Source organism: Vibrio sp. 1874, assembly GCF_033344395.1.
Lineage (GTDB): Bacteria > Pseudomonadota > Gammaproteobacteria > Enterobacterales > Vibrionaceae > Vibrio > Vibrio alginolyticus.
On the sequence record NZ_JAWPOR010000017.1, the window covers coordinates 1 to 57,671 of the forward strand.

The 57,671-nt window shown below is 46.2% G+C and carries 50 protein-coding genes and 1 tRNA gene; 32 read left to right on the forward strand and 19 right to left on the reverse strand.

Annotated features, from left to right (window positions below; all coding sequences use genetic code 11):
- Window positions 1-2: 2 nt before the first annotated feature.
- A tRNA-Gly gene (locus R8N46_RS20825) sits at window positions 3-75 on the reverse strand.
- Window positions 76-231: 156 nt separating this feature from the next.
- Window positions 232-777, reverse strand: a complete 546-nt coding sequence (orn, locus tag R8N46_RS20830; RefSeq protein ID WP_017635574.1) for an oligoribonuclease — start codon at window positions 775-777, stop codon at window positions 232-234.
- 129 nt (window positions 778-906) lie between these two features.
- On the opposite strand from orn, the gene rsgA reads away from it, so the two are divergent.
- The 4 genes from rsgA to R8N46_RS20850 all read left to right on the forward strand — a co-directional run bounded on the left by rsgA (window position 907) and on the right by R8N46_RS20850 (window position 5,547).
- Entirely contained in the window at window positions 907-1,971 is a 1,065-nt protein-coding gene (rsgA, locus tag R8N46_RS20835) for a small ribosomal subunit biogenesis GTPase RsgA (RefSeq protein WP_025768798.1), read from the forward strand.
- Window positions 1,972-2,087: 116 nt separating this feature from the next.
- Window positions 2,088-2,945, forward strand: coding sequence for an archaetidylserine decarboxylase (asd, locus tag R8N46_RS20840; protein ID WP_005381465.1), 858 nt, complete (start codon window positions 2,088-2,090; stop codon window positions 2,943-2,945).
- A 166-nt stretch (window positions 2,946-3,111) separates the two neighbouring features.
- Window positions 3,112-4,527, forward strand: coding sequence for an SLC13 family permease (locus tag R8N46_RS20845; RefSeq protein WP_213972528.1), 1,416 nt, complete (start codon window positions 3,112-3,114; stop codon window positions 4,525-4,527).
- A gap of 132 nt (window positions 4,528-4,659) precedes the next feature.
- Window positions 4,660-5,547: a DMT family transporter gene (locus R8N46_RS20850; RefSeq protein WP_005381469.1), complete on the forward strand. Its 888-nt coding sequence runs from the start codon at window positions 4,660-4,662 to the stop codon at window positions 5,545-5,547.
- Window positions 5,548-5,629: 82 nt separating this feature from the next.
- Here the strand turns inward: R8N46_RS20850 and gpmM are convergent, their stop codons facing one another.
- Window positions 5,630-7,162, reverse strand: a complete 1,533-nt coding sequence (gpmM, locus tag R8N46_RS20855) for a 2,3-bisphosphoglycerate-independent phosphoglycerate mutase (RefSeq protein WP_005386416.1) — start codon at window positions 7,160-7,162, stop codon at window positions 5,630-5,632.
- A 547-nt stretch (window positions 7,163-7,709) separates the two neighbouring features.
- Here gpmM and R8N46_RS20860 point away from each other — a divergent pair.
- The 5 genes from R8N46_RS20860 (at window position 7,710) to R8N46_RS20880 (ending at window position 12,140) form a co-directional block, all read left to right on the forward strand.
- Complete coding sequence (locus R8N46_RS20860; RefSeq protein WP_213972527.1) at window positions 7,710-8,144, forward strand: rhodanese-like domain-containing protein; 435 nt, start codon at window positions 7,710-7,712, stop codon at window positions 8,142-8,144.
- A gap of 225 nt (window positions 8,145-8,369) precedes the next feature.
- Complete coding sequence (gene secB, locus R8N46_RS20865) at window positions 8,370-8,834, forward strand: protein-export chaperone SecB (RefSeq protein ID WP_005386410.1); 465 nt, start codon at window positions 8,370-8,372, stop codon at window positions 8,832-8,834.
- 195 nt (window positions 8,835-9,029) lie between these two features.
- Window positions 9,030-10,067 (forward strand): NAD(P)H-dependent glycerol-3-phosphate dehydrogenase, encoded by a 1,038-nt coding sequence (gene gpsA, locus R8N46_RS20870; protein ID WP_005381474.1) that lies wholly within the window; start codon window positions 9,030-9,032, stop codon window positions 10,065-10,067.
- Window positions 10,068-10,145: 78 nt separating this feature from the next.
- Window positions 10,146-10,967 carry a serine O-acetyltransferase gene (gene cysE / locus R8N46_RS20875; RefSeq protein WP_005381475.1) on the forward strand — a complete coding sequence of 274 codons (822 nt, stop codon included), beginning with the start codon at window positions 10,146-10,148 and terminating at the stop codon, window positions 10,965-10,967.
- Window positions 10,968-10,994: 27 nt separating this feature from the next.
- The gene (locus R8N46_RS20880) at window positions 10,995-12,140 is read left to right on the forward strand and encodes a murein hydrolase activator EnvC family protein (protein ID WP_213972526.1); all 1,146 of its coding nucleotides are present in this window, start codon (window positions 10,995-10,997) and stop codon (window positions 12,138-12,140) included.
- A gap of 73 nt (window positions 12,141-12,213) precedes the next feature.
- Here the strand turns inward: R8N46_RS20880 and R8N46_RS20885 are convergent, their stop codons facing one another.
- The 4 genes from R8N46_RS20885 to epmA form a co-directional block, all read right to left on the reverse strand.
- On the reverse strand, window positions 12,214-13,170 hold the full coding sequence (locus R8N46_RS20885) for an acetyltransferase (RefSeq protein ID WP_017821834.1): 957 nt from the start codon (window positions 13,168-13,170) through the stop codon (window positions 12,214-12,216).
- A 144-nt stretch (window positions 13,171-13,314) separates the two neighbouring features.
- Window positions 13,315-13,950 carry a TetR/AcrR family transcriptional regulator gene (locus R8N46_RS20890; protein ID WP_005381480.1) on the reverse strand — a complete coding sequence of 212 codons (636 nt, stop codon included), beginning with the start codon at window positions 13,948-13,950 and terminating at the stop codon, window positions 13,315-13,317.
- A 21-nt stretch (window positions 13,951-13,971) separates the two neighbouring features.
- On the reverse strand, window positions 13,972-14,346 hold the full coding sequence (locus R8N46_RS20895) for a VanZ family protein (RefSeq protein WP_017635567.1): 375 nt from the start codon (window positions 14,344-14,346) through the stop codon (window positions 13,972-13,974).
- Window positions 14,347-14,355: 9 nt separating this feature from the next.
- Window positions 14,356-15,327 carry an elongation factor P--(R)-beta-lysine ligase gene (gene epmA, locus R8N46_RS20900; protein ID WP_005381485.1) on the reverse strand — a complete coding sequence of 324 codons (972 nt, stop codon included), beginning with the start codon at window positions 15,325-15,327 and terminating at the stop codon, window positions 14,356-14,358.
- Window positions 15,328-15,762: 435 nt separating this feature from the next.
- Between epmA and frdA the strand changes: the two genes are divergently transcribed.
- Genes frdA through frdD form a run of 4 tightly spaced genes read left to right on the forward strand, consistent with a single transcriptional unit; the run spans window position 15,763 to window position 19,095 of the window.
- Window positions 15,763-17,562 carry a fumarate reductase (quinol) flavoprotein subunit gene (gene frdA, locus R8N46_RS20905; protein WP_054575300.1) on the forward strand — a complete coding sequence of 600 codons (1,800 nt, stop codon included), beginning with the start codon at window positions 15,763-15,765 and terminating at the stop codon, window positions 17,560-17,562.
- Window positions 17,562-18,320 carry a succinate dehydrogenase/fumarate reductase iron-sulfur subunit gene (locus R8N46_RS20910; RefSeq protein WP_005381489.1) on the forward strand — a complete coding sequence of 253 codons (759 nt, stop codon included), beginning with the start codon at window positions 17,562-17,564 and terminating at the stop codon, window positions 18,318-18,320. The genes frdA and R8N46_RS20910 overlap by 1 nt, the downstream gene beginning before the upstream one ends.
- A 2-nt stretch (window positions 18,321-18,322) precedes the next feature.
- On the forward strand, window positions 18,323-18,706 hold the full coding sequence (gene frdC / locus R8N46_RS20915) for a fumarate reductase subunit FrdC (RefSeq protein ID WP_005381491.1): 384 nt from the start codon (window positions 18,323-18,325) through the stop codon (window positions 18,704-18,706).
- Between the two features lie 11 nt (window positions 18,707-18,717).
- Window positions 18,718-19,095: a fumarate reductase subunit FrdD gene (gene frdD / locus R8N46_RS20920; protein ID WP_213972525.1), complete on the forward strand. Its 378-nt coding sequence runs from the start codon at window positions 18,718-18,720 to the stop codon at window positions 19,093-19,095.
- A gap of 101 nt (window positions 19,096-19,196) precedes the next feature.
- Here frdD and R8N46_RS20925 read toward each other — a convergent pair whose 3' ends face one another.
- A complete protein-coding gene (locus R8N46_RS20925; protein WP_171346246.1) occupies window positions 19,197-20,600 on the reverse strand; it encodes an SPFH domain-containing protein in 1,404 nt (467 codons plus the stop codon).
- A gap of 266 nt (window positions 20,601-20,866) precedes the next feature.
- Complete coding sequence (gene efp, locus R8N46_RS20930) at window positions 20,867-21,433, reverse strand: elongation factor P (RefSeq protein ID WP_005381500.1); 567 nt, start codon at window positions 21,431-21,433, stop codon at window positions 20,867-20,869.
- A gap of 32 nt (window positions 21,434-21,465) precedes the next feature.
- Between efp and epmB the strand changes: the two genes are divergently transcribed.
- Complete coding sequence (epmB, locus tag R8N46_RS20935; protein WP_005381502.1) at window positions 21,466-22,488, forward strand: EF-P beta-lysylation protein EpmB; 1,023 nt, start codon at window positions 21,466-21,468, stop codon at window positions 22,486-22,488.
- 95 nt (window positions 22,489-22,583) lie between these two features.
- On the forward strand, window positions 22,584-23,081 hold the full coding sequence (locus R8N46_RS20940) for an MgtC/SapB family protein (RefSeq protein ID WP_005381504.1): 498 nt from the start codon (window positions 22,584-22,586) through the stop codon (window positions 23,079-23,081).
- 100 nt (window positions 23,082-23,181) lie between these two features.
- Here R8N46_RS20940 and R8N46_RS20945 read toward each other — a convergent pair whose 3' ends face one another.
- From R8N46_RS20945 to R8N46_RS20955, 3 genes are all read right to left on the reverse strand, one after another.
- Window positions 23,182-23,745, reverse strand: a complete 564-nt coding sequence (locus R8N46_RS20945; protein WP_005381507.1) for a VC2662 family protein — start codon at window positions 23,743-23,745, stop codon at window positions 23,182-23,184.
- A 314-nt stretch (window positions 23,746-24,059) separates the two neighbouring features.
- Window positions 24,060-25,706: a chaperonin GroEL gene (gene groL / locus R8N46_RS20950; protein ID WP_005381509.1), complete on the reverse strand. Its 1,647-nt coding sequence runs from the start codon at window positions 25,704-25,706 to the stop codon at window positions 24,060-24,062.
- Between the two features lie 77 nt (window positions 25,707-25,783).
- Window positions 25,784-26,074, reverse strand: coding sequence for a co-chaperone GroES (locus tag R8N46_RS20955; RefSeq protein ID WP_005381516.1), 291 nt, complete (start codon window positions 26,072-26,074; stop codon window positions 25,784-25,786).
- A gap of 240 nt (window positions 26,075-26,314) precedes the next feature.
- Here R8N46_RS20955 and R8N46_RS20960 point away from each other — a divergent pair, with 240 nt between their 5' ends.
- Window positions 26,315-27,697, forward strand: a complete 1,383-nt coding sequence (locus tag R8N46_RS20960; protein ID WP_017821828.1) for an MATE family efflux transporter — start codon at window positions 26,315-26,317, stop codon at window positions 27,695-27,697.
- Window positions 27,698-27,787: 90 nt separating this feature from the next.
- Here the strand turns inward: R8N46_RS20960 and pfkA are convergent, their stop codons facing one another.
- From pfkA to R8N46_RS20975, 3 genes are all read right to left on the reverse strand, one after another.
- Window positions 27,788-28,750, reverse strand: a complete 963-nt coding sequence (pfkA, locus tag R8N46_RS20965) for a 6-phosphofructokinase (RefSeq protein WP_005381521.1) — start codon at window positions 28,748-28,750, stop codon at window positions 27,788-27,790.
- A gap of 283 nt (window positions 28,751-29,033) precedes the next feature.
- Window positions 29,034-29,942: a CDF family cation-efflux transporter FieF gene (gene fieF / locus R8N46_RS20970; RefSeq protein ID WP_025768809.1), complete on the reverse strand. Its 909-nt coding sequence runs from the start codon at window positions 29,940-29,942 to the stop codon at window positions 29,034-29,036.
- A gap of 111 nt (window positions 29,943-30,053) precedes the next feature.
- On the reverse strand, window positions 30,054-30,566 hold the full coding sequence (locus R8N46_RS20975; RefSeq protein ID WP_005386388.1) for a CpxP family protein: 513 nt from the start codon (window positions 30,564-30,566) through the stop codon (window positions 30,054-30,056).
- 190 nt (window positions 30,567-30,756) lie between these two features.
- Between R8N46_RS20975 and R8N46_RS20980 the strand changes: the two genes are divergently transcribed.
- The 4 genes from R8N46_RS20980 (at window position 30,757) to trmL (ending at window position 34,240) form a co-directional block, all read left to right on the forward strand.
- Window positions 30,757-31,446 (forward strand): response regulator, encoded by a 690-nt coding sequence (locus tag R8N46_RS20980; protein ID WP_005382384.1) that lies wholly within the window; start codon window positions 30,757-30,759, stop codon window positions 31,444-31,446.
- Window positions 31,446-32,840 (forward strand): envelope stress sensor histidine kinase CpxA, encoded by a 1,395-nt coding sequence (gene cpxA, locus R8N46_RS20985; protein WP_054579327.1) that lies wholly within the window; start codon window positions 31,446-31,448, stop codon window positions 32,838-32,840. The genes R8N46_RS20980 and cpxA overlap by 1 nt, the downstream gene beginning before the upstream one ends.
- 175 nt (window positions 32,841-33,015) lie before the next feature.
- Window positions 33,016-33,624 carry a superoxide dismutase gene (locus R8N46_RS20990; protein WP_318098540.1) on the forward strand — a complete coding sequence of 203 codons (609 nt, stop codon included), beginning with the start codon at window positions 33,016-33,018 and terminating at the stop codon, window positions 33,622-33,624.
- Window positions 33,625-33,760: 136 nt separating this feature from the next.
- A complete protein-coding gene (trmL, locus tag R8N46_RS20995; RefSeq protein WP_005386384.1) occupies window positions 33,761-34,240 on the forward strand; it encodes a tRNA (uridine(34)/cytosine(34)/5-carboxymethylaminomethyluridine(34)-2'-O)-methyltransferase TrmL in 480 nt (159 codons plus the stop codon).
- A gap of 70 nt (window positions 34,241-34,310) precedes the next feature.
- Here the strand turns inward: trmL and R8N46_RS21000 are convergent, their stop codons facing one another.
- Window positions 34,311-34,829: an FxsA family protein gene (locus R8N46_RS21000; protein WP_005386383.1), complete on the reverse strand. Its 519-nt coding sequence runs from the start codon at window positions 34,827-34,829 to the stop codon at window positions 34,311-34,313.
- Between the two features lie 431 nt (window positions 34,830-35,260).
- Between R8N46_RS21000 and aspA the strand changes: the two genes are divergently transcribed.
- The 4 genes from aspA to R8N46_RS21020 all read left to right on the forward strand — a co-directional run bounded on the left by aspA (window position 35,261) and on the right by R8N46_RS21020 (window position 41,014).
- Complete coding sequence (gene aspA / locus R8N46_RS21005) at window positions 35,261-36,712, forward strand: aspartate ammonia-lyase (RefSeq protein ID WP_005382379.1); 1,452 nt, start codon at window positions 35,261-35,263, stop codon at window positions 36,710-36,712.
- A 176-nt stretch (window positions 36,713-36,888) separates the two neighbouring features.
- Window positions 36,889-38,196, forward strand: coding sequence for an anaerobic C4-dicarboxylate transporter (locus R8N46_RS21010; protein ID WP_005382378.1), 1,308 nt, complete (start codon window positions 36,889-36,891; stop codon window positions 38,194-38,196).
- A gap of 161 nt (window positions 38,197-38,357) precedes the next feature.
- Window positions 38,358-40,190 (forward strand): protein-disulfide reductase DsbD, encoded by a 1,833-nt coding sequence (locus R8N46_RS21015; protein ID WP_213972524.1) that lies wholly within the window; start codon window positions 38,358-38,360, stop codon window positions 40,188-40,190.
- 194 nt (window positions 40,191-40,384) lie between these two features.
- Window positions 40,385-41,014, forward strand: coding sequence for a response regulator (locus tag R8N46_RS21020; protein WP_005382375.1), 630 nt, complete (start codon window positions 40,385-40,387; stop codon window positions 41,012-41,014).
- Here the strand turns inward: R8N46_RS21020 and R8N46_RS21025 are convergent.
- On the reverse strand, window positions 41,011-42,762 hold the full coding sequence (locus R8N46_RS21025) for a potassium/proton antiporter (protein WP_005382374.1): 1,752 nt from the start codon (window positions 42,760-42,762) through the stop codon (window positions 41,011-41,013). The genes R8N46_RS21020 and R8N46_RS21025 overlap by 4 nt on opposite strands.
- Window positions 42,763-43,282: 520 nt before the next feature.
- Between R8N46_RS21025 and R8N46_RS21030 the strand changes: the two genes are divergently transcribed.
- From R8N46_RS21030 to R8N46_RS21050, 5 genes are all read left to right on the forward strand, one after another.
- Window positions 43,283-43,546: a DUF4212 domain-containing protein gene (locus R8N46_RS21030; RefSeq protein ID WP_005382373.1), complete on the forward strand. Its 264-nt coding sequence runs from the start codon at window positions 43,283-43,285 to the stop codon at window positions 43,544-43,546.
- Window positions 43,547-43,558: 12 nt separating this feature from the next.
- Window positions 43,559-45,286, forward strand: coding sequence for a sodium:solute symporter family protein (locus R8N46_RS21035; protein ID WP_005382372.1), 1,728 nt, complete (start codon window positions 43,559-43,561; stop codon window positions 45,284-45,286).
- Between the two features lie 108 nt (window positions 45,287-45,394).
- The gene (locus R8N46_RS21040) at window positions 45,395-45,877 is read left to right on the forward strand and encodes a hypothetical protein (protein WP_005382371.1); all 483 of its coding nucleotides are present in this window, start codon (window positions 45,395-45,397) and stop codon (window positions 45,875-45,877) included.
- Window positions 45,878-46,076: 199 nt separating this feature from the next.
- Window positions 46,077-46,454, forward strand: coding sequence for a hypothetical protein (locus tag R8N46_RS21045; protein WP_005382370.1), 378 nt, complete (start codon window positions 46,077-46,079; stop codon window positions 46,452-46,454).
- A 17-nt stretch (window positions 46,455-46,471) separates the two neighbouring features.
- Entirely contained in the window at window positions 46,472-47,857 is a 1,386-nt protein-coding gene (locus R8N46_RS21050) for a class II fumarate hydratase (protein WP_005382369.1), read from the forward strand.
- 91 nt (window positions 47,858-47,948) lie between these two features.
- On the opposite strand, the gene R8N46_RS21055 is transcribed toward R8N46_RS21050, so the two are convergent.
- Together R8N46_RS21055 and R8N46_RS21060 are read right to left on the reverse strand one after the other, a co-directional pair.
- Window positions 47,949-51,380, reverse strand: coding sequence for a PAS-domain containing protein (locus R8N46_RS21055; RefSeq protein WP_042523702.1), 3,432 nt, complete (start codon window positions 51,378-51,380; stop codon window positions 47,949-47,951).
- Between the two features lie 135 nt (window positions 51,381-51,515).
- Window positions 51,516-52,703 (reverse strand): 3-phenylpropionate MFS transporter, encoded by a 1,188-nt coding sequence (locus tag R8N46_RS21060; protein ID WP_042523701.1) that lies wholly within the window; start codon window positions 52,701-52,703, stop codon window positions 51,516-51,518.
- A gap of 233 nt (window positions 52,704-52,936) precedes the next feature.
- On the opposite strand from R8N46_RS21060, the gene R8N46_RS21065 reads away from it, so the two are divergent.
- The 3 genes from R8N46_RS21065 to acs all read left to right on the forward strand — a co-directional run bounded on the left by R8N46_RS21065 (window position 52,937) and on the right by acs (window position 57,616).
- Complete coding sequence (locus tag R8N46_RS21065) at window positions 52,937-54,763, forward strand: DUF294 nucleotidyltransferase-like domain-containing protein (protein ID WP_005382365.1); 1,827 nt, start codon at window positions 52,937-52,939, stop codon at window positions 54,761-54,763.
- Between the two features lie 33 nt (window positions 54,764-54,796).
- A complete protein-coding gene (locus R8N46_RS21070) occupies window positions 54,797-55,426 on the forward strand; it encodes a 3'-5' exonuclease (RefSeq protein ID WP_005382363.1) in 630 nt (209 codons plus the stop codon).
- A 237-nt stretch (window positions 55,427-55,663) separates the two neighbouring features.
- Window positions 55,664-57,616 (forward strand): acetate--CoA ligase, encoded by a 1,953-nt coding sequence (gene acs / locus R8N46_RS21075; RefSeq protein WP_005386359.1) that lies wholly within the window; start codon window positions 55,664-55,666, stop codon window positions 57,614-57,616.
- The last annotated feature ends 55 nt before the right edge of the window (window positions 57,617-57,671 follow it).

Genomic DNA, 57,671 nt, shown 5'->3' on the forward strand with positions numbered 1-57,671 from the left:
GGAGCGACACACGAGGTTCGAACTCGTGACCTCAACCTTGGCAAGGTTGCGCTCTACCAACTGAGCTAGTGTCGCATCAACAACGTTTCCGCTGTTTAGGGCTGCGAATTATAAGAGCATTTTTTTGTGATGCAAGTCCTTCCTTCAAAAAAACTTTATTTTTTTACTGAACGACGAAAAAGCAATCAAAAGCGATATAAATTACAACAATTTGGATCGCAACCTTAACAGTTAAATCTTGAAAATAGTACCTCGATAGTACTTAAGTTCTGCGATGGACTCACGAATGTCGTCCAAGGCCAAATGTGTTCCCTGTTTTGTGAACCCATTTAGCACCTCAGGTTGCCAGCGACGTGCTAGTTCTTTAAGAGTACTAACGTCAACATATCGGTAATGGAAGAACTCTTCCAACTCAGGCATATGCTTGTATAAAAAGCGACGATCCTGCCCAATGCTGTTACCACATATTGGCGACGCCCCTTTTGGCACCCATTTTTCTAAAAATTCAATGGTTTGTGCGACTGCGTCTTGTTCTGAGATTTGACTGTTTCGAACGCGCTCAACCAAACCGCTTGCCGTATGCGTATTAGTACACCAGTCGTCCATTTTCGCTAGTTCTTCTTCCGGCTGATGAATCGCTAAAACTGGACCTTCAGCCAAAATATTTAGTTCGCTATCCGTGACAATAGAAGCAATTTCGATGATTTTGTGCGTTTCAGGATCAAGCCCTGTCATCTCTAAATCAACCCAAATTAGGTTTTGATCGCTAAAGGACATGGTTACGCCGCCTATTTGTTTATCGATAAAAGAGGTACTATACCTCAAAATACGAGAAACACGATACTCATACACGGAGCCAAGAGTACGGCTCAACCATTTGAGTAAATTCACATAAAGTACAGAATTGTGGCAAAGAAGAAAAAGTTAACCAAAGGTCAGGTGCGACGCGTACGTAGCAACCAACAAAAGCGTTTGAAGAAGCAAGAAGAGTCCATCCAGTGGGATGAAAACATGCTAGGCGCCAGCAAGCAAGGTCTCGTGATCACTCGTTTTGGTCAGCACGCGGACATTGAAGACCTTGAAACAGGCGAAATTCAACGCTGTAACCTCCGCCGTGGTATTGAGTCTCTAGTATCTGGCGATCGTGTTTTATGGCGCGAAGGATTGGAGTCTATGGCGGGCATCTCTGGTGTTGTTGAAGCGGTAGAACCTCGCTCTTCAGTGCTCACTCGTCCAGATTATTACGATGGCCTAAAACCCGTTGCAGCCAATATTGATCAAATGGTCATTGTCTCTTCGGTATTACCAGAGCTATCGCTAAATATTATTGACCGCTATCTCGTTGCATCAGAAACACTGAATATTGCGCCATTGTTGGTCTTAAATAAGGTCGACCTTCTAGAAGCCGATGACCGTGCAATGTATGAAGAATGGCTCAAAGAATATGAACGTATTGGCTATAAAGTGCTTCTGGTCAGCAAGAAGTCTGGAGAAGGCATTGCTGAACTAGAAACCCTACTACGTGATCGAATTAATATCTTTGTTGGTCAATCAGGCGTAGGGAAATCCAGCTTAGTCAACGCGTTAATGCCGGAACTAGAGAGCGAAGTGGAAGAAGGCGAAGTCTCTGAGAACTCTGGCTTGGGCCAACACACCACGACGGCTGCACGTTTATACCACATTCCAACGGGTGGCGATTTGATCGACTCACCTGGAGTACGTGAATTTGGTCTTTGGCATTTGGAAGCAGAAGAAGTAACAAAAGCATTCGTTGAATTTCGACCATATTTAGGCGGTTGCAAGTTCCGAGATTGTAAACACAATGATGACCCAGGCTGCCTTCTACGCGAAGCTGTCGAGAACGGGGAAATTAACGAAACTCGCTTTGAAAACTATCATCGCATTTTGGAAAGCATGGTTGAAAACAAAGCAAATCGTCAGTATTCACGTAATAAAAAAGCCGATCTGTAATTGAGTTAAGGCTGTAACTGTGTAAAAAGTCTTCACCTAATACTGACAAGCAAATTAAATTTCAGTAACATCACGCGCCCTAAAGCGCGAATCTAACAGAAGTATCGGAATTAAAGATGGACAAGTTTAAAGTTGGACTGCAGTACTGGATCCCACAACACGGCCTCACTCGCCTAATGGGTAAACTGGCTTCAGCAAAAGCTGGCGGTCTAACAACAGCAGTTATTCGTTGGTTTATCAAACAATACAATGTGAATATGGATGAGGCAAAGCACTCAGATCCTAAGCATTTTAAAACGTTCAACGAGTTTTTCGTTCGTGAGCTAAAAGAAGGCGCACGCCCAATTTCTGAAGGCGAAAACGTCATTACTCATCCAGCCGACGCTTGTGTTAGCCAGTTTGGCCCTATTGAAGATGGTCAACTTATCCAAGCAAAAGGTCATCACTTCTCAGCACAAGAATTGCTGGGCGGTGACGCGAATTTAGCGGACGAATTTAAAGATGGTTCTTTTGCCACATTGTATCTATCTCCGCGCGATTACCACCGTGTACACATGCCATGTGACGGCACTCTGCGCCAAATGATTTACGTACCAGGTGACCTGTTCTCAGTAAACCCTCTGACAGCAGAAAACGTACCGAACCTATTTGCTCGTAACGAGCGTGTGGTGTGTATCTTCGATACTGAGTTTGGTCCAATGGCACAGGTGCTTGTTGGTGCGACAATTGTTGGTAGCATTGAGCAAGTATGGGCTGGCACTATCACTCCGCCTCGTGGAAACACTGTCTACAAATGGGATTACCCAGCAGAGGGTGACAAGGCCGTGATCTTGAAAAAAGGCGAAGAGATGGGCCGCTTCAAACTGGGTTCTACTGTTATTAACCTGTTTGCCAAAGACGCGATTGAGTTTGACGCAAGCATGGAAAACGGTAAGCCAACCGTTATGGGCACACCTTACGCCTTGAAAAAATAAGTAAAACACCGTTAAAGAGCCCTTTATTAAGGGCTCTTTTTATTGATAAAAAGCAAAACTCCGTTCGAAATTTAGCCTCTATTTCTCAAACTCATACCTGCCTCTAAGACCCTCATTCCACAATCAATTATCCTGCGCTTAGAATGAATATTTAGAGGGGCAGCCAATGCCAAAGATGAGTGTAAACACGTTGGCGAAATTGCTGGTGTGCTTTTTAATTCCGCTCGGTGTTTTGATGATGCCGATCGATGCTATTCCTATTGACGATCTCACTTTAATTCAGCATCGCCTGTTAGCTATTTTTCTTCTTGCTGCCCTACTTTGGGTTCTCGAGCCGGTTCCCGTTTTTGCTACGTCCATTCTTATTATCGCTCTTGAACTGATCATGATATCGGATAAAGGTTTGCATCTATTTCGCAATCCACCAGCGGGGCATGATTTAGGAGAGTTAATTGCTTACACCGATATTTTCTCGGCCTTCTCTTCACCGATCATTATTCTTTTTATGGGTGGTTTTGCTCTTGCGATTGCGGCTTCCAAATACGAGCTCGACAACAACCTCGCCCGAGTACTATTAAAACCATTCGGCACCCAACCTAAGTTCATCATGCTGGGCTTGATGTTAATTACCGCCGTTTTTTCAATGTTTATGTCCAATACTGCCACGACCGTGATGATGCTAGCCCTGCTTGGCCCCATCGTCGCTTCAGCACCTAAAGGGGATTTAGGCATTAAAGCACTGGTGTTGTGTATTCCAATTGCCGCGAATACAGGCGGCATTGCGACTCCGATAGGCACGCCACCTAATGCGATAGCGCTTCAATATCTCACTGGAGAAAACGCGATAGACTTCCTATCGTGGATGACAATGGGTCTACCATTTGTGTTGGTACAACTCACTGTAGCTTGGTTCTTGTTGCAAAAGCTGTTTCCGTCTAGCGAACCAGAAATGAAACTAAAGCTAGATGGTACATTCAAAAGGAGCTGGCGTGCGATCGTCGTCTACATCACTTTTGCACTAACCATTTTGCTTTGGATGACAACGAAAGTGCATGGCATGAATACATACGTTGTCGCGATTATCCCACTAGCAGTGTTCACCTTAACGGGCATTATGGGCAAAGAAGAACTCAAGCTGATTAACTGGGATGTTTTATGGCTAGTTGCCGGTGGTATAGCAATTGGCATTGCCTTAGACAAAACGGGCTTAGCCGAAGCATTAGCGCACGCCATTGATTACAGCTTACTATCACCATTTGCCGTTGTCTTTGCCCTATCGGTCGTATGTTGGTTAATGGCGAACTTTATGTCTAATACCGCAACGGCAAACTTATTGATGCCTATTGCTGCCGCTATTGGTACATCCATGCCAAGCCTTATTGCGGTTGGTGGCCTACAAGGTTTACTGGTTGTCGTCGCCTTCTCCGCATCACTTGGCATGATCTTACCGGTTTCCACACCACCAAACTCTTTGGCTTATTCAACAGGCCTCATCGAGAGCAAAGACATGGCGAAAGTGGGGCTGATTCTTGGTTTGATTGGTCTACTTATCGTGTATGGCGCAGTTTTGGTACTGTTTTAATCGAAGAGCTCCATGAAAAAGCGTGTTGTCATGGAGCTGCTCTCCAGCTACTGCCCTTACAGAGCGGCTTTTACATCCCATAAATTTCGTGCATATTAAGACTCCTCTACTCTACAAGGACGTCGACACATCATGGGTTACGAATGGCTTGCTTTATGCGCCGCTTTTCTGTGGGCAGTTTCTAGCCTAATTTCGGTCATTCCTGCACAACACCTAGGCGCATTTTCTTACAGCCGCTGGCGTATGGGCTGCACAGCCGTGATCTTATCAACAATGGCCTGGATAACTGGCGGCTGGTTAACGGTTTCTTGGGAACATGTAACGCCAATGATGGCGTCGGGCCTGATTGGAATTTTCATCGGTGATACCGCTCTGTTTGCGTGCTTGAATCGTATGGGGCCAAGACAAGCCGGGTTACTCTTCTCTTGCCACGCCGTGTTCTCTGCCATCTTGGGCTACTTCTTATTTAGCGAAGTCATGACCACAATAGAACTACTGGGCGCATCATTGGTATTTAGCGGCGTGGTGATGGCGATATTCTTTGGCCGAAGAGGTCAAGTGAATAACGTCTTGGAAGACATTAAAGGTAACATCTGGGTAGGTATTGGACTTGGCTTAACCGCAGCAATGTGCCAAGCATTGGGAGGCATTATCGCCAAGCCAGTAATGCAAACCAGTATTGACCCAGTTGCGGCTTCTGCTATTCGAATGATCAGTGCCTTTTTCGCCCACAGCATGTTGTTAGTTCTAGGGGTCAAAGTCGCTCGCTCGACGCAACACATTACTTGGCGCGTATTTGGTATTACTGCGCTTAATGGTTTCTTGGCGATGGCCGTCGGCATGACGCTAATCTTATACGCACTGCAAGAAGGAAATGTAGGTATGGTTGCCCTTCTATCTTCAACCACGCCAATTATGTTGCTACCACTGCTCTGGATTTACACTAAACGCCGACCAAACCGATTTGCATGGTTGGGCGCAGCCCTAGCTGTGATTGGTGCTGGCATTTTGGTTCAGTAAGCTTGCAGACCAGCCCTTACTGCCAGATACAAAAAAGCCCGAGTTTAAACTCGGGCTTTTGTCATGCTGAGCCGTTAGTTAACTATTTAACTAGTACTTCACCCGTCATTTCTGCTGGGATTTCCAGACCAGCTAGAGAAAGCATGGTTGGTGCAAGGTCAGACAGTTTACCGCCTTCTTTGAATTCAACCGCTTTGTCACCTACATAGATTAGAGGCACTGGTAGGTTAGTGTGAGCAGTGTGGATGCCGCCAGTTTCAGGGTCGATCATCATTTCTGCGTTACCGTGGTCCGCAGTGATCAATAGTTGACCGCCAACTTCTTTGATTGCTTCAACCACTTTACCCACGCTTTCATCTAGAGCTTCGATTGCTTTCTCAGCCGCTTCATAAACGCCAGTGTGACCAACCATATCTGCATTCGGGTAGTTACAGATGATGGTATCGAACTTACCTGATTTGATAGCCGCAACCATCTTCTCTGTTAGTTCTGGAGAGCTCATTTCAGGCTGCATGTCGTACGTTGCAACTTTTGGAGAAGCAACCAACTGACGCTCTTCGCCTTCGAATTCGTTCTCAACACCACCGTTGAAGAAGAAAGTCACGTGTGCGTATTTCTCTGTTTCAGAGATACGTAGCTGAGTTTGACCTTGTTTAGATAGCCACTCACCGTAAGTGTTTTCTAGAGACGCAGGTGGGAATGCGATAGCTAGAGGGATATCAGCCGCGTATTGAGTCAGCATCACAAAGTTGATTGCTGGGAATACTGCACGCTCAAAGCCGTCAAACGCAGGAACGAATGCACGAGTGATTTGACGTGCACGGTCAGCACGGTAGTTCATGAAGATAACCGCATCACCATCTTGCATGATTGCGTCTTCTTGACCTTCCGCTTTGATAGCTGTTGCTTTAACGAATTCGTCGTTTTCTTCACGAGCGTAAGCCGCTTCTAGACCTGCAACTGCCGTTTCTGCTGTGAACTCAGCTTTAGCTTGAGTTAGAAGATCGTAAGCAACTTGGACGCGATCCCAGTTGTTGTCACGGTCCATTGCGTAGTAACGACCTACTAGAGAAGCAACGCGGCCTTTACCTAGTTTCGCAAATAGGTCTTGGAAACGTTGTAGTGAGTTTTCAGCACTACGTGGTGGTGTGTCACGGCCGTCTAGGAAGCAGTGTAGGTAGATTTTCTCTGCGCCACGCGCCGCTGCCATTTCAACTGCTGCGTAAATGTGGTCTTCGTGAGAGTGAACACCGCCTGGAGACATCAGGCCCATGATGTGTACTGCTTTCTCAGCTTTTACTGCAGAGTCGATAGCTTCAACTAGCGCAGGCGTTTGTTCGAACTCACCATCAGCAATTGATTTAGTGATACGAGTCAGGTCTTGGTATACAACGCGGCCTGCACCAATGTTAGTGTGACCAACTTCAGAGTTACCCATTTGACCATCAGGAAGGCCAACATCCATGCCTGAAGCAGAGATTAATGTGTGTGGGTTATTCGCAATCAGAGCATCCATTACTGGTGTTTTCGCATTCGCAATTGCGTTACTTGCTGTGTCTTCACGGTAACCGTAACCGTCAAGGATAACTAGAGCCAATGGCTTCTTAGCTGACATAGTGATGACCTCATCAAATTTAAGTAACTTTTGGCGTAGGGCCTCGCTGCCCTATCTAACCTTGAAACAAAACTAGCGTAATTTTACTACACTTTTTAACCAAAACTGTAGGTTAAGATCAAATAATGTTTGCGATTTATTGTTGCTATCTTACAAGTTAAGCGAACAACGAGTCAGTGCCGACAATCGTGTTCCACAAGCATAGTCATTTCTAATACGCTTTGTACACCCCAGTCTAAGTTCGGTTTTCTTACGCTTCTCATTCTTATTTTTGCACTTGAAACAGTGCTAATTTAAAGCAACATCAAACAAGATGGGTTAATACCTATTGTTCTCTTTTCTCAGTAAAACAGAAGTCACTTAAACCGATAAGTCCAATAGGCAAAAGCAATCAAGCTACCAGAGCGAAATGTACGGATAGTAAGGGCATAAAGGGTTTATAGAGATCTCAATTATTCGTTAGAAAATTTTAACCCTCTCGCCTAAGAGCCGTAACCTCGCTATACTCCTGCTTTATTTTTCCGCCAACAGCGTAAGAGCTCAAGACATGCAAGAGTACATTGAATTTTTCCAACAGAACATGATTCTATCTTTGGTTTGGGTAGGTCTTCTTGTCGCCTTTATCATGAACATCGTGAAGTCAGCGACAGCCGCATACAAAGAAATCAACGTAAACCAACTGACTCATCTTATGAACCGTGAAAACGGCGTTGTAGTGGATATCCGTACCAAGGACGAGTTCAAAAAAGGTCATATCACCGACTCACTTCACATTTTACCGTCAGACATCAAAGCGGGTAACTTGGGTGGCCTTGAAAACCACAAATCAGACCCAATCATTGTGGTATGCAAGACAGGACAGACCGCTCAAGAAAGCGCAAACCTATTAGTAAAAGCTGGCTTCGAAAAAGTGAGCCTACTAAAAAATGGTTTGATTGCGTGGAACGAAGCGAACCTGCCGTTAGTTCGCGGTAAAAAGTAGGAACGTGGCAAGACCGAAAGTTCGCGTTTAAACGCGCTTTTACCAAGCCTCGCGGACAAAAAACTGAGCAAATTGAAAGCAGTTGGAGCACTAAGTTGTGACGCTTTGCACGTAATACACGCTTCATCTAGTCAAGGTAGATTGGCTCAGTTAGTCTCAGGACATACCAGTTTTCTGAGCTTAGACGTTTCTAGGCTCAACAAATATTGATTTAAGGATTAAAAAATGGCTGAAGCAGCACCTCAAGACGCACAACAAAACTTCGCAATTCAACGCATCTTCCTAAAAGACGTTTCTTTTGAAGCGCCGAACTCTCCAGTAATTTTCCAGAAAGAGTGGAACCCAGACGTTAAACTAGACCTAGACACTCAAAGCCGTGAGCTTGGTGAAGGCGTGTACGAAGTTGTTCTACGTCTAACCGTTACTGTGAAGAACGAAGAAGAGACTGCGTTCCTATGTGAAGTTCAACAAGGTGGTATCTTCACTGCTGAACAAATGGAAGCTGGTCAACTTGCACATTGCCTAGGCGCATTCTGCCCGAACATCCTATTCCCATACGCTCGTGAAACTATCTCAAGCCTAGTCGTTAAAGGTACGTTCCCTCAACTGAACCTAGCGCCAGTAAACTTTGACGCGCTATTCATGAACTACCTACAACAGCAAGCTCAACAAGGCGAAGCTGAAGCGTAATTCACGTTTTATAAGTGACGAATAGCCACAGTGCTGACGTCACCGAATCAAATAAAATGCACAGAGCGTCTACCATCCGATGCAATGTGCATTTTTTATTTCTGACAAAAGTTCCTAGTTCCTAATCGCCAGAAGGCGTAAAATTTGACGATTAGGAACTAGATTCTACTAGTAGCAAGACAATTAGGCGGTAGCATGACACAAGCAAATACAAACAATGCTTACGGTAAAGACATCGCAATGACTGTGATTGGCGCAGGCTCATACGGCACCTCTTTGGCAATCTCACTCGCTCGTAACGGCGCGAACGTTGTCCTTTGGGGACACGAGCCAGAGCACATGGCTCGCCTAGAAGCAGACCGAGCTAACCATGCCTTTTTACCAGGTGTTGATTTCCCTGAAAGCTTGATCATTGAATCGGATTTAGAAAAAGCCGTTCAAGCAAGCCGAGATTTGTTGGTTGTGGTTCCAAGCCATGTCTTTGGCATCGTGCTAAACAGCTGTAAACCATTCTTGCGCGAAGACTCTCGCATCTGTTGGGCAACCAAAGGGCTTGAACCTGAAACGGGGCGCCTACTGAAAGACGTCGCTTATGACATTATCGGTGAAAACTACTCACTAGCAGTATTGTCTGGCCCAACGTTTGCGAAAGAGCTCGCAATGGGTATGCCGACTGCAATCTCTGTTGCGTCTCCAGATTCTGAATTTGTTGCGGATCTACAAGAAAAAATCCACTGTAGCAAAACCTTCCGCGTATATGCCAATAGTGACTTTATTGGTATGCAATTGGGTGGCGCTGTGAAAAACGTTATTGCGATTGGTGCGGGTATGTCTGATGGTATCGGTTTTGGCGCCAATGCCCGTACTGCATTAATTACTCGTGGCTTGGCTGAAATGAGTCGCCTTGGTGCTGCGCTGGGTGCACAGCCAGAAACCTTTATGGGCATGGCGGGTTTAGGCGATCTTGTCCTGACATGTACCGATAACCAATCACGTAACCGACGCTTTGGCTTGGCATTAGGCCAAGGTAAAGACGTTGATACGGCTCAAGAAGAAATTGGTCAAGTGGTTGAAGGTTACCGCAATACAAAAGAAGTATGGCTACTTTCTCAACGTATGGGTGTTGAGATGCCGATAGTTGATCAAATTTATCAAGTATTGTATCAAGGAAAAGATGCGCGCTTAGCAGCGCAAGATTTACTTGCTCGTGACAAAAAAGCCGAAGGAAAGTAGCAATCTACCGCCCTTTGCAGCTCATCTGAGAAAAATTGAAGTTGTCGGGTCACGGAAGAACCACTCTGGATATTGAGAATGAAACACTGCGAAAAACAAAAAGTCTGGAACAAAATTGTCTCAGAAGCCCGTGAAATGTCAGAACAAGAGCCTATGCTGGCGAGCTTCTATCATGCCACCATTATCAAGCATGAAAGTTTGTGTGCCGCTCTGAGTTATATTCTGGCTAACAAATTGAACACCGCTTCCATGCCAGCGATGGCTGTGCGTGAAGTGGTTGAAGAAGCCTTTGCGGCTGATCCAACCATCACTGACGGCGCGGCTTGTGATATTTGTGCCACGGTCAATCGCGACCCTGCTGTTTCAATGTACTCAATGCCATTGCTGTACCTAAAAGGCTATCACGCACTGCAAGGCTACCGAGTAGCAAACTGGCTGTGGAAGCAAGGTCGTCACGCTCTTGCGACTTACCTACAAAATCAGATTTCGGTAGCATGTCAGGTCGATATTCATCCTGCAGCGCGCATTGGTAGTGGTATCATGCTCGACCATGCAACAGGCATCGTGATTGGTGAAACTGCCGTGGTCGAAAACGACGTGTCTATACTGCAAGATGTCACCCTTGGTGGTACTGGTAAAGAATGCGGTGATCGTCACCCGAAAATTCGCGAAGGCGTAATGATCGGCGCTGGTGCAAAGATTCTTGGCAATATCGAAGTTGGTGAAGGCGCGAAAATCGGATCTTGCTCTGTGGTATTGCAAGCCGTGCCTCCTCACACAACGGTGGCTGGCGTGCCTGCAAAAATCGTCGGACGTCCAAAAACGGACAAACCTTCTCTCGATATGGATCAAGGCTTTAACGGTAAATCGCAAAGCTTTATCCATGGGGATGGTATTTAATCGTCAACAAACCTTTTTGACAACAACGTGGTAGGTAACTCTCAAGTGCGAAAACAAAATCACCCTGTTCTACGCTCGGCTATTTTATTAACTTGTGCTTTATCCGCCACTTATCCCACTACCTCCTCTGCTGTAAGCCAGCAAGAGCTCAAAGGCGTATCCAGTGAGATAAGCCGTCAGCGCAAATCGCTCTCTTCCCAAGAAAAGCAGCTCAATGAGTTACAGAAGTCACTAAAAGATCAAGAGCTTGGAATTTCTAAGCTTGAGCGTGAAATACGACAAACCAAGTCTAACCTCGCACAAGCAAACAAAAACATAGAAAACCTGGAAGAGAAAATTGCCTTGCAAGAAGCACAGCGTCAAGAGCAAGAAGAAGAACTCAAACAGCTGCTGCAAACGTATTACGTAACCGAGCGAGCGAAAGCCAATGGTCACTTGTTAAATCAAGGTGTGGAAGAAGACCGCATGAGCCAATACTTCCAGCATTTAGCTAAAGCACGTGCTGAAGTGATTGATGCGATCACCAAAATAACCCAAGAATTAGCGCACAACAAAAACCAGCTCGAGCTAGAAAAAGAGCAAATCGAGACTCTGCTCAAGCAGCAATCCGAAAAACGTACAGCGCTAGCGAGTACACAATCCAAGCGTAAGCAAACCCTGAATAAAATTCAGAGCAGTATCAAGAATGACAAACGCTACTTAGCCGAGCTGCAACGCAACGAAACCCGTTTAAAAGCAGAGATCGCCAAAGCAGCGAAGCGTAATGCGGTGCCAATGGACGGACTCGGCAAACAGCGCGGTAAGCTGCCTTGGCCACTAAAAGGCAGTGTGTTACACAACTTTGGTACGCGACAAACCGGGCAGGTAAACTGGAAGGGCATGGTGCTGTCTGCCAACTATGGTCAACAAGTGAAAGCCGTTTATCCTGGAACTGTCGTATTTGCGGAGTATCTGCGCGGATACGGTTTAGTGGTACTGCTCGACCACGGCAAAGGTGACATGACCCTCTATGGTTACAACCAAGCCTTAACTAAAAAAGAAGGCGACCGAGTCACCGCCGGCGAAGTGATTGCTCTCGCGGGTGATACAGGTGGTCAAGACAGACCATCGCTGTACTTTGAAATTCGTCGTAATAGTGAAGCGCAGAATCCGAAATCTTGGTTAAAACGCTGATTATCTGACTCATAGACTTATAATAAAAAAGGAGCCACTCGGCTCCTTTTTTGTATTCATATTTTGGAAAATGCTATGCGTAGTAGGTTTCTACCGCATCAATAAAAGCATTCACATCATCTTTGCTTAACGCGTTGATTCCTGCCGCCGCCTCTCGCCCCCCACCTGTCGGGAACTGACCACACACGGCAACGGCACCTTGTTTATTGTTTAATGGGGCGCGGAGTGAAACCGTATAAGTACCATCTGCATTTTCAGTAAGTACCGCATGCGCAGAGTCAGGGGTTTGGTTTGCTAGCCAGTTGCCATAAACACCACTGATTCGGCGTGATGCCGCCGTGTTTGGTAACTCAAACAACTTCAGCTTACCACTCTCATGCATGGCAGGCACTGCGAGAGCCGCCTCCATGTCTTGTTGGTAAGCCGATTGCAATTGGTAGTATGGCGAGGCCGTATCTTCAATAGCTTCAAATGGTGACGTGTACTTCAGCAAAGCTCGGTACAGCTCCGCAGGGTGAAAGTGTAAATCTTCGACCTTCGATCCGTAGCCGTTGTAGTTAATTAAAGTACCCAGCTCTTTTAGCTGCTCTTTCTGTTGCTGCAACAAGCCCGCGTTATTCGCTAACTCATCGGCTTTAGCAATCATGTTATCACCATAAGCCGCCGTAATCGCCCAGTCATGAAAACGCCCATCAAGCAACTTATCGACAATCAACGCCGTGCACATGTTGGCATCGAGATCGATGTGCGCATCCAAATTACCATGCTGAGGAATGTCGCCCGCTTTGTGATGATCGGCGTAAAAGACGTGCGCGCCTTGAGCCAAAGCTTGCTCTAGACCTGCCATGTTCTTTTCCATCGAAATGTCTAACACAGTCAGCTCATCACCCGCTTGCACGTCTACTTTTTCCACCAGCTTGATGTCGCGCTTTACACCGGTTATTAACTGGGCATCGACAGGATCAGCCAAACGCAATTGTAGAAGAGCAATGATGCCATCAGCATCACCATTAAAAATGTCGTAATTCATGGGGCGATAGTTCCTTTATCGAGAATCTTATCCCTGCAAGGGTTTTTAGCGTATGGGACTATTGTGCGTGGCATATTTGACAAGTCAACTCGAGCCACGACTCGAAAATGAGAGTGACTCTCGAAATATTAAGCAGTTTGACGTTTAACTGTGTAGATTGCTAACCGCATCTTCTAATAACAGTAGCTGCTCTAAGCCCTGCTCAGTTGCTAATGGCTTAACGACATTAAGCATCTGCAACATCCCTTGCTTCACCATTTGCTCGGTAATGTTGGTTTTTGAAGCCATCGCGGATTGATACGCCAACCAACTACACGCAATCAAGTGTAATGTACATACCAATGACTTCAACTGTTGTTGATCGACATTCAACAGCTTCATCGTTACGAACTCTTGCATAATAGCAATGAGGTTCGCTTGCAGCTTCTCTTGCACATCGATGTACTGCTCGTGTAGCTGTTCATCTCGTGACAAGATTTCTGGTAGGTTTGCGTAGAAAAAGCGGTATTTCCACATCAAGGTAAAAATAGAGTCTAGGTAGCTCTTCAGCATAGTCAGGCTCTCTTGCGAACCTTGAATAGGGGTAAATCTTTCTAAAAGTTCTGCTGAATAAAGCGCAAAGATCTCACGAACGATTTCTTGCTTATTGCGGAAGTGGTAATACAGATTACCAGGGCTAATTTCGATGTGATCGGCAATGTGATTGGTGGTGATGTTTCGCTCACCATGTTGGTTGAACAACTCCAGTGCCGCGTAGACGATTTTGTCGCGCGTTTTCATTGTTATCGTGTTCCCTCTTCATTAACGAATCGAGTATAGCGACTTCACCAACCTAGGTCGATAGAGGCTCCAAATACGGTAACATAACAGACCAGTTAAGATGCCAGTTGAGTTGGCGACAAGGTCTAACCAAGAAGTTTGTCGCCCTACATACCCTTGCAACCACTCAATAACGGCGCTGAATAGCAAAATACTAATCGCCACCGCCCAACGTTGACGCCAACGCCACACACAAAAACAACCTAAAAACGCAAAGCCGCTGTACGCCATAGCGTGCTGCATTTTGTCGAGATACGCGATATTGCCCCAGTCTTGCAGTTCACCTGAACTCAGAGATAAAAAAGCGATCAATATGGCGTAGCTAAAGATAACGAAACGTGCAGCCGTCAGGTTCATTGGACGTCCTTATGCAATTGGAAATGGAAAGGCCGTCACTTGATCAATGTGGTCACAGCCTAGCGCCAGCATGATCAAACGATCGATACCCAACGCGACCCCTGCACAATCTGGCAACCCTGCTTCCAGTGCAGAGATCAGATGATAATCGATCGGCTGTGGTTTTAAACCCATTTCGATACGCTTTGCGTTATCTTGTTCAAAGCGCGCTAATTGCTCTTTCGGGTTATCCAGTTCATGAAATCCGTTCGCCAGCTCTATCCCCTTAAAGTACACTTCAAAACGATCCGCGACGCGATGATCTTGAGGATTGATTTTCGCAAGCGCCGCCTGTGATGCAGGGAAGTCGTACACAAAAGCCGGCACGTCCTGACCAATTTTGTTTTCTACTCCCACGCTAAATAGTAGTTGCAGCAGCGTATCGCGATCTTCTTCTGGCTCAGCAATGTCACTCAAACCCAGCTTGCTTGCCGCCGCTTTCAGCTCAGTCATCGAGCCTTCCAGTGGACACACACCCAACACATCAATGAAGGCTTGCTGATACGTCATGCGCTGCGCTGCGCCACACTTCAATACCAGCTGCAACAGGTCATCCATTTCATCCATCAATTTATGATGGTCAAAGCCAACGCGATACCACTCCAACATCGTGAATTCAGGGTTGTGGTAGCGACCATTCTCTTCATTACGAAATGCTTTGTTGATTTGATAAATACAACCGCTACCCGCAGCCAAAAGGCGCTTCATATGGAATTCTGGGCTGGTCATAAAAAACAGCTTACTGCCATCGGCATAGCCTGGGCCAACAAACTCGGTTTGAAAAGTATGCAAATGAATGTCAGTCACGGTTGCGTGACTCATGGCTGGCGTATCGACTTCCATCACCTGTCGGTCAGCGAAGAATTGTCGAATCGACGCGATTAACGTCGCACGTTGACGAAGTTGGTCAATGGAAGCAGTAGGTTGCCAGTTGGTTTGCATAACAAATCTCTCAAACTTTAATTCAGCGAGGAAAGTCTCATTCTACATGCTTTTTACTCTTCAAGAAGAGAGGAATATCCCTTCTTCTTTTTACTAATGAGCTCGCCAATTTGAGGCAAGCATTACTCGTGCCGCAGAACAAAAAACACTCAGTTAAAATCCTATTATCCATGCGGTTAATGTCACGCAACACAGGCTTAACATCCCTAATGTTAATGCTTGAGGGCCAAAACCTCGATGCCGTGATAGCAGTCACATAACCTATAAATTCTATGCCCTTAAGTGCATTACCGAAGCAAAAACCCAATTACATCAATTTTTCTGCCATGTGGCTCATCTACACTAACCCTACTACTTTTGGGGAGTTCTTTTTAAAGAGCGCCTCGTAATGACAATAACAAGCGGATTTCCGCAATCACACACTGGAGGATAACTGTGCAAATTATCACCACAGATATCGCAGTCATCGGCGCAGGCGGCGCTGGTCTTCGTACTGCTATTGCAGCGGCTGAAGCAAACCCAGACTTAGAAGTCGCTCTGATTTCTAAAGTTTATCCAATGCGCTCCCACACGGTCGCTGCAGAGGGTGGCTCAGCAGCAGTTATCAAGGATGAAGATAGCTTAGACAACCACTTCAACGACACTGTTGGCGGTGGTGACTGGCTATGTGAACAGGATGTTGTTGAATACTTTGTAGAGAACGCGACTCGCGAAATGATCCAAATGGAGCAATGGGGTTGCCCATGGAGTCGTAAAGAGAACGGTGAAGTCAACGTACGCCGCTTTGGTGGTATGAAGGTTGAACGTACTTGGTTCGCTGCAGACAAAACTGGCTTCCACATGCTTCATACGCTATTCCAGACATCAATGAAGTACAGCAACATCAAACGTTTTGATGAGTACTTTGTGGTGGATCTGCTTGTTGATGAAGGCGAAGTTCAAGGTCTGATTGCTATTCACATGTCTGAAGGCGAGCTTGTTACTATCAAAGCAAAATCTGTTGTTCTAGCAACAGGTGGCGCGGGCCGTGTTTACCACTGTAACACCAACGGCGGTATCGTAACAGGCGATGGTATGGCAATGGCTTACCGTCACGGCGTTCCTCTACGTGATATGGAATTCGTTCAATACCACCCAACCGGTCTTCCTGGTACAGGTATCCTGATGACGGAAGGTTGTCGTGGTGAAGGCGGTATCATCGTTAACAAGAATGGCTACCGTTACCTACAAGATTACGGTATGGGCCCTGAAACTCCAGTTGGCCAACCGAAGAACAAATACATGGAACTGGGTCCTCGTGACAAAGTTTCTCAAGCTTTCTGGCACGAACAACAGAAAGGCAACACCATCAAACACCCACTGGGTGACGTGGTGCACCTAGACCTTCGCCACCTTGGTGAAGAGTACCTACAAGAACGTCTGCCGTTCATCTGTGAGCTAGCAAAAGCTTATGTAAACGTGGACCCTGCAAAAGAGCCAATTCCAATTCGTCCAACCGTTCACTACACTATGGGTGGTATTGAAACGGACGGCGGTTGTGAAACTCGCATTAAAGGCCTATTCGCGGTGGGTGAATGTGCGTCTGTTGGTCTTCACGGTGCAAACCGTCTAGGTTCTAACTCACTGGCTGAGTTCGTGGTATTTGGCCGCGTAGCGGGTGAAAATGCAGTGAAACGCGCAGCAGAATTCAAAGGTTGGAACGACGCGGCAATTGACACGCAAGTCAAAGCCGTTGAAGAGCGCATCGCGAAACTGATGAACCAAGAAGGCGACGAAAACTGGGCAGAAATACGCACAGAAATGGGCCACACCATGGAAGCGGGTTGTGGTATCTACCGCCAAGAAGATTTGATGCAAGCGACTATCGACAAAATCACTGAGTTGAAAGAACGCTACAAACGCATCAGCATCAAAGACAAAGGTAAAGTGTTCAACACAGACCTTCTATACGCAATCGAAGTGGGTTACGGCCTAGAAGTCGCAGAAGCGATGGTTCACTCTGCGATTCTACGTAAAGAATCGCGCGGCGCGCACCAACGTCTAGACGACGGTTGTACAGAACGTGATGACGTGAACTTCCTAAAACACTCACTTGCTTTCTACAAGCCAGAGTCAGCACCAAGTATCGATTACAGCAATGTGACCATCACTAAGTCACAACCAAAAGCTCGTCTATACGGTGAAGCAGCAGAAAAAGCCGCGGCTGAAGAGAAGAACGCAGAGGAGCAAGCATAATGTCAGCAAATCGCATTCAAAAAGTAGACATCCTGCGTTACGACCCAGAAAAAGATGCAGAACCATACAAGCAAACATTCGAAGTACCATTCGATGAAACCATGTCTGTGCTTGACGCACTTGGCTACATCAAAGATCACCTAGACAAAGATCTGTCTTACCGTTGGTCTTGCCGTATGGCGATCTGTGGTTCTTGCGGCATCATGGTGAACAACGTACCGAAACTTGCTTGTAAGAGCTTCCTACGTGACTACCCAGACGGTGTGACTATCGAGCCTCTAGCGAACTTCCCAATCGAGAAAGACTTGATTGTTGATATGACGCCATTCATCGAGCGCCTAGAAGCAATCAAACCATACATCATTGGTAACGATCGTAAACCAGAAGACGGTACGAACTTGCAAACGCCAGAACAGATGGCGAAATACAAGCAGTTCGCTGGCTGTATCAACTGTGGTCTGTGCTATGCAGCATGTCCTCAGTTTGGTCTTAACCCAGAGTTCATCGGTCCTGCTGCACTAACGCTAGCCCACCGCTACAACCTAGACAGCCGTGACAACGGTAAAGATGAGCGCATGAAGCTTATCAACGGTGAAAACGGTGCTTGGGGTTGTACGTTTGTTGGTTACTGTTCTGAAGTTTGTCCGAAGAACGTTGACCCAGCAGCGGCAGTAAACCAAGGCAAAGTGGAGTCTTCTATGGACTTCGTGATTGCTATGTTGAAACCTGATGGTTCACCAAAGAAAGTGGAGGCATAAGGATGAGCAATCGTAAACCTTACGTTCGTGAAGTAAAACGCACTTGGTGGAAGAACCATCCTTTCTACCGCTTCTACATGCTACGTGAAGCGACGGTGCTTCCGTTAATCCTATTCACTCTGTTCCTAACTTTCGGTTTAGGTTGCTTGGTGAAAGGTCCTGAAGCATGGCAAGGTTGGTTAGCGTTCATGGCGAACCCAATCGTAGTCGCAATCAACATCGTTGCACTACTCGGTAGCCTATTCCACGCTCAAACTTTCTTCAGCATGATGCCACAAGTAATGCCAATTCGTTTGAAGGGCAAACCAGTGGACAAGAAGATCATCGTATTGACTCAGTGGGCCGCGGTTGCGTTCATCTCACTGATCGTTCTCATCGTGGTGTAAGGAGCTGAGCAATGAAACCGAATTATAGTGTAAACACATCACCAAAACGTTCTGATGAGCCAATCTGGTGGGGTCTGTTTGGCGCAGGTGGTACTTGGTTCGCGATGATCACGCCAATCACCGTTCTTGTGCTAGGTATCTTGGTACCACTAGGCGTGATTGACGCAGAAGCGATGAGCTACGAGCGTGTCTCTGCATTCGCAACCAGCATCATCGGTGCGCTATTCATCATTGGCACGCTAGCATTGCCAATGTGGCATGCAATGCACCGTGTGCACCACGGCATGCATGACCTTAAATTCCACACTGGTGTGATTGGTAAAGTAGCATGTTACGCATTTGCAGGCTTAATCACTGCACTAGCAGTTATCTTTATCTTCATGATTTAAGAGACTGACCCAAAAGAAAAAGCTGGCTCAATGCCAGCTTTTTTATTGCTTTGGGTTACCAATGATCTTTTTGCTTTTTAAGCTTTTGACCACCCATGATCTTATTGCTGTGTGACCTTCTTTGTTTGGTCCATAAGACCCAGAGCACCAAAGCCAGTAATCACATCTAAGTTCGTTTTCAAGCCCGTTTCGTCACTTCCACCGATGTAGTTTTGTGGCATCTGAACTTGGAAGTTTTGCAAGTTGTTGTACAACGAGTTCGCTACGTCTCGATTCAATTCTGCCAAGTAAACTTCACGGTTTGCTCCTAACGCTGCATACTTACCTTTTAGGACTTCAGATTCTGCGCGACCTTTCGCTAATATCGCTTTCGCTTCAAACTCAGCAGAAAGTGCGTTCGCTTTTTGAATCGCTAAGTTAGCCTCTGCGATAGCTAGCTCTTTCTCCTTCTCGACCTCAGCAAGTCGTTTGGTTTTTTCCACTTCAACGATTTCACGCTCTGCAATCTGACGTGCAACTTCCACTTCTTTTTGCTGAGCAATAATTGCGAGTTCTTTACCACGCTGGGCGTCTTGCACCTCACGTGTTCGTTGAATCTCTTTGCGTAACTGCTCGGTCTCTGCCTGTGCTTTCGACGTTTCTTGTTCCTGAATCGCACGAATACGATCCGCCACTAAACGTTTTTTATCTGCCAATAGCTGATCTAATTGCTTTTCTGGCTGCGGGTCACCAATGGTCACCTGCGTCACTTGAATACCGTATTGTTGTAACGGATTGTCTTGACGAATCGGTTGCCCGGTTTTGTCTACGACAGGTACGGTTTTCCAAACCAGTTGATTGGTGCGCTGTAATTGGTTCGGATTGGCTTGATTCACCCCAACAGGCGCAAGATCCAACTCTTCCACTTCAACCTGACGTCGCTCTGTTAGATAAATCCCCTCTCGTAACTGATCGCCAAGTTTCGATTTGAACTGGTTCAAGCCACCTTGGAAAAACTCTTCACCCGTGTATTGGGTTGCGGTAATCACCGTTACGTTACGTGCGTTCTTTACAAGCAGCGCATCGATCAAGTTACTGTTGTTGCGGAACTCTTTGTGCATCTTCTTCACCGCTTCAGGGTCATTACTGAGCTTAAAGCGGAATGTTACGGGGATCTGACCAATATAGGTGTCGGCAAATCGAACCTGAATCGCATCAAGGCGTTGATAAAAATCTTCGCCCTTGCTGTTACCGAATGACACGGTGATCACTTGGTCATACTTGGTGATTTTGGACAGAAATGGCATGCGAAAATGAATGCCAGGTTCAGTAAACACATCCAACTCACCAGTAATATTATTCTGATGCACGTAGCTGTAACCCGCATCGGTCATCAGCACCGAGCTATTAATCGTTAAGCCTATTGCCAACAGCGGTACGCCAAATACGGCTGCTTTTAATCCTTTATGTAGTAACTGACGTCTTTCTTCCACCTTTAAACCCCTTCCTAAACCTCTGCTTTCCATTTTGTTCTCCTTTTTGGATTGTTACTGAGTTAAATCGATAAAAATCAGATTGCTATGCAACTCAGCGACAAGTACTAATGTATCAAAATGTTACATTAAGGAATAATCGACAGATTCATGGAATAAATAAGATTTTTACGAATAATACAAAATCATCAAAAATTTGCGGAGGATATCGATGTTTTACGCAGAGGGATTAAAAGAGAAGAGTCACAGGCAATAAAAAAGGCCGCCGAAGCGACCTTTCTAACAATCATATAAAGTGCTTACTTCACACGACCTACGTATTCAGCAGTACGAGTATCTACGCGAATCACTTCACCAATTGAGATGAACAGAGGAACGCGAACAACAGCGCCAGTTGATAGCGTCGCTGGTTTACCGCCAGTACCTTGAGTATCACCTTTCAGGCCTGGGTCTGTGTCTACAACTTCTAGCTCAACGAAGTTTGGTGGAGTAACAGTAATTGGGTTACCGTTCCAAAGTGTGATCATACAAGTGTTGTTTTCTACCAACCACTTAGCGTTTTCACCTACCGCTTTTGCATCCGCTGCGATCTGTTCAAACGTTTCACTGTTCATAAAGTGGTAGAATTCGCCGTCTGAATATAGATAATCTAGGTCGATATCCATTACGTCTGCCACTTCACAAGTGTCACCAGACTTGAATGTTTTCTCTAGCACTTTACCAGAAAGAAGTTTACGAATTTTAACACGGTTGAACGCTTGGCCTTTACCTGGTTTAACGTATTCGTTTTCCAGAATTACACAAGGCTCGTTATCAAGCATTAACTTAAGACCGCCTTTAAATTCATTGGTGCTAACTGTAGCCATTTTTTCCTCTTACATTCTTAGAGCTAAATTCAATGCCGCACATAATAACCCGAAAAGTCGAATCTGTTGAGCAAAACTGGCTCAAACAGTTGGCGAATGGGATCTCTGATCCTGCAAAATTGCTCGAAATACTGGAAATTGATCCTTCACCGTGGCAAGACGGGTTTGCCGCGCGCAAGCTGTTTGCACAGCGTGTACCGCAAAGTTTTGTCGATAGGATGGAGAAAGGCAACCCTAAAGACCCTCTTTTACGTCAGGTTTTACCACTGAGCGACGAATTTGAGGTGCATCCGGGTTACTCCAATGATCCATTGGAAGAGCAGGACAATGAAGTCCCTGGCCTGCTACACAAGTATCGCAACCGCGCCCTGATGATTGTCAAAGGTGGCTGCGCGGTAAATTGCCGTTACTGTTTTCGTCGTCACTTCCCTTATCAAGAGAACAAAAGCGGGAAACAAGCCTGGACCAAGTGCTTAGAGTACATGGCACAACAACCAGAGTTGAACGAAGTCATCTTCTCAGGTGGTGATCCATTAATGGCAAAAGACGATGAGATTCATTGGCTTTTAGAGCACATTGCTCACATTCCTCACATCAAACGTCTGCGTATTCATAGCCGTTTACCTGTGGTGATTCCTGCTCGAGTCACTGATGAACTATGCCAACTTTTGCAAGCATCAAGGTTACAAATCATCCTCGTCACTCACATCAACCATGCCAACGAAATCAATGACGAATTTGCTGAACAGATGTTCAAGCTCAAAAGAGCGGGCGTTACGCTTCTAAACCAAGGCGTTCTGCTGAAAGGCGTGAATGATTCGGTAGAAGCTCAAGTGGCGTTAAGTGAGGCCTTATTTGACGCGGGTATCTTGCCTTATTACCTCCACGTTCTTGATAAGGTGCAAGGCGCAGCGCACTACTTTATTTCGGACGAAGAAGCGAAAGCTATTATGCGCGGACTCATCACGCGTGTATCGGGTTATCTGGTACCAAAACTCACACGAGAAATTGGTGGCAGGCCAAGTAAAACGCCGTTGGATTTGCATTTAGAATAAGCTCTGACGCTCAATTAAATTTGTCGTCTAGATTGATTATTTTTGTTCGCTTTGCACGGTAAGTCTATGCATACTCCGCACTTTTGGAGGTCAAGATGCATACAGCATTCGAACAAATTTTCGATCTTGGCCCATTCAGTTGGCCTGCCCTACTATGCTGCGCCATTAATGGGCTCATGATCGGTATAGAGCGCCAAACTCGTGGTAAACCGGTTGGCATTCGCACAGCAATATTAATTATTTCAGGTACCTACCTGTTTATGTCGATGGCAGTGTCGTTATCGCCAAATACACTTGATCAAGCACGAGTGCTTGGTCAGATCATTACTGGCGTCGGCTTCTTAGGCGCTGGCGTTATGATGACACTTGATGGAAAAATCCATGGCGTAACATCAGCGGCTGTAATATGGGTGCTAGCAGGTTTAGGTTTGATGATAGGTTTGGGTTATTTAACGCAGTCGGTGGTTATTACTCTCCTGACATTAACCGTGTTGTTAGGTGTGGATAAAGCAGAAAACCACATCAAAGCATTACGCCGCGGTGTTCATCAAAGAATTCAACAACGCAAAACTTCATCACGATTAATTAAATAGTTAACGCTCCGAGAAACTCGCTTCATCCAATCTGTAATTAAAAAGCCCTCGACGAACATCGAGGGCTTTCTGTATATAAAGATTCTGACTTTCTCAGGGATTACTTAGCAAAGTTGATGAGTGGGAAACACTTGAAGAAACCGTTATCCGCACAGTTCAAAAGACCAATTTGCACGCCATCGATTTGATCGGTCATGTTGAAGAAACCAAACTGGAAATTAGACTTCTTAGAGATACTCGCTAAGCCCACATCCGCCATGGTGTAGCCTTCAGAATAGTTCACCGCGCTCCAGTTCAAGCCTTTTACGTTGTTCGTAATGTTAACAGCACCCAAGTTAACACCCGTCGTCTGACCTTGGTTCCAGTTAACTAAGCCTAAAGACGCGCCTTTCATTTCTTGATTTACTTTTGCTGCACCAAAAAACAGACCGAAGTTCACACCTGTCGTACGATCCGTTTCTGACATACCAAGCAGTGAAAAGTCGACACCTTTAACCTCATTTACCTGTCCATGCAACACAGCTAAACGAACACCACCAACTGAAGAATTCGAAGGTGCGTTTGTGTTATCGATAGTAGAGAACATCACAGGTGTACTGTCGGCAAAAGCAACAGGTGATGCGATAGCGGCTGCAACCGCCAATGACGTCATAAGCTTTTTCATTTTCATCTCCATGATGGGAAGCAACAATTTACAACATAGTGTAATGTTCAGATTTTGCTCTGTCCCCGTTCAAAAAGTGTTAGCAATAGGTCAGATTTAACCATCTGACTCAAAAGAAAAAATATTTCTCTTCGATTTTTTGCTTCTGAAATGGCGCTTTTTACGCTCAAAAATTTCATGATAAGCCACTCCAGAACGTCATGTTTCTCAGGTGGCACGCATAAAAAAGTCGAGGCATCTGCCTCGACTTTTAAAGGTTTGGTCGGTTATCTTTCCGCTATAAGGGCTTCCTTAGAGCGATGAGATAAGCTGGCTTACATCATGCCGCCCATACCGCCCATGCCACCCATGCCGCCCATGTCAGGCATCGCTGGCGCGTCTTTTTGCGGTAGGTCAGTAACCATCGCTTCAGTTGTGATCATCAGACCTGCAACCGATGCTGCGAATTGTAGTGCAGAACGAGTAACTTTAGTTGGATCTAGGATACCCATTTCTAGCATGTCGCCGTATTCGCCTGTTGCCGCGTTGTAGCCGTAGCTACCTTCACCCGCTTTCACGTTGTTCGCAACCACTGAGTCTTCCTCACCTGCGTTCTTCGTGATTTGACGGATTGGCGCTTCCATTGCACGTAGTGCAACGCGGATACCAACGTTTTGTTCTTCGTTGTCACCCGTTAGGTGAGCAATCTTAGATGCCGCACGGATCAGTGCAACACCACCACCAGCAACAACACCTTCTTCAACCGCTGCACGAGTTGCGGCTAGCGCATCTTCTACACGGTCTTTCTTCTCTTTCATTTCAACTTCAGTCGCTGCACCGACTTTGATTACTGCAACACCGCCAGCCAGTTTAGCAACACGCTCTTGTAGTTTCTCTTTGTCGTAGTCTGAAGTTGCGTCTTCGATTTGTTGACGAATCTGAGCAACACGGCCAGAGATCATCTCTTCTTCACCGATACCATCGATGATAGTCGTGTTTTCTTTCGTGATAGAAACACGCTTCGCTTGACCTAGATCTTCTAGTGCAACTTTTTCTAGCTCTAGACCGATCTCTTCAGAAATCACAGTACCGCCAGTTAGGATAGCGATGTCTTGTAGCATTGCTTTACGACGGTCACCGAAGCCAGGTGCTTTCACAGCTGCAACTTTTACGATGCCACGCATGTTGTTCACAACCAATGTTGCTAGCGCTTCGCCTTCCACATCTTCTGCAATGATAAGCAGTGGACGAGATGCTTTCGCGACAGCTTCTAGCGTTGGAAGAAGCTCACGAATGTTTGAGATCTTCTTGTCTACTAGAAGAATGAATGGGTTTTCTAGATCAACACTGCCTGATTCTTGGTTGTTGATGAAGTAAGGAGACAGGTAACCGCGGTCGAACTGCATACCTTCTACTACGTCTAACTCGTCTTGTAGCGCCTGACCTTCTTCAACCGTGATAACGCCATCACGACCCACACGCTCCATTGCTTCTGCAATGATATTACCTACGCTTGCGTCTGAGTTTGCAGAGATAGTACCAACCTGCGCGATCGCTTTTGTGTCGTTACATTCAACAGAAAGCTCTTTTAGTTGCTCAACTGCCGCGGCAACAGCTTTGTCGATACCGCGCTTAAGATCCATTGGGTTCATGCCCGCTGCGACTGCTTTTAGACCTTCGTTAACGATAGATTGTGCTAGTACCGTTGCTGTTGTTGTACCGTCACCCGCTGCGTCGTTTGCTTTAGACGCAACTTCTTTAACCATTTGTGCGCCCATGTTCTGGAATTTATCTTCCAGCTCGATTTCACGCGCTACTGATACACCATCTTTAGTGATAGTCGGTGCACCAAAAGATTTGTCTAGAACGACATTACGTCCTTTAGGACCCAGTGTTACTTTTACTGCGTCAGCCAGAACGTTTACACCTTCCAGCATTTTAACTCGTGCGTCATTACCAAATTTAACGTCTTTAGCAGCCATCTTTGATTTCCTTTCTAAAATTCTTTGTGTGTAATTTCGTAATTGAATCTGAGCAAAAAATTACTCAATGATTGCTATTATTCAACGATCGCCATGATGTCGTTTTCAGACATGACAAGCACTTCTTTACCGTCGATTTTTTCAGTTTTTGTACCGTAACCTTCAGCGAAGATAACGGTATCACCGACTTTAACGTCTAGTGGCAGTACGGTGCCGTTTTCTAGGATGCGGCCTTTACCCACAGCTAGAACAACACCGCGAGTCGATTTTTCTGCAGCAGAACCAGTCAGAACGATGCCACCAGCAGACTTAGATTCAACTTCTTTACGTTCAACGATAACTCGGTCATGTAATGGACGAATGTTCATCGGTCGTCTCTCCTGAAAATTTCCATGTTTATTTGATAATTGTCCTTAGGGATTGTAGCCCCAGACACGTGATCCCTATATAAGGGGTCGAAGCAGCGATCCCAAGGGGGTGGCACAAAATTTTTGTGACTTAGTTAAAATAACGAACAACTAGGCAACGGTTTGCGTTAGAAATGCTCACTCGCTCGGCATCTCGCTTTCTTGTATCCTTGCAGTTTGCTCACCAGATAGTTGTCACACATGCAGGAAAATAACAAGCTGGAACCCCAAGCGACCGATAAGCATGGTTTGTTGACCGCACCCATTCCTGAAACGCTGCGGAAAATGACCGTACCCATGACCATGGGCATGATCGCAATTTTGATGTTTAACTTGGTGGACACGTTTTTTATCTCGTTGCTTGGCACTCAAGCGCTAGCGGCTATCAGCTATACCTTTCCTGTAACCTTTGCGGTTAACTGCATTACGATGGGGATTGGGATGGGACTATCGACCAATATTGGTCGCTTGCTTGGGCAAGGTCATGCACCACAAGCTGCACGGTTCACCACCCACGGTTTGTTGTTAGCCGTGTTACTTGTGGCTATCGCGTCTTCTATTGGCTTTACCACCATTGCGCCATTGTTTCGTTTTCTTGGTGCGTCTGATGATCTCATCCCTCTTATTGAGCAATATATGCAGGTCTGGTATCTCACCATTCCTCTGCTAGTTATCCCAATGGCGGGCAACAGTGCTATCCGAGCTACTGGCGACACAAAAACACCAGCAAAAGTCATGATGTTGGCTGGTTTGATTAATGGCATGCTCGATCCATTGTTGATTTTCGGTTATGGCCCTTTTCCGGAACTTGGCATTCAAGGCGCAGCCATAGCAAGTGCCTTTAGCTGGTTAGGTGCTTTGTGTGGCTCATTCTATGTGCTAATTAAACGGGAAAAATTGCTTGCTCAACCCCAATGGGCTTTGCTGAAACAAGACTGGCAACAGACACTAAAAATTGGTACCCCTGCAGCGCTATCAAACGCGATGAATCCGTTGTCCGGTGCCATTCTGATGATGCTGTTATCCAACCACGGTACAGCGGCGGTTGCTGCTTACGGCGCAGCGCAGCGTATTGAGTCTATATTGATTTTAGTATTGATGTCGCTGACCTCTGCCCTCACACCGTTTATGGCACAAAATTTAGGAGCCAAACAACCGCAACGAGCCTTTTCCGGTTTATTTATTAGCATGCGTTTTGCAGTGGTATTCCAAGGGTTTATCTTCTTGATGATGGTGCCACTGAGCATTCCTCTGGCTGCGCTGTTTTCTCAGGAAGATGCGGTGAAAAACCTGCTTTGGCATTATTTACTGGTGGTGCCATTTAGTTATGGCTTCCAAGGCATCGTAATGATGTTAGTCAGTGGTTTGAATGCGATGCACAAGCCATTGCGTGCATTCCAGTGGAGCTTTATGCGGCTGTTCATTTTTACCTTGCCATCGGCGTGGATCGGGAGCCAAATCTACAGCATTGAAGGCTTGTTTATCGGTATCGCGGTTGGGAATACGTTGGGTGGGCTACTGGGCTACTTGTTTGCGCTGCGCGAGCGAAAATTAACGCTCATAGAGCAGAGCAGCGTGTCTTAACACTCGTCTATCACTAGTTTCTTTTTGTTGATTCTCAAATACAAAAAAACCGCGGAAAGCCGCGGTTTTGTTTATCTATTTCAAGCTTGCTTAGAACAACTCTTCAGCAACTTTGTATAGATCGTTGCGTACTGGACGCTTCATGTTTTCGATTGCGTCGATGATATCGTGGTGAACAAGTTGCTCTTTCACGATACCTACACAACGACCACCATGACCTTCGATCAATAGGTGAACAGCGTAGTTACCCATACGAGATGCTAGTACGCGGTCAAATGCAGTTGGACGACCACCACGTTGGATGTGACCAAGTACTGTTGCACGAGTTTCACGACCTGTCGCGGCTTCGATGTCACGTGCTAGTTCATTAGCATCCATCATTAGCTCAGTAAGCGCGATGATCGCGTGTTTCTTACCTTTAGCGATACCATCTTGGATGTTGCTGATCAGCTTGTCTTTGTCTAGACCAGTTTCCGGAGTGATGATGTATTCACAACCGCCCGCAATTGCAGACATCAGAGTCAAATCACCACAGTGACGGCCCATGATTTCTACAATTGAAATGCGTTGGTGAGATGAAGAAGTATCACGTAGACGGTCGATTGCATCGATAACGGTGTTTAGTGCACTTAGGTAGCCCACAGTGTAATCCGTACCTGCGATATCGTTGTCGATTGTGCCCGGAAGACCGATACATGGGTAACCCATTTCAGTCAGTTTCTTCGCACCCATGTACGAACCATCACCACCGATTACCACTAGTGCATCGATACCATGTTTTTTCAGGTTCTCAATCGCTTTTTCACGAACTTCCACTTGTTTAAATTCAGGGAAACGTGCAGAACCTAGGAACGTACCACCTTTGTTGATCACATCTGAAACGCTAGAACGATCTAGCTTCTCGATGCGGCCTTCGTATAGGCCTAGGTAGCCGTCGTACACACCGAATACTTCCAATCCTTCGGATAGTGCTGTACGTACTACGCCGCGTATCGCAGCGTTCATACCAGGTGCGTCACCGCCACTTGTTAAAACACCGATCTTCTTAATCATGCTCACCCTCGATCTTTGGCAATCAATTATTTAATTTTCTTTTAGGCCCCTTGTTACCAAGCAACCTGCATAATCCAGAACTGTGCGTTATGTTACATTTCCTCTACAGGATTACCAATGAAAACGCACTTTTTTATGTAACTTTTCTACTTATGTAAGAGTATTACAGTTTCTCTATGAAACTTTGTTGATTCATATCAGGATCACGAATCTTAATAAGTATTGATGGAAAGATAGTCAATAAGTACCTGTTTGTCGTCGGGCACTGATGGATTTTTCAAGCCTACCAATCTTGCGCTTTCTGCTCTTTCTCAGGTCCGAAAACGACAGACAATGGATCTTGATGGATCAGTACGTCCGCATCAGGAAACAGAGCCAATAAATTATCTTCCACTTTATCAGCGATGTAATGCGCCTCAATTAATCGTAAGTTATCGTCTAGCTCTAAATGCAACTGTATAAAGCGCGTCGGTCCGGACATTCGCGTGCGTAACTGATGCACGCCCAATACCCCTTTTACGCTCAAACAAGCTTGGTTAATTTGCTCAAGCTCTTCATCGGGCAACTTTCTATCAAGTAAGGTTTGAATCGCTTCGCTGACCATTTTGAAAGCGCTATAAAGAATGAAGACACCAATACCAATCGCAAACACAGCATCCGCTTGAGTCACTCCAAAATAACTGAGCCCCAGAGCAACCATGATCGCAGCATTCATATACAAGTCAGTCTGATAATGCAGAGAATCCGCCGCTATTGCTTGGCTCCCCGTCACGCGAACCACATGTTTTTGGAACATCACCAAGCCAAGTGTGACCACAATCGCAAACAGCGATACATACACACCTAACTCCGGTGCGTGTAAAGCATGTGGGCGGAAAAATCGGTCAATCCCGTTAAGAATCAAAAATACTGCCGAGCCCGAAATAAACATTGCTTGGGCTAGGGCCGCTAAGGACTCAGCTTTACCATGTCCAAACGTATGTTCGCGGTCTGCCGGTTGTAAGGCGTAACGAACCACCACAAGATTCACAACCGAAGCCGCGATATCTAACATGGAGTCAATCAATGACGCCAATAAGCTCACTGAGCCGGTTACCCACCACGTGATGACTTTTACTATCAGAAGAAGCGTCGCCACAATGGTTGCAGTCCAAGCGGCGGTCGTAACTAAACGTGCGTATTGCTGTTTCATAATCAAAGAGTTAACTAAAACCATACGTTGAGTATATTGAATGACCATGAAATAACCAGATCAAAAAGAGGCAACCAATGGCTGCCTCTTTATATAACATCAATTAATGACTTAATTATTGCGCGACTTTTCCATGCGCTTGTGCATTCTGTCGCCACACTCTTGCATACGTTCATTTTGTAGCTCAACAAATTTCGCTTTCTGCTCAGGTGTTAATACGCTAAGCATTTGGTGCTTTCTTTCTAGCATTTGCACGCGACGTTCCGTTTGGCGCTCAACCATCTCTTTTGCTAATTCGCTAGCTTGAGCTTCATCAAAGTTATCCGCCAGCAAAAGCGATTGTACTTTTGCGTGATGCGCTTGACGCTCAGCCATACGTGCTTCTTTGCCATCAGCGAATTTTGCTTTCATTTCTGCTTTGTTTGCTTCACGCATTTCTTTTAGCTGATCTTTTTGTGCATCAGTCAGGTCTAGTTGACGCATGACACCTCGGTCCATACCCATGCCGCATTCGTCACGAGGGCCTTTATGATGGTTTTTACCACCGTAAGCGAATGCGCTTGCGGCGCCAAGAGTAAGAGGTAGAACAACAGCAGCTAACACAAGTTTTTTTGCAGACTTCATAATACGATTCCTTACACAGGTGAGTGGTTCTTCTGAGCTGTTCTCACAGCGCTTGAGTATAGAATACGACCCGCTAGGTAAAGCGACGTATAGGGAGCGTAAAGAATCGTAAAGAGTGATTTTTCTCCTCTTCGTTGCGCATCATTCCAATGTAATATTAGGCTATCGGTAACTTACTATAGGTGCCCCCATGGCAAACATTCTTTTAATCGATGACGATATCGAGCTAACCAGCTTATTAAAAGAAGTACTCAGTTTCGAAGGGTTTGACGTCAGCGAAGCAAATGACGGTGAAGCCGGCTTAGCCGCGATCAATGATAAGATTGATTTGATTTTGTTGGATGTCATGATGCCAAAACTCAATGGCATGGAAACGCTGAAACGCTTACGTGAAAATTGGGAAACTCCCGTCTTGATGCTGACCGCTAAAGGGGAAGAAATTGATCGCGTGATCGGCTTGGAACTGGGCGCGGATGATTATTTACCAAAACCTTTTAGTGACCGAGAGCTGTTGGCGCGTATCCGTGCGATTTTACGCCGCACTAGCAGCACACAAAAAAATACCAAAAACAGCGATTGCATTGAGTATCAAGAAATCCGCCTCTATCCCGGTAAGCAAGAAGCGTATTGTGAGCAACAGCTACTCGACCTCACGGCAACCGAGTTTGCGCTACTCACCCACTTCGTACAAAACCCAGGACAAGTGCTGACCAAAGAGACACTGAGCTTAGATGTGCTTGGTAAACGACTCGCTGCTTTTGATCGCGCTATCGATATGCATGTCTCGAACTTACGTAAAAAATTACCAGATCAAAGCAATGGCAAGCCGCGAATTAAAACCCTGCGTGGTCGTGGCTACATGCTGCTTGAGGAGGATTAATGCACCTATCACGCATCAAACTGCCAAACATCAATAGCCTGTATGGACGCATCTTTGCCATTTTTTGGTTCACCATGTTATTAGTATTGATAGCCGTGCTATCACTGCCACATTTGGACCCACGCAAAGCTCGCGATATTCCAGAAGAACACTACAAACGTATGGTAGAAACGCGTGACTCAATCCAACAAAAATACAGCCAGCAAACTGATTTAGGCCGCATACTTTTTCGTATCGAGGGCAACCGCCACGGCAAGCACGACCCTCGCCCACGAGTCTTTTTTTCTGACTACAGCGGTAATGTTCTTACGACAGAAAAACGCAGCAATTTTCAATTGCGTGCCATGCAAAACTTTGTCACCAGTATCGAAGATTACAATAATCCAAAGCAGAAGCTGTATGGTCGATACATGATTGCGGGCCCAATTCCTATCACTTTGGCAGGTTCCGATATCTTGATGTACGTGGGCTTCAAGTGGAATGAGCCACCACCTCTACTCCTGCGTCTGTTTGATCACCCATTCCAGCTCTTGCTTGCGGTCATGCTGGTTAGTACACCATTGCTGTTATGGCTTGCTTGGGCTTTGAGTCAGCCTGCACGTCGTCTTGAAGCCGCTGCTCAACGTGTGGCGAAAGGTGAATTTGTCACAGACCCAAATTTAGAAAAAGGTACGGCGGAATTTCGTCAAGCAGGCAGCAGCTTCAACCAGATGGTCGAAGCGGTTAATCAAATGATTTCAGGACAACAACGTTTGCTATCCGATATCTCTCACGAGCTGCGCTCACCTTTAACTCGTCTGCGCATGGCAAGCGCATTAGCGACGCGTAAACAAGGCGAAAGCCCAGAACTGACTCGTATCGATACCGAAGCGCAGCGCTTGGAACAGATGATCAGCGAACTATTAGAGCTTTCTCGCATGCAGGCGAACAGTCATATGACTCGCGAAACACAGCCACTAGAAAGTTTATGGGAAGAAATCATTAAAGATGCGCAGTTTGAAGCAGAGCAAATGGGCAAACAGCTACACTATTCAGAATTACCTAAGCGCAATATTTCCGGTAACCCTAAACTGCTGATGAGTGCGGTGGAAAATATCGTTCGTAACGCCATTTACTACGGAAAAGATGAGGTACAAATCGACATCAAAGCCGATGACGATACGCTTCGTATCACGGTTGACGATAATGGAGAAGGTGTACCAGAAGAGGAACTGGCCGCGATTTTTCGCCCGTTCTATCGCGTTTCAACGGCACGCGATCGCCACTCTGGCGGCACAGGTCTCGGCCTAACCATTACCGAAAGTGCCATTCGCCAGCACAGTGGCACGATCGCAGCCAGCCGAAGTCCTTTAGGCGGATTGCGCATGAGTATCACCTTACCGATCAATTGTTAGTCTCAATTTGATGAACTAACAATAATTCGCACCATATTTCTAGAGTGAGTGATTCACAGCCCCACCCTCACTTTAGAAATTGGTGAGGTCTTCTTAGAATACCCTTACAAAGATCAAAGTTGATAATAATTATCGTTAGCATTAAAGTGAATTTTCCAATTAAGGAGGATTTACTATGTCACATACATTTCCCGCTCTGCCTTACCCGTACGATTCGCTAGAGCCGTACATCGACGCGAAAACCATGGAAGTGCATTACAGCAAACACCACAAGACGTACTTTGATAAGTTTGTAAATGCCGTTGAAGGGAGCGAGCTCGAAACTCAGTCATTAGACGAGATCTTTGACAATATCTCTAAGCTCAGCCCTGCGGTACGTAATAATGGTGGCGGCTATTACAACCACATCATTTATTGGAATTGCATGTCACCAAACGGTGGCGGAGAGCCTCAAGGCGCGCTTGCTCAAGCAATTAACGATAAATTTGGTAGCTTTGCGCAATTTAAAGAAGCGTTTGCCCAAGCAGCCATCAATACCTTTGGGTCTGGCTTTGCATGGCTGATCGTAAAAGATGGTGAGATTCACATTACGTCCACCAGTAATCAAGACAACCCTCTGATGGATGTAGTGGATGTGCACGGTGAACCAATCCTCGCATTAGACGTGTGGGAGCACGCGTATTACATCAGCTACCAAAACCGTCGCCCAGAATATATTGATGCGTGGTGGAACGTCGTCAACTGGCGAGCAGTTGAAGAAAACTATGCTCACGCTCTCTTATAAAGAGCATCGCTACTTACGGTATTAACATCCGCGCTAATGCCTGCTTTCATACCCAGGTCAATCTTGCTGAATCTCGCATATCTCGGTGACTTGGGTATATACTGCCCCTCTCTTTGACCAACTCTATTTCAATACCATGTTTGATATCGCTTTATACGAACCAGAAATCGCGCCGAACACCGGCAACATCATTCGACTATGCGCCAACTGCGGTGCAAACCTTCACTTAATTGAACCTCTGGGTTTCGATCTTGAAGAGAAAAAAGTCCGCCGCGCTGGTTTGGATTACCATGATTTAGCTCGCGTAACGCGTCATAAAAACTATCAAGCGTTCTTAGAATATTTAGAGAAAGAGAGGCAAGGTAACTACCGATTGTTTGCCTGCACCACCAAAACCACAGGTCACCACGTTGATGCACAATACCAAACGGGTGATGTTTTGATGTTTGGTCCAGAAACTCGTGGTTTGCCTGCTGAAATCATCGATAGCTTGCCAATGGAGCAGCGTATTCGCATTCCAATGATGCCGGACGCACGCAGCCTAAACCTTTCGAATGCCGTTGCGATCATTGCTTTTGAAGCATGGCGTCAAATGGGCTTTGAAGGCGCATTGTAAGCAGCACGAATTCCAAATACAGAAAAGGGCGCTTGGTGCGCCCTTTTGTTTTCTTTACTGACTAACTCAATCAGTTGAGCTTGTTGCGATCATCATCGTCTTTACGCTCGTATTCCCCTTCGAAGGTCTTGCCATTATCTGACTGGGAATCAAATGGGTCACGACGGAACGGGTCTTGCTCAAATGGCCCCTGGTTAGAGAAACCACCTTGGAAGCCACCGCCATGCATGGTTTTCACCACCATTTTGCTCATCAAGTATTTAGCTATCGCGGCGCGTGGCGCAGGAAGCAACACCAACATACCAAGGGCATCGGTCATAAAGCCCGGGGTTAACAGTAACACGCCAGCCACCGCTAGCATTACGCCTTCAAAAATTTGCTGGGCTGGAATTTCACCTTGTTCAAGACGCCCCTGTACTGACATCAGTGTTTGTATACCTTGGCTACGAACCAACGATGCACCAACAAATGCCGTGATTAAGACTAGTGCAATGGTCGGCCATAAACCTAAAAAACCGCCCACCTGAATAAATAAGCCGATTTCAATGATCGGAACAAAAATAAACGCTAATAATAAGATAGGAAACACACGCCCTCCTTTGTTTAATTCAGTGTAATGGTAAAAGCAGACTAAGCTCAAACGAATCGTTGTAAAAAAGCGTGTTCATACTGGTCTCCTTCTCTTTTAGACAAAGTAGCGGGAGCGCGTTTCATTCAATTGCATACCGATTTTTTCGTGCTTTTAAAGTGCTAATTTCGAACTCTAAAAACTCATGTTTGTCGAGGAAAATCGAGTACCCATAAAGGGTTATTAATAACCCGTTCATACTTTGCAAATTATTGACTCATGAAAAACGAAAAAGGTGATCTAGTTACTATTTTTATGCGCTAGGTGCAGTATCATGTGCCACATAAGTCAGGACGGATTTTCCAGCCAAAAATTCTGATGAATGGATTCTAGATTGCAGAAATGGCTAATAAATAACTTTATTATCAGAATTATCATCTAAGGATCCTGCTATGGCTACCCTATCTGATGCTCCAAAAACAGCAAACCCAGCCACTCGTATTGAAGAAGATCTATTAGGTCAACGTCATGTCCCTGCAGATGCGTACTACGGTATTCATACGCTACGTGCGATCGAGAACTTCAACATCTCTAATATGACCATCTCTGACGTACCAGAATTTGTACGCGGCATGGTAATGACCAAAAAAGCAGCAGCGTTAGCAAACAAAGAACTTGGCGCTATTCCAAAAGACGTTGCAAACTACATCATCGAAGCGTGTGATTTGATCCTAGAAACTGGCAAGTGTATGGATCAGTTCCCATCAGACGTATTCCAAGGCGGTGCAGGCACTTCAGTTAACATGAACACGAACGAAGTGATCGCAAACGTTGCGCTTGAATTGATGGGTAAAGAGAAAGGCCAATACGAATTTGTTAACCCAAATGACCATGTAAACAAGAGCCAATCAACCAACTGTGCGTACCCAACAGGTTTCCGTATTGCGGTATACAACAGCGTACACAAGCTAATGGAAGCAATTGAGTACCTAAAAGGCGCATTCGAACTTAAAGCCGTTGAGTTTAAAGATGTACTGAAAATGGGCCGTACTCAGCTTCAAGACGCAGTACCAATGACAGTAGGTCAAGAGTTCCATGCGTGGGCGGTAACACTAAACGAAGAGATTCGTGCTCTAGATTACACATCTAAACTCCTCCTAGAAATCAACCTAGGCGCAACCGCAATCGGTACTGGTCTAAATACACCAACTGGCTACCAAGCGCTTGCAGTAAAACACCTAGCGGAAGTAACAGGCCTTGACGTTGTTGCAGCAGAAGACCTTATCGAAGCAACGTCTGACTGTGGTGCATACGTAATGACTCACGGCGCGCTAAAACGCCTAGCAGTGAAATTATCGAAGATCTGTAACGACCTTCGTCTACTTTCTTCTGGTCCTCGTGCGGGTCTAAATGAATTGAACCTACCTGAAATGCAAGCAGGCTCTTCAATCATGCCAGCTAAAGTAAACCCAGTTATCCCAGAAGTAGTAAACCAAGTTTGCTTCAAAGTTCTCGGTAACGACAACACGGTTTCTTTCGCAGCAGAAGGCGGTCAGCTACAGCTAAACGTAATGGAACCTGTGATCGCACAAAGTGTGTTTGAGTCTATCTCTCTACTACACAACGCGTGTGTGAACTTACGTGATAAATGTATCGACGGCATCACAGTGAACAAAGAAGTTTGCGAAAACTACGTTTACAACTCTATCGGTATCGTCACTTACCTAAACCCATACATCGGCCACCACGAAGGTGACATCGTAGGTAAGATTTGTGCAGAAACTGGCAAGAGTGTTCGTGAAGTCGTGCTAGAGCGCGGTCTGCTTACAGCAGAGGAGCTTGATGAAATCTTGTCAGTAGAAAACTTCATGCATCCTACTTACAAAGCAAAACGTTACGAGTAATAACGAATCCGAAGGGGGCCACTCAGGCCCCTTTTTTAGGCTCTCATACGGTTAACCACATTTTTTATATGCTTTTATTGCCGCTAAACCACTAGGTTCTCATTCTCTGAGCATTTACTCCTGTTCCTGAGTGTTCAAAAAATCAGAATCAAATAAAAAACTAAAGAGGTATCAATATGGTCATGGTCGAACTCTTCGTGGTTCTGCTCTTCATCTATTTGGGGGCAAGAATCGGTGGTATCGGCATTGGTTTTGCCGGTGGTGCTGGGGTCATTGCGTTGTCTTTGATCTTGGGCGTACCAACAAGCCAAGCTTACATTCCCGTTGACGTAATTTTGATCATCATGTCTGTAATCACCGCTATCGCAGCAATGCAAGTCGCTGGTGGTTTAGACTGGATGGTGCAAGTTGCTGAAAACTTTTTGCGCAAGCATCCTGAGCGCATCACCTTTTATGCGCCTATCGTAACTTACCTAATGACATTAATGGCGGGTACTGGCCACACGGCATTCTCTACTTTGCCAGTGATTGCAGAAGTAGCGAAAGGCCAAGGCGTGCGCCCTTCTCGTCCACTGTCTATCGCGGTCGTAGCATCGCAAATCGCTATCACCGCATCACCAATCTCAGCGGCTGTTGTAGCGTTCGCGGCAATGCTGCACCCATTTGGCGTTGACTACCTAACACTACTAGCAATCTGTATCCCAACGACGTTCATCGCGTGCATGATCGGTGCGTTCGTGGCGAACTTCATGGGCTGTGAGCTAAAAGACGATGCTGAATACCAAGAGCGTCTAGAAAAAGGCTTAATCAAGCTAAATACAGAAGCAAAACGCGAAATCCTACCAACAGCGAAGAAAGCAACCTTCATCTTCCTAGGCGCAATTGCATTTGTCGTGTGTTACGCAGCAGCAATTTCTGGCTCTGTGGGTCTTATCGAGAACCCTGCTCTAGGCCGTAACGAAGCTATCATGACGGTAATGCTCGCAGCTGCGGCAGCTATCGTAATGAGCTGTAAAATCGATGCTGGCAAAATCCCAGCCGCAGCAACATTCCGCTCTGGTATGACAGCGTGTGTGTGTGTTCTTGGTGTGGCATGGCTAGGTTCTACGTTCGTTAACGCGCACGTTGACGGCATCAAAGAAGTTGCGGGTGCGCTACTAGCAGACTACCCATGGATGCTAGCACTCGTTCTATTCTTCGCTTCAATGCTGCTTTACTCACAAGGTGCAACCACGGTTGCGCTGATGCCAGCAGCACTAGCAATCGGTGTCGCACCACTTACCGCAGTTGCATCTTTCGCAGCAGTAAGTGCGCTATTCGTGCTGCCAACTTACCCAACGCTTCTAGCAGCGGTTGAGATGGACGACACGGGTTCAACTCGTATCGGTAAGTACGTATTCAACCACCCATTCTTTGTACCTGGTGTGGTAACCATCGCTTCTGCGGTAGCACTTGGCTTCGCATTCGGTGGTCTACTGATCTAGTAGAAACAGAGTCTTACTCGGGGAGCTTCGGCTCCCTTTTTTATTGCCTGTTGTCTTGATTTATGCTCAATAAATCTTCATTTTCATGAAACTTATTGACTCGCCTCCGGGTCTGATTGAGTTACACTAACGGCAATTATCTAAGATGAATTAACTCTTTTATGCGCGCATTACTTTCCGTTTTACTCTTAGGGCTCATTACCTTTTCCACTCCGTCTTTAGCTTTATTTGGCAAAGACCAGTTTAACAATAGCCAGAACAACAGCTTTGGTAGCAGCAGCGACAGCTTTGTTCCGGTTGATCAGGCGTTTCCATTTAACTTCTACCAGCAAGATGACAAATTGATGCTCGATTGGCAGGTACGTGACGGGTACTACCTATATCAAGAGCGCTTGTCTGTAGCTGGTGAGAAAGTATCGCTAGGCGAACTGCAAATGGAAGACGGCACACCGCATAAAGATGAATTCTTTGGTGACGTGCATATCTATACGCAACCTCTCTTCGTTAACGTACCAATGTATGATTGGCAAGACGGTGCGCGCGTGGTGGTGCAATACCAAGGTTGTGCGAAAGCAGGCTTCTGTTACCCGCCAGAAACTCGCGTGATTCCTATCAGCGCGTTTACTTCGTCGAACTCAGATTCAACAACGGCGACAACTGCATCAAAAGCAGAACAGGCACCAACAGCAACGCCACCAGCGGTGCAATCATCTAGTTCTGCCGACACACCATCAGCTCCAGTAACACAGCAAGATAGCCTTGCAGCCAACCTTGCTGATAACTGGTGGACACCACTTCTGTTCTTGGCGCTTGGTGTGGGCTTGGCGTTTACACCTTGTGTGCTACCGATGTACCCAATTCTGACCAGCATAGTGCTTGGCAGTGGCAAACTAAGCCAACGCCGCGCGCTAGGCTTGTCATTCGTCTACGTGCAAGGCATGGCGCTGACTTACACCCTACTCGGCCTTGTGGTCGCGTCTGCTGGCATGCAGTTCCAAGCAGCAATGCAACACCCTTATGTGCTGATTGGTTTGAGCGTACTGTTCATCGCACTCGCTTTGTCTATGTTTGGTGTTTATAACCTGCAACTGCCAAGTGGCGTGCAAACGTGGTTAAACAACCTCAGCAACAAACAACAAGGCGGCAGCAGTGCAGGCGTATTCGCTATGGGGGCGATTTCTGGACTGGTATGCTCACCATGTACCACAGCGCCTCTGTCTGGTGCGCTACTTTACGTTGCACAAAGCGGCGATTTGCTTACCGGTGGTATCGCGTTATACGCGCTGGCGATGGGCATGGGTATTCCGCTGATTCTTGTTGCGGTCTTCGGCAACAAACTGCTACCAAAAGCAGGTGGTTGGATGGACCGAGTGAAAACACTCTTCGGCTTTATTCTGCTTGCCGCACCTATCTTCTTACTAGAACGCATCATGCCAGAAATGTGGTCAACGATTCTGTGGTCAGCACTGGGTATTGCTGCTTTTGGTTGGCTATACCACATCAAAAACAGTCTAGAGTTTGGTGGCTGGAAACAAAGTGCCGTGGGCATAATCGCCGTCTTAGGTTTGCTAGCCTCAGCACAACCTATCTTAAATTACTGGTTTGGCAACAGCACAACACAAACTCAGCAAGCCACTGTTAGCTTTACTCGCATTGCTAACGTGGCGGAGCTTGAAGAACAACTGGCACTTGCGAAAGCGGCAGGTAAACCCGTCATGCTCGATTTCTACGCCGATTGGTGTGTAGCATGTAAAGAGTTTGAAAAGTACACCTTCCATGACCCAAGCGTCGAAGCCAAACTGCAAGACTTCATTCTTCTGCAAGCGGACGTGACCAAAAACCAAGTGCAAGACATCGAACTACTGAAGCACATGAGTGTGCTTGGTTTACCAACAATTGAGTTTTGGGATGCCAGTGGTGAACACGTTTCAAACGCTCGTTTGACGGGCTTTATGCAAGCCGAGCCTTTCTTAGAGCATATCAAGCAGTTCTGATAACCAGATATTCAAACGCCAGTGATGTCCACTGGCGTTTTTTATTGCTCAGATTTGAATAAGAACATTGCGTTTATATGCAATTTTCCTAATAAAAGTCGATTTGGTTCAGACTTTTAGCGAATAAATATTGTCCACTCTCTCAAAGCTGGACAATAATAAATTTAACGAAATAGTCAAAAGTGTTTAACGTCATGGATTCGACCTACACCATCATTATTGCAGATGATCACCCACTCTTCCGGAATGCCTTGTTTCAATCTATCCACATGGCTATTAGTGGTGCAAATTTGCTGGAAGCGGACTCACTCGACGCACTTCTGGCTTTGTTAGAACGAGAGGAAGAGCCAGATTTAGTGCTATTGGATCTCAAAATGCCAGGAGCAAATGGTATGTCTGGCTTGATTCATTTGCGAGCAGAGCATCCAGATTTACCTATCGTCGTCGTTTCAGCGAGTGAAGAGCCGGCGATCGTGACGCAGGTGAAAAGCCATGGTGCATTTGGTTTTATTCCCAAGTCCAGCGACATGCGCGAATTAGTGAACGCACTCAATCAAGTGCTGAATGGCGACCCATACTTCCCTGAAGGGTTGATCACCAATAACGCGGCATGTAATGACTTAGCGGAAAAGATTGCTGCGCTAACACCACAGCAATATAAAGTGTTGGGAATGTTGTCCGATGGCTTGCTGAACAAGCAAATCGCTTACGAATTGAATGTTTCAGAAGCCACCATAAAAGCGCACATGACAGCGATTTTCCGTAAGCTCGGTGTAAAGAACCGCACGCAAGCCGTGATTATGCTGACGGAAATGAGCGACTAGATTGACGTCTTATCGTCAGACTTACTTTTTTCGTTTGGCAATCGGATACCGACTTTAGTGACCTGCTGATCAACAACATCAGCGACGATCCAATGCAAACCTTGCCACTCGAAATGGTCTCCCAATACTGGCGTGCTACCTAATTGCTCTTCGACAAGGTTTCTCAAACTTTTATCCAGCGGTTCATCCCCCAGATTCAAACCATACATCACGGCAATATCGGCAAGCTTCACTTCAATATCGAGGAAGAAGTCACCGAAGAATCGCGCTAGCGACGCTTTCTCTGGGGCTTCACTAAACAGTAAGCTCAGTGCATCTAAATCCTTTTCTTGTGCTAATACACACAAGGTATCATCTTCCTCAAGACGCGTACTGCCGGATGGGTGCAATAGCTCTTTACTGCGAAATACAGCGGCGATACGCGTTCCTTCCGGCATCGAAAGACTACGTAATGGCTCACCAATGCACCATTTATCTGCTTTAAGTCTATAGATAAACAGCTCCCACTCACTGGTCGGGTAAATCTCTACACCCGTACGCGAAATTGGCTCAGGCTTAGAAGGTAGCTCGACCTTTGCAAGAGACATCGCCTTAGTCAACGTGCCCCCTTGTACTATCAAAGACACCATTACTACAAAGAATGCCAAATTGAAGTACAGTTGAGCATCTGGCAACCCTGCCATCATCGGAAATACCGCGAGGATGATAGGTACAGCACCACGCAGTCCTACCCAAGAGACAAACCACTTTTCACGTGGCGTGAAACTCTTGAATGGCAGTAAACCAATCCAAACTGAGATTGGTCGGGCAAACAAAATCATACCGAAAGCAAGCGCAAGACCTGGCAACGCAATAGAGAGTAAATTGGATGGTGTAACCAACAAACCAAGCACCAAGAACATACCAATTTGAGCTAGCCACGTCATACCATCTAAAACATGAAGAATAGAGTGGCGGCTGCGTGTTGGACGGTTACCTAATAAAAGACCAACAAGGTAAATCGACAAAATACCACTGCCACCCAAAGTGTTAGATAAAGCGAAAATAAGCAAGCCACCACTGACCGTTAAAATAGAATACAGCCCATCTGGTAATTGATTGCGATTGATAACTTTCCATAAGATCCAGCCACCAGCGAAGCCAAGTAACGCGCCGATACCAAACTGCTTAAGAAAACTGAACGCCAAAAAGCCCGCACTTAAATCTGCGCCAGGGTTCGCTAAAATAGCAATCAGAGTTACGGTCAGAAACACCGCCATAGGGTCATTGGTGCCGGATTCAATTTCCAGCGTTGAACCAACACGTTCGTTCAGGCTACGACCTTTGAGTAGAGAGAAGACCGCGGCAGCATCGGTGGAGCCAACAATCGCACCAACCAATATGCCTTGCAATAAATCTAAGTCGAATAACCACGTTGCCATCAGCCCGGTCAAAATGGTGGTGATCGCAACGCCAAATGTCGCCAAAGAGACCGAGGGCCATAACGCAACCCTAAAGCTGGCGACCCGCGTTCTCATCCCACCATCAAGCAAAATGATGGCTAATGCGAGGTTACTAACCAAATAAGCGATCGAAAAGTTATCGAATAAAATGCCGCCTAAGCCGTCTTCCCCCGCCAGCATTCCAACGGCTAAAAATACCAAAAGAATTGGGATTCCCAACTTAGAAGACACTGGGCTTAAAAGAACGCTAAGTGCGATTAACAACGCACCTATTAGAAAAAAACTGTTAATGGTGTCTGCGTCCATTCTCACCCTCCCTTAATGAAAAACGATAATAATTGTGATGAGCAAGGCTACTTCGTTAATGAGGTAATGCCCTAATCTGCCTCCCCTTTACACCGTCTCAAAATGCGAGGTTGTACGAGAATGACTCAGTTATATTACTTTATTGTGCGTTAAAACGGTGATTTGATGCGAAAACTTTATGTAAATAAATTACTTGTGAGCTTTCTTATCTACGCCTTCTCTCATTAAGAGCCACAAGATCACCACCAATATTTACACAGCATCTCCAAGTTCAATGAAGAAAAGATTAATGGCCCGTCTTAATCATGCTTGTTTATCCAATCAACCTTTAGACCTTTGGCTAACTTAACAGTCTATTAACATAACATTTTACCCCTTTGTTCGCTGCAAGAGCCCATAATATGGGGATTCTTCATTTTTAACACCCCGACTAAAGTTGAAAAGAGTTATTGCCAACACCTTGCTAATGTACATATTGAAACATTTCATTAACAACAATACCAATCGTAAGGAGACGGCAATGGCATTTGAAAGCGAAGAAAGAGCCAAAGCCTATTGGGACAAAAACGTGAAGCTCATGATCGGCCTAATGGTCATCTGGTTCGTCGTGTCTTTCGGCTGCGGCATTTTATTTGTCGACGTACTAAATCAATTTCAACTGGGCGGTTACAAACTCGGTTTCTGGTTTGCTCAACAAGGCTCCATCTATGCCTTCCTAGGAATTATTTTCTATTACGCATGGAAGATGCGCCAAATTGACCGTGAATTCGGCGTGGACGAATAAGGAGTCACTCAGATGGATTTGAAAACTATTACCTACCTGGTCGTTGGCGCCACGTTCATCCTGTACATCGGGATTGCTATTTGGGCTCGCGCCGGCTCAACCAAAGAGTTTTATGTTGCTGGTGGCGGTGTAAACCCGATTGCAAACGGTATGGCAACCGCAGCCGATTGGATGTCCGCAGCGTCGTTTATCTCAATGGCAGGCTTAATTGCCTTCATGGGCTATGGCGGCTCAGTATTTCTAATGGGTTGGACTGGTGGTTACGTTCTGCTTGCGCTGTTGCTAGCGCCTTACCTACGCAAATTTGGTAAGTTTACGGTGCCAGAGTTCGTTGGTGAACGCTTTTACTCCAACACGGCACGTATCGTAGCGGTTGTTTGTCTTATCATCGCATCAGTGACTTATGTTATCGGTCAGATGAAAGGCGTGGGCGTTGCGTTTGGTCGCTTCTTAGAAGTGGATTACTCCACTGGCCTATTAATTGGTATGTGTATCGTTTTCATGTACGCGGTTCTTGGCGGCATGAAAGGCATCACTTACACGCAGATTGCTCAATATTGCGTACTCATTCTTGCTTACACTATCCCTGCAATCTTTATCTCTCTGCAACTCACTGGTAACCCAATCCCACAAATTGGTCTGGGGAGTACCATGGCTGGTACCGATGTCTATCTACTCGATCGGCTTGACCAAGTGGTGACCGAACTCGGGTTCAGTGAATACACGACCCAAGTACGTGGCGACACACTTAATATGTTTGTCTACACCATGTCACTGATGATTGGTACTGCCGGTCTACCACACGTAATTATCCGTTTCTTTACCGTGCCGAAGGTTCGCGACGCACGTACATCAGCAGGCTGGGCTCTGATCTTCATCGCAATCCTTTACACTACAGCACCAGCGGTATCAGCGATGGCTCGTCTCAACCTAATGAATACGGTAAATCCAGCTCCGGGTCAGCACCTAGCGTATGACGAGCGTCCTGCGTGGTTCAAAAACTGGGAAACAACTGGACTACTCGGTTTTGACGATAAAAATGGCGATGGCAATATCCAATACACTTCAGATGCGTCCACCAACGAACTGCGCGTTGATAACGACATCATGGTATTAGCTAACCCAGAGATCGCTAAACTACCAAACTGGGTGATCGCACTTGTGGCAGCAGGTGGTCTTGCAGCTGCACTATCTACCGCAGCAGGTTTACTACTCGCCATTTCTTCAGCTATTTCCCATGACTTAATCAAAGGGGTTATCAATCCGAACATATCCGAGAAAAAAGAGCTACTTGCTAGTCGAATATCAATGGCAGTAGCGATAGCAGCCGCAGGCTATCTCGGTTTAAATCCGCCTGGATTTGCCGCAGGTACGGTAGCACTCGCCTTTGGTCTTGCCGCTTCATCCATCTTCCCTGCATTGATGATGGGCATCTTCAGCAAGAGCATCAACAAAGAAGGCGCAATCGCCGGTATGATTGCAGGTATCAGTATTACGCTGTTCTACGTATTCCAACACAAAGGCATCCTTTTCGTTGCTGATTGGAAATATCTAGAAAGCTGGGGAACAAACTGGTTCCTGGGTATTGAGCCAAACGCGTTTGGTGCTATTGGCGCACTATTTAACTTCATCGTCGCATTCGCTGTCTCCAAAGTAACAGCAGAAACGCCACAAGAAGTGAAAGACCTAGTCGAACACGTTCGCGTGCCAGTAGGTGCTGGTAGTGCAGTGGATCACTAAAAACTAATCAAAACCACAAAAGCCCCGTTTGGAACCAGCCGTCCGGGGCTTTTTTATTCTCACTTTTCAGTTACCATATTCGCAGTATGTCGTTGCAAGGAAGCCAAGATGTTCAAAAACAAGCACTTTATTCTCGCTCTACTGATTGCGCCAGTTCTCTCTTTGATCGCTTACTTCGGTACCGATATGGCCCTCAGCGAGAAGCCCCACGCGGCGCAAGAAGGGGAAACTTACAAACTCGCGAGTAAGTCTAATTGTCGTTACACCAGCGGTCTGTGTGATATGGAAAATGGCGATTTTAAAGTGAAATTTCGCTCGGAAAAACTCACTAAAAATAACTTAGAATTATCACTCAACGCCGCTTACCCACTCGAAGGGGTTAAAGTTTCTATTGTGAGTGACAAAGAGAAAAACGCTCAACCGATTGATATGAAGCCCGCCGATCAAGCAGGCCAAAGCTGGTACATCACCTTACCAAAGCCTGCATCTGCAGAAAGCTGGTTAAGAGTCGTCATTCAATCAGGCGGCACACTGTATTATGGTGAAACACAAACCGCATTTGTGAAGTACGAAACCTTATTTACTGAATAACGGCGACAAGCTAATTCACCGGTATTCAAACGACAGTGACTTAGTTTCACTCAGCATAAATGAATTCCTACTCAGCCGACGCCTTTGCGTCGGCTTTTGTTTCCGTAAGTCTTTCTTCAACAACCTCTTACTCTAAAAAGGGTTGCCAACTCACAAGTTAATTGATAATAATTATCATTACATTTAATGAGAGGTGGTTATGGACAACAAACGGGACATCTTTAACGCATTTTTTAAAGCCCAAGATAGATTCCTTCTCGCCGCACCACATGGCTTTGAGCCAGACGTGATTCATGACTATATTCATTGGGGAATGGTGTTGTCTTCCTGTTATGAACACGATGCCGATGAAGAAAATCTATTGTTGTGTGAGCTGTTTTTACGTCAGGTTTATTTCCATTTACTAGACGCAATTCAAGACTCAACTCGCAGTCGTATCTTCCGTCGTGTCTGTCTCGATTCTATCCATACGCCATTATTTTGCCTCAAACGCTATTACTACCAGTTTGAACAAGGCGACGTGAAATTTCTCGCACTACAACAACAATTACGCCTGATTCAAATCTCACTCGATTAACCAAAAGGATCCCTACCATGAGCACCGAATTCCGCATAGAAACTGACAGTATGGGCGAAGTAACGGTCCCTGCAGATGCTCTCTACCAAGCCCAGACTCAACGCGCCGTCGATAACTTCTCATTCAGTCAACATAAAATGCCATCTGGTTTTATCAAAGCGTTAGCACACATCAAGCAGACTGCGGCACTCACCAACGCACAGCTAGGGCTGCTTGAGGGAGATATTGCCAACGCGATTGCTGACGCAGCTCAAGCAATTATCGAAGGCAATCATATTGAGCAATTCCCAATTGACGTGTTCCAAACGGGATCAGGCACTAGCTCAAATATGAATGCGAATGAAGTGATTGCAACACTGGCCTCCCAGCATCTAGGCGGCACTGTCAGCCCTAATGATCACGTCAACATGGGGCAAAGCAGCAACGATGTGGTACCGACGGCCATTCAAGTTAGCGCAGCATTAGCCATTGAAAAACAGCTCTTCCCGGCACTGTCACACCTCAGCCAAACACTAGAGTCTAAACAGCAAGCATTGAAAGATGTTGTAAAAACCGGTCGCACCCACTTAATGGACGCGATGCCAATTACCTTTGCTCAAGAACTTGGCGGTTGGCAGTTCCAAATCGAGCACGCAAAACAAGCGATTGAACAAGCACTTCCTGCTGTAAAAGCCTTAGCCCAAGGTGGTACGGCGGTTGGAACGGGGATCAATGCCGATCCACGCTTTGCAGACTTATTCGCTAGCAACCTAACCCAGTCAACTCGTATTCAGTTCACGGCCAGTGATAACTTCTTTTTCAATTTAAGCAGTCAAGATGCGATCGTCGCTCTGTCGGGACAGCTCAAAACAGCAGCAGTTGCGATCATGAAGATCGCAAATGATCTTCGTTGGATGAATTCAGGCCCATTAGCTGGTTTAGGTGAGATTGAATTACAAGGCTTGCAACCGGGTTCTTCCATCATGCCTGGCAAAGTAAATCCTGTGATCCCAGAAGCCGCAGCTATGGCATCAGCGCAAGTCATTGGTAATGACACCACCATTACCGTCGCAGGCCAAACGGGCAACTTCCAGCTTAACGTCATGCTGCCAGTTATTGCTCATAACGTATTGGAGAGCATCGAGTTACTCTCTAACAGCGCAACCGCTTTAGCTGACAAAGCCATTGCGACGTTTGAAGTTCGCCAAGATAACTTGGATGTAGCACTCGCCAAAAACCCTATTTTGGTCACGGCTCTCAACCCTGTCATTGGTTACCTAAAAGCGGCAGAAGTCGCGAAAAAAGCCTACAAACAGGGACGCGCGATTATTGATGTCGCGGAAGAAGAAACTGATTTGGATAGAGCCACACTAGAGCGATTGCTTAATCCAGCCAAACTGACTCAAGGCGGCGTCGCAGAATAAGCGGCAAACTCAGCCTATCAACTAAGATTACAAACATCGAGACCTCCATTCGGAGGTCTCTTTTTATAGCGATTTTTCAAACACTCCAATCCTAAGCGACTCGATTGAGCACCGAACGCAGCTTAAGCGGCTTAACTGGCTTAGCAATAAAGCTGAACCCATTTGCTTTGATGCCATCAAGCATATCATCGGTACGATCTGCACTGATGATGACGCCTTCAAAGCTGTGGCCTAATCTCAGGCGGCATTGCTGTAGCACTTCTAAACCAGTACGACCATCATCAAGTCGGTAATCGGAGAAAATTACATCCGGAATCCAACCATCCTCAAGCGCTTGTAGACTTTCAACTAAATCAATCGCAACTCGTATATCGCAACCCCATCGGGAAAGTAAGTTTTCCATGCCGACTAGAATGTCAGGCTCATTATCGACACAAAGGATTCTCAGATGACCAAGTTCAGATTGCTTACTCATTGCCACGTGAACTGGATGAGGCTGAACATGATCAGCTTTATCTAGGGTGATGGAAAAAACACTGCCTTTTCCAACCCAAGAGCGCATCGAAATTTCATGCCCAAGTACCTGAGCAATTCCTTTCGAAATCGCCAAACCAAGTCCGAGACCTTGGTCGGAACGAACTTGAGTTCCGCGATTAAACTCTTCAAAAATCTCTTGCTGCTTCTCTTCTTCAATACCCACTCCATTATCCCATACATCAATACGCACTCGCCCTTTCACGCGGCGAACACCGAGTGCGACTTTGCCATTCGGGTTATAACGAAACGCATTGGTCAGGAAGTTTTGCACCACACGGCGCAGCAGTTTGGGATCCGACTTAACCATGAGTGAGGACGGAATCATGGTGAACTCTATGCCTTGCTGTTTGGCTAACGCACTAAACTCAGCATTCAAATTCGATAACACATCATTTAACGCAAAGCCATGCACGTTGACTTCCAACTTGCCCGATTCCAAACGCGAGATATCCAGCAAATCTCCAATTAAGTCTTCGGCAGCCTCTAAAGCACTTTCAATGTGTGCTGACAGCTTTTTGGCTTCGCTGTCTTTGGCGACTTCCGATAGTGAAGATGCAAATAGACGCGCCGCGTTGAGCGGTTGCATCAAGTCATGGCTTACTGCCGCCAAGAACCGTGATTTGGACTTCGATTCCAAATCCGAGCGCTGCGTCGCTTCCACCAGCTGCTTGTTAAGTTGTTCTAATTCTCGAGTCCGCAGACGTACCCTTTCTTCCAATGTCTCGTTGGCGTCTTTCAGTGCTTGCTCTGCATCACGGAATACGGTGATGTCGGTAAAGCTCATCACAAAGCCACCACCTGGCATTGGGTTACCTTGCACCTCTATCACGCGACCATCGGGACGAACCCGAGAAGAGGTGTGCCGAGTCCCTTGCTCAAGGTGATAAACACGGCGACGGACGTGGTCATCAGGGTCACCAGGGCCACACAACCCCTGCTCTGCATTGTGCCGAATCACATCCGCAATCGGTCGACCTACTTGAATCAGGCCTGGCGGAAATTCAAAGAGTTCTAAATAGCGTTGGTTCCACGCTACCAAGCGTAGTTGCTTATCGACGACCGCAATACCTTGTCCAATATGCTCAATCGCGCCTTGGAGTAAACCCCGACTAAAATCGTACAGTTCAGAGGCTTCATCGACGATAGTCGCCACCTCTTCAAGCTGCATGTTTCTTCCTTGCAGAGCGGAAGTAAGTACTAACTTAGCAGAAGATGCTCCAAATACCCCTGCTAGCACACGCTCCGTATGCCGAATCAGAGAAGATGGCGCTTGTTGATTCGGCATCAACTCTTCTCGTTGCTGGCTCCAGTAGGCTTGAAACGCCGCTTTAACTCGCGTTCGTCCTACAAATCTAGACGCTAGCATTTCCAGTTCTGCAACCGTAACGCGGCTCTGGTACAGACTCATATTTTCGCTTTCAGGCAGCGGTGTACCAACGAATGATGCCGATTGTAAGCGCTCACTTAGGCTTGGTCGGGTAGCCATAGAAACCACAACAAAACACACTGCATTAGCGACCACACTGAGGATCATCCCCCAATCTGAAATCGCGATATCAAAACTAGCCAATACCTCTGGTGGCGTAATCAACCAGATCAGGAAGTTATTACTGGCGTCTCCGGCAAGCATGTCTGTTTGGCTCATTAACGTAATCAACCAGGTAGCAAAACCCACCGCGAGGCCAACATACACACCTTTCTTATTCCCTTGACGCCAATACATACCGCCAACCAGCGCAGGAGCGAATTGCGTGATAGCCGCGAACGAGAGAAAGCCGATAGCAGACAGTGAATGAATAGTGTCCAACGCTTGATAGAAACACCACGCGCCAATCAACAAAACTAATATCAAACCACGGCGGATCCGCAGTAATAATTCAGAAAAATGGTGATGGTTACGCTGCGTCAGTCGCATGCGACGCAATAGCAATGGCATAACCAAGTCATTCGAGACCATGATCGCTAAGGCAATCGTCGATACGATAACCATGCCACTTGCCGCTGAAGTACCGCCTAGAAACGCAAGTAAGGCGATTTCACTCGCCCCTACCGACATCGGCACACTGATGACATAAGTATCAGGCGAAGCGCCACTCAAGAGACCTTGCCCTACCCACGCAATAGGTAAAACAAAAATCCCCATTAAGATCAGATAAATGGGGAACAACCAACGAGCCACGTGCAAATCTTGAGCACGTTCATTTTCCACAACCATCGTATGGAATTGTCGCGGAAGGCAAACGATCGCCAGCATCGTGAGTACAGTATGAATCAATATAGTCGGGATATTTGGTGACTGATACGTCTGTGCGGCAACATCAATTAAGCTCAAATTCTCGGTGTTCATCGCCAACCAAACAATGAAAACACCAACCACTAAAAAAGCCAGCAGTTTGATAATGGATTCGAAGGCAATTGCCATCATCATCCCACGATGGTGTTCCGTGTTATCAATGTGGCGGGTACCGAATAGCATCGTAAAAATCGCCAATGCGACCACAACAAACCACGACACGCTATCGTTTTGATAACCAAAATCAGTAGCCAGCTCCGGAGCAATGATTTCAAGCCCCATAGTGATACCACGCAGCTGTAAAGCGATGTACGGCAAAATTCCCGCAACCGCTATGAGCGTAACAACCACGGCCAAACCTTGGGATTTACCGTAGCGTGCTCCGATAAAGTCAGCAATCGACGTGATGTGTTCCCGTTTAGCAATCAAAATAAGCCGAGCTAAAACGCGCCATCCGATGGTAAACACTAAAATGGGAGCAATATAGATAGGCAAGAAAGACCAAGGATTACTGCTGGCCTGCCCGACCGTGCCGTAGAAGGTCCACGATGTACAGTACACCGCAATGGAAAGGCTATAAATCCAAGGCCGCCAGCGCGCTAGCCACCTTTTCTGAATGTCGCCGTACCACGCGATGATAAATAAAGCTCCCAAATACGCTAAAGAAACGGGAACCACCAGCCATCCTTGCATCCGATATCCTTTCTTGCCTTTCTTGCTACTTTTAAAGCAAGAGAATAAAAAAACCTCTCCATGAGGGAGAGGTTTCATTTAACACTGCTTTGATAACGGAGACAAAGCTTAGTTTTTAACCTTTGTTACATAAGTCTAATTCTGTGTTTCAAGTGGCTTGTCTGATACATCAACCACCTGATGTGGGTCTTGCGAATCAAGCTTGATGAACAGAGCCAATAACCCCATCGCGGCCATGCCCCAGAACACAAGCGATCCCCAGTGCTCATAACCCCAGCCACTCAATACGGTCATCAACGCGATAAATGCGCCCAACGGAATCGCGTTATACAACGCTTGCAACGCTACGATCTTATTTTCTTCGGAGTTTTGGATATATTGGATCGCGGCAATGTGTGCGGTAGCGAAAGTCACACCATGCAATAGTTGAACAACCACCAAAGCAATAATTGATGTTGTCGACGCCGTAATACCCCAACGCATCATTACACCAACGGCAGCAGCAATAAACAGCGCGCGTATTGACCAACCTACGAATAAGCGCTTACTCAATGCAAACACTGCCACTTCTGCGGCCACTCCTAAGCTCCACAAGTAGCCAATGACATCTTCCGAGTGACCAGCGGCCTTCCAGTGAATCGCACTAAAGCCGTAGTAAGCCGCATGACTGCCCTGAATTAGTGACACCAACACTAAGAATTTTAGTATCGGCTTGTCGGTCAAAAGAGCGGTCAGCTTTGGACGTTCTGCGCTTTGCCCACCGTGCGTTACAGGCATTGGGTTAGTCGGTCGCATAGCAAACAGCAACGAGATAAACACGCCGAACATCGCAGTGTACAAGATCATATCGGAGCCAAATTCAGCCACCAGGTAGCCCACTGCCGTCGAGCCTGCGATAAAGGCGATCGAACCCCATAGCCGCGTGCGGCCATAATCGAGCATTTTCAGGCGAGCGTAGTAATTTGCCATCGCGTCCGACAACGGAATAATCGGTCCACAACAAAGATTGAACAACACTGTCGCTAGTGCCATTAACCAAAAGCTACCACCCGTAAAAAAGTGAAATCCAACAAAAAGGAGGGCAGCGAAACTCAACCAACGTAAAGCAGGCATAAGATGTTCGACTTTGTGTACTCGTGGGGTGATCACGATATTGGCAACACAACGTGTCGCAAGGCCTAACCCGACCAGCAAACCGATATCTGTCGAAGATACGCCCTGATCCTTAAACCAAAGTGACCAAAATGGCAGATACACGCCATACGCAAAGAAGAATCCGAGAAAGTACTGGGAAATCCAGCCATACGGAGAAGGTTTCAACATTACTAATATCCTAAAACGGGAACACCAACGTTCGAGCCGGGAATTATGGATCGCCATGCGTATTATAAAAAGGGAAGAATAAGAAACTTATCGTTTCCTCGATGGAATACTAACTTTGCGACATTTGGCATCTTCAAGCGAAAACATCGTAATTTAGACCAAAGTCGTCTGGCTTCCGGTAAGAAATTTGTCAGACTTAGAGAGTGTTCCTTCCATCATTATTGGGTGTTCTCATGCCTGACAAATTTAACATGCAATCTCCACCGTTCGATCGCTTAACTGAAGCACAACAATCGCGACTGCGATCGTCTCTGGACGTCGCCTACTATCGAGCTCGAGATGTTATTTTATCCTGCGGACAGAAGAACCCCCACTTACATATTCTGATCAAAGGCGCGGTAGAAGAGCGCTCCAACGATCAACAGGAAGTGTTCGCACATTATGCCAACGACGATATGTTCGATGTACGCTCGTTACTTGAAGACAAGGTACGTCATCACTACATCGCGCTTGAGGACACGCTCTCTTACCTACTGCCGAAAGAAGTTTTCCTTGCCCTTTACAACGAAAATGGCCAGTTTGCAGCCTATTTCGATAACAATTTATCGAAACGGCAAGAGCTCATCGAAGCGGCCCATCAACAGCAAAACTTAGCGGAGTTTATTCTCACTAAAGTTGACCGCAGCATTTATCACCCACCGATGATCCTTGAACCAAATACACCAATTAACGAGGTAACACGTTCCTTAAAAGAAAATGGGATTGACGCTGCATTGGTTCAACTCCATGGCGATGATCCACGATTGGAAAAATGGCCATCAGCCCACCCGTACGCAATAGTGACTCGTACTAATATGCTGCATTCTGTGATGATAGATGGTTGCGCGCTCGACACACCAGTGGGTGAGATCGCGAGCTTTCCTGTTTATCACGTTGATGATGGTGACTTTCTATTCAACGCCATGATCACAATGACCAGAAATAGAATGAAACGCCTCATGGTATGTGAAGGCAACCGAGCCGTCGGCATGCTGGATATGACCCAAATTCTCAGCGCGTTCTCAACCCACTCTCACGTGTTAACGCTCAGTATTGCTCGAGCAAGCAGCGTGGAAGAGCTCGCTTTGGCCTCAAACCGCCAACGTCAATTGGTCGAGAGCTTATTGAAAAACGGCATCCGCACTCGCTTCATCATGGAGCTTATCTCAGCCGTAAACGAACAAATTATCGAGAAAGCGTTCGAGTTAGTGATACCACCAGCCTTGCACGACCATTGTTGCTTGATCGTACTCGGCTCTGAAGGCCGAGGAGAGCAAATTCTCAAAACCGATCAAGACAATGCCCTGATTATTCAAGATGGTTTGGAATGGCCTCATTGCGAACAAGTGATGCAATCCTTCACACACACCCTACAACAGCTCGGTTATCCACTTTGCCCTGGTAAAGTGATGGTTAACAACCCGAAATGGGTCAAAACACAGCAAGAATGGATAAGTACCCTAAACCACTGGATAGCTAAAGCCGAACCAGAACAAATCATGGACTTAGCTATTTTCAGTGACGCCCATGCTGTTGCTGGGAATTGCGAGCTGCTGGCTCCAATTGCGGCGCATCTTCGTGACACAATGAAAGATCGCATGTTGATATTGTCTGACTTTACTCGCCCTGCCTTGCAGTTTTCGGTGCCCCTAACTCTATTTGGCAACGTAAAAAGTGCTAAAGACGGATTGGACATTAAACGCGGCGGTATTTTCCCAATTGTACACGGCATTCGCACCTTGTCTTTGGAATATGCCATTGAGGAGAAGAACACGTTTGAGCGCATTGAAGCTCTGAGAAATAAGCGCATCTTAGAATCCGAAACGGCAGATAATCTCAACGAAGCACTGAAATTGTTCTTTAAACTTCGCCTTAATCAGCAACTCAAAAAGCAAGAAGCGTTGAATAACATTGATATTAAACAACTGGATAGAACTGAGCGTGATTTGCTTCGCCACAGCTTACATGTGGTGAAGAAATTTAAGCAATTTTTAGGCTTCCATTATCAAATTCGTGATTAACCCTGATTTTCATAAATCACAGAGGCGTAAGCAATGAACTGGTTACAACGCAAATACTGGCATTACAAATTGAAAGGCTCGCCTTATCAGTCGCTGTTTTGCACGCCAGATAAAACAGAATACGTCTCTCTTGACTGCGAAACCACCAGCCTTGACCCAAATCGCGCCGAGCTGGTGACTATTGCAGCCACCAAGATCATCGACAACCGCATCATCACCAGTCAACCATTTGAAGTCCGCTTACGCGCGCCGCAATCGCTCGACTCTGGCTCGGTCAAGATCCATCGAATTCGCCACCAAGACTTAGTCGATGGCATCAGTGAAAAAGAGGCGCTGCTCGAGCTGCTCGACTTTATCGGCAACCGACCACTTGTGGGCTATCACATTCGTTACGATAAAAAGATCTTAGACCTTGCTTGTCTGAGGCAACTTGGCTTCCCACTTCCTAACCCACTCATCGAGGTCAGTCAGATTTATCACGATAAGTTGGAACGACATTTGCCGAATGCCTATTTCGACTTAAGTCTGGATGCCATTTGTAAACACCTCGAACTTCCTATCCAAGACAAACACGACGCCTTGCAAGACGCGATTTCTGCCGCTTTGGTCTTTGTCCGCTTAACGAAAGGCGATTTACCCAACCTAACCGCACCGTATACATAAAAATCAGTTGACCTAGCTCCCAGAAATACTTTTGTTTCAGCGATTTCCCGGCGCTTCTATCACTCTCATCCTAAAGTCTAATTGTGGAAATACGCGCGGTGACTGACAGTTATAAGCACAACGTCGTCATTACCACGACCAAGTTATTTAGAACCAAAAAACAGCCCTACAAAAATATATTCAAAATCTTATCTAGATTGGTGTAAGGCCGAGAAATAAGGCACAAGGAGAGAAGCCATGAGCGAAGCCCACGTTTATCCGGTAAAAGAAAATATTAAAACTCATACACACGCGGATAATGATACTTACTTAGCCATGTATCAGCAGTCGGTAACCGATCCAGAGGGCTTCTGGAACGAACACGGCAAAATCGTTGATTGGATCAAACCTTTCACCAAAGTAAAAAGCACTTCTTTCGACACTGGCCATGTTGATATTCGCTGGTTTGAAGATGGCACACTGAACGTCTCGGCTAACTGTATTGACCGTCATCTTGCAGAACACGGGGACGACGTCGCCATCATTTGGGAAGGCGATGATCCAGCCGACGACAAAACACTCACTTTCAACGAACTGCACAAAGAAGTGTGTAAATTCTCCAACGCATTGAAAGAGCAAGGCGTACGCAAGGGAGACGTGGTGTGTCTATACATGCCAATGGTGCCAGAAGCCGCTGTGGCTATGCTCGCTTGTACCCGTATTGGTGCGGTTCACACCGTAGTATTTGGCGGTTTCTCACCAGAAGCACTATCCGGCCGTATCATCGACTCTGACGCTAAAGTCGTGATCACCGCAGACGAAGGCGTACGTGGCGGACGCGCTGTTCCACTGAAAAAGAACGTGGATGAAGCACTAACCAACCCAGACGTAAAAACCATCAATAAAGTCGTCGTGCTTAAACGTACAGGTGGTGATGTTGAATGGCATGAACACCGTGATGTTTGGTGGCACGAAGCAACAGCCAACGTTTCTGACGTTTGCCCACCAGAAGAGATGAAAGCCGAAGACCCGCTGTTCATCCTCTACACATCTGGCTCGACAGGTAAACCTAAAGGCGTACTACATACTACAGGCGGTTACCTCGTCTACGCGGCAATGACCTTTAAATATGTCTTCGATTATCAACCAGGTGAAACCTTCTGGTGTACCGCGGATGTGGGCTGGATTACAGGCCATACTTACCTAATTTATGGTCCACTAGCGAACGGGGCCAAAACCATTCTGTTTGAAGGTGTTCCAAACTACCCAAGCACGGCTCGTATGAGTGAAGTGGTTGATAAGCACCAAGTGAACATTCTCTACACTGCGCCAACCGCTATTCGTGCACTAATGGCAAAAGGTAACGAAGCGGTAGCAGGGACATCTCGTTCAAGCTTACGTGTGATGGGTTCAGTAGGTGAGCCTATCAACCCTGAAGCGTGGGAGTGGTACTACAAAACGATTGGTAACGAAAGCTCGCCTATCGTTGATACTTGGTGGCAAACAGAGACCGGCGGTATCTTAATTGCACCACTACCAGGTGCAACAGACTTAAAACCAGGCTCAGCAACTCGACCATTCTTCGGAGTCCAACCTGCACTGGTTGATAACATGGGCAACATCATTGAAGAAACCGCAGCAGAAGGTAACTTGGTGATCCTTGATTCATGGCCAGGTCAGATGCGTACTGTTTATGGCGACCACGAGCGCTTTGAACAGACCTACTTCTCAACCTTCAAGGGAATGTACTTTACTAGTGATGGGGCTCGTCGTGACGAAGACGGTTACTACTGGATCACGGGCCGTGTTGATGACGTACTAAACGTGTCGGGTCACCGCATGGGTACCGCTGAAATAGAATCGGCTCTTGTCGCACATCATAAAATTGCTGAGGCCGCTATTGTGGGCATTCCGCATGATATCAAAGGCCAAGCTATCTACGCTTACATTACCTTGAACGATGGTGAATTCCCGTCAGCAGAGCTACACAAAGAAGTGAAAGATTGGGTGCGTAAAGAAATTGGTCCAATTGCAACACCAGATGTACTGCACTGGACGGATTCCTTACCGAAGACTCGTTCTGGTAAGATCATGCGTCGAATCCTGCGTAAAATTGCAACGGGTGATACCAGCAACCTCGGAGACACATCAACGCTTGCCGATCCGAGCGTTGTAGATAAACTTATCGCAGAGAAAGCAGAATTGGCATAAATTCAACCAACTGTTTTAAAAGCACTTTAAAAACCGCCATCACTCATGGCGGTTT

Excerpts from the sequence above, each read along its gene's own strand:
- orn (WP_017635574.1), bottom strand. The coding sequence starts at position 777 with ATGTCCTTTAGCGATCAAAACCTAATTTGGGTTGATTTAGAGATGACA.
- asd (WP_005381465.1), top strand. The coding sequence starts at position 2,088 with ATGGACAAGTTTAAAGTTGGACTGCAGTACTGGATCCCACAACACGGC.
- R8N46_RS20845 (WP_213972528.1), top strand. The coding sequence starts at position 3,112 with ATGCCAAAGATGAGTGTAAACACGTTGGCGAAATTGCTGGTGTGCTTT.
- R8N46_RS20850 (WP_005381469.1), top strand. The coding sequence starts at position 4,660 with ATGGGTTACGAATGGCTTGCTTTATGCGCCGCTTTTCTGTGGGCAGTT.
- gpmM (WP_005386416.1), bottom strand. The coding sequence starts at position 7,162 with ATGTCAGCTAAGAAGCCATTGGCTCTAGTTATCCTTGACGGTTACGGT.
- R8N46_RS20860 (WP_213972527.1), top strand. The coding sequence starts at position 7,710 with ATGCAAGAGTACATTGAATTTTTCCAACAGAACATGATTCTATCTTTG.
- secB (WP_005386410.1), top strand. The coding sequence starts at position 8,370 with ATGGCTGAAGCAGCACCTCAAGACGCACAACAAAACTTCGCAATTCAA.
- gpsA (WP_005381474.1), top strand. The coding sequence starts at position 9,030 with ATGACACAAGCAAATACAAACAATGCTTACGGTAAAGACATCGCAATG.
- cysE (WP_005381475.1), top strand. The coding sequence starts at position 10,146 with ATGAAACACTGCGAAAAACAAAAAGTCTGGAACAAAATTGTCTCAGAA.
- R8N46_RS20885 (WP_017821834.1), bottom strand. The coding sequence starts at position 13,170 with ATGAATTACGACATTTTTAATGGTGATGCTGATGGCATCATTGCTCTT.
- R8N46_RS20890 (WP_005381480.1), bottom strand. The coding sequence starts at position 13,950 with ATGAAAACGCGCGACAAAATCGTCTACGCGGCACTGGAGTTGTTCAAC.
- R8N46_RS20895 (WP_017635567.1), bottom strand. The coding sequence starts at position 14,346 with ATGAACCTGACGGCTGCACGTTTCGTTATCTTTAGCTACGCCATATTG.
- epmA (WP_005381485.1), bottom strand. The coding sequence starts at position 15,327 with ATGCAAACCAACTGGCAACCTACTGCTTCCATTGACCAACTTCGTCAA.
- R8N46_RS20910 (WP_005381489.1), top strand. The coding sequence starts at position 17,562 with ATGTCAGCAAATCGCATTCAAAAAGTAGACATCCTGCGTTACGACCCA.
- frdC (WP_005381491.1), top strand. The coding sequence starts at position 18,323 with ATGAGCAATCGTAAACCTTACGTTCGTGAAGTAAAACGCACTTGGTGG.
- frdD (WP_213972525.1), top strand. The coding sequence starts at position 18,718 with ATGAAACCGAATTATAGTGTAAACACATCACCAAAACGTTCTGATGAG.
- R8N46_RS20925 (WP_171346246.1), bottom strand. The coding sequence starts at position 20,600 with ATGGAAAGCAGAGGTTTAGGAAGGGGTTTAAAGGTGGAAGAAAGACGT.
- efp (WP_005381500.1), bottom strand. The coding sequence starts at position 21,433 with ATGGCTACAGTTAGCACCAATGAATTTAAAGGCGGTCTTAAGTTAATG.
- epmB (WP_005381502.1), top strand. The coding sequence starts at position 21,466 with ATGCCGCACATAATAACCCGAAAAGTCGAATCTGTTGAGCAAAACTGG.
- R8N46_RS20940 (WP_005381504.1), top strand. The coding sequence starts at position 22,584 with ATGCATACAGCATTCGAACAAATTTTCGATCTTGGCCCATTCAGTTGG.
- R8N46_RS20945 (WP_005381507.1), bottom strand. The coding sequence starts at position 23,745 with ATGAAAAAGCTTATGACGTCATTGGCGGTTGCAGCCGCTATCGCATCA.
- groL (WP_005381509.1), bottom strand. The coding sequence starts at position 25,706 with ATGGCTGCTAAAGACGTTAAATTTGGTAATGACGCACGAGTTAAAATG.
- R8N46_RS20955 (WP_005381516.1), bottom strand. The coding sequence starts at position 26,074 with ATGAACATTCGTCCATTACATGACCGAGTTATCGTTGAACGTAAAGAA.
- R8N46_RS20960 (WP_017821828.1), top strand. The coding sequence starts at position 26,315 with ATGCAGGAAAATAACAAGCTGGAACCCCAAGCGACCGATAAGCATGGT.
- pfkA (WP_005381521.1), bottom strand. The coding sequence starts at position 28,750 with ATGATTAAGAAGATCGGTGTTTTAACAAGTGGCGGTGACGCACCTGGT.
- fieF (WP_025768809.1), bottom strand. The coding sequence starts at position 29,942 with ATGAAACAGCAATACGCACGTTTAGTTACGACCGCCGCTTGGACTGCA.
- R8N46_RS20975 (WP_005386388.1), bottom strand. The coding sequence starts at position 30,566 with ATGAAGTCTGCAAAAAAACTTGTGTTAGCTGCTGTTGTTCTACCTCTT.
- R8N46_RS20980 (WP_005382384.1), top strand. The coding sequence starts at position 30,757 with ATGGCAAACATTCTTTTAATCGATGACGATATCGAGCTAACCAGCTTA.
- cpxA (WP_054579327.1), top strand. The coding sequence starts at position 31,446 with ATGCACCTATCACGCATCAAACTGCCAAACATCAATAGCCTGTATGGA.
- R8N46_RS20990 (WP_318098540.1), top strand. The coding sequence starts at position 33,016 with ATGTCACATACATTTCCCGCTCTGCCTTACCCGTACGATTCGCTAGAG.
- trmL (WP_005386384.1), top strand. The coding sequence starts at position 33,761 with ATGTTTGATATCGCTTTATACGAACCAGAAATCGCGCCGAACACCGGC.
- aspA (WP_005382379.1), top strand. The coding sequence starts at position 35,261 with ATGGCTACCCTATCTGATGCTCCAAAAACAGCAAACCCAGCCACTCGT.
- R8N46_RS21010 (WP_005382378.1), top strand. The coding sequence starts at position 36,889 with ATGGTCATGGTCGAACTCTTCGTGGTTCTGCTCTTCATCTATTTGGGG.
- R8N46_RS21015 (WP_213972524.1), top strand. The coding sequence starts at position 38,358 with ATGCGCGCATTACTTTCCGTTTTACTCTTAGGGCTCATTACCTTTTCC.
- R8N46_RS21020 (WP_005382375.1), top strand. The coding sequence starts at position 40,385 with ATGGATTCGACCTACACCATCATTATTGCAGATGATCACCCACTCTTC.
- R8N46_RS21025 (WP_005382374.1), bottom strand. The coding sequence starts at position 42,762 with ATGGACGCAGACACCATTAACAGTTTTTTTCTAATAGGTGCGTTGTTA.
- R8N46_RS21030 (WP_005382373.1), top strand. The coding sequence starts at position 43,283 with ATGGCATTTGAAAGCGAAGAAAGAGCCAAAGCCTATTGGGACAAAAAC.
- R8N46_RS21035 (WP_005382372.1), top strand. The coding sequence starts at position 43,559 with ATGGATTTGAAAACTATTACCTACCTGGTCGTTGGCGCCACGTTCATC.
- R8N46_RS21040 (WP_005382371.1), top strand. The coding sequence starts at position 45,395 with ATGTTCAAAAACAAGCACTTTATTCTCGCTCTACTGATTGCGCCAGTT.
- R8N46_RS21045 (WP_005382370.1), top strand. The coding sequence starts at position 46,077 with ATGGACAACAAACGGGACATCTTTAACGCATTTTTTAAAGCCCAAGAT.
- R8N46_RS21050 (WP_005382369.1), top strand. The coding sequence starts at position 46,472 with ATGAGCACCGAATTCCGCATAGAAACTGACAGTATGGGCGAAGTAACG.
- R8N46_RS21055 (WP_042523702.1), bottom strand. The coding sequence starts at position 51,380 with ATGCAAGGATGGCTGGTGGTTCCCGTTTCTTTAGCGTATTTGGGAGCT.
- R8N46_RS21060 (WP_042523701.1), bottom strand. The coding sequence starts at position 52,703 with ATGTTGAAACCTTCTCCGTATGGCTGGATTTCCCAGTACTTTCTCGGA.
- R8N46_RS21065 (WP_005382365.1), top strand. The coding sequence starts at position 52,937 with ATGCCTGACAAATTTAACATGCAATCTCCACCGTTCGATCGCTTAACT.
- R8N46_RS21070 (WP_005382363.1), top strand. The coding sequence starts at position 54,797 with ATGAACTGGTTACAACGCAAATACTGGCATTACAAATTGAAAGGCTCG.
- acs (WP_005386359.1), top strand. The coding sequence starts at position 55,664 with ATGAGCGAAGCCCACGTTTATCCGGTAAAAGAAAATATTAAAACTCAT.